The 55167-nt window shown below is 71.9% G+C and carries 55 protein-coding genes; 31 read left to right on the top strand and 24 right to left on the bottom strand.

Annotated elements, in window-relative coordinates:
- Positions 1–87 precede the first annotated feature (87 nt).
- From AB0H37_RS06770 to AB0H37_RS06760, 3 genes are all read left to right on the top strand, one after another.
- Positions 88–378, top strand: a complete 291-nt coding sequence (locus AB0H37_RS06770) for a UBP-type zinc finger domain-containing protein (RefSeq protein ID WP_360611796.1) — start codon at positions 88–90, stop codon at positions 376–378.
- A gap of 110 nt (positions 379–488) precedes the next feature.
- Positions 489–1727: a PP2C family protein-serine/threonine phosphatase gene (locus tag AB0H37_RS06765; protein WP_360611795.1), complete on the top strand. Its 1239-nt coding sequence runs from the start codon at positions 489–491 to the stop codon at positions 1725–1727.
- A gap of 257 nt (positions 1728–1984) precedes the next feature.
- Positions 1985–2296 (top strand): DUF6458 family protein, encoded by a 312-nt coding sequence (locus AB0H37_RS06760; protein ID WP_329096660.1) that lies wholly within the window; start codon positions 1985–1987, stop codon positions 2294–2296.
- A gap of 162 nt (positions 2297–2458) precedes the next feature.
- Here AB0H37_RS06760 and AB0H37_RS06755 read toward each other — a convergent pair whose 3' ends face one another.
- The 3 genes from AB0H37_RS06755 to AB0H37_RS06745 all read right to left on the bottom strand — a co-directional run bounded on the left by AB0H37_RS06755 (position 2459) and on the right by AB0H37_RS06745 (position 3796).
- Positions 2459–2857: an STAS domain-containing protein gene (locus tag AB0H37_RS06755; RefSeq protein ID WP_360611794.1), complete on the bottom strand. Its 399-nt coding sequence runs from the start codon at positions 2855–2857 to the stop codon at positions 2459–2461.
- A 65-nt stretch (positions 2858–2922) separates the two neighbouring features.
- Positions 2923–3501, bottom strand: a complete 579-nt coding sequence (locus AB0H37_RS06750) for a DUF5994 family protein (protein WP_360611793.1) — start codon at positions 3499–3501, stop codon at positions 2923–2925.
- Between the two features lie 46 nt (positions 3502–3547).
- Positions 3548–3796 (bottom strand): hypothetical protein, encoded by a 249-nt coding sequence (locus AB0H37_RS06745; protein WP_360611792.1) that lies wholly within the window; start codon positions 3794–3796, stop codon positions 3548–3550.
- A 516-nt stretch (positions 3797–4312) separates the two neighbouring features.
- Here AB0H37_RS06745 and AB0H37_RS06740 point away from each other — a divergent pair.
- Together AB0H37_RS06740 and AB0H37_RS06735 are read left to right on the top strand one after the other, a co-directional pair.
- On the top strand, positions 4313–4969 hold the full coding sequence (locus AB0H37_RS06740; RefSeq protein ID WP_360611791.1) for a hypothetical protein: 657 nt from the start codon (positions 4313–4315) through the stop codon (positions 4967–4969).
- An 8-nt stretch (positions 4970–4977) separates the two neighbouring features.
- On the top strand, positions 4978–5337 hold the full coding sequence (locus tag AB0H37_RS06735) for a PRC-barrel domain-containing protein (RefSeq protein WP_218934914.1): 360 nt from the start codon (positions 4978–4980) through the stop codon (positions 5335–5337).
- 165 nt (positions 5338–5502) lie between these two features.
- On the opposite strand, the gene AB0H37_RS06730 is transcribed toward AB0H37_RS06735, so the two are convergent.
- From AB0H37_RS06730 to AB0H37_RS06720, 3 genes are all read right to left on the bottom strand, one after another.
- On the bottom strand, positions 5503–6471 hold the full coding sequence (locus AB0H37_RS06730) for a hypothetical protein (protein WP_329096657.1): 969 nt from the start codon (positions 6469–6471) through the stop codon (positions 5503–5505).
- A gap of 149 nt (positions 6472–6620) precedes the next feature.
- A complete protein-coding gene (locus AB0H37_RS06725) occupies positions 6621–7784 on the bottom strand; it encodes a S8 family peptidase (RefSeq protein ID WP_360611790.1) in 1164 nt (387 codons plus the stop codon).
- Positions 7785–7920: 136 nt separating this feature from the next.
- On the bottom strand, positions 7921–9822 hold the full coding sequence (locus AB0H37_RS06720) for a serine/threonine-protein kinase (RefSeq protein ID WP_360611789.1): 1902 nt from the start codon (positions 9820–9822) through the stop codon (positions 7921–7923).
- 128 nt (positions 9823–9950) lie between these two features.
- Here AB0H37_RS06720 and AB0H37_RS06715 point away from each other — a divergent pair, with 128 nt between their 5' ends.
- Both AB0H37_RS06715 and AB0H37_RS06710 read left to right on the top strand, forming a co-directional pair.
- Positions 9951–10394 (top strand): sterol carrier family protein, encoded by a 444-nt coding sequence (locus AB0H37_RS06715; RefSeq protein WP_360611788.1) that lies wholly within the window; start codon positions 9951–9953, stop codon positions 10392–10394.
- A 102-nt stretch (positions 10395–10496) separates the two neighbouring features.
- Complete coding sequence (locus AB0H37_RS06710) at positions 10497–11135, top strand: LamG domain-containing protein (protein ID WP_329096650.1); 639 nt, start codon at positions 10497–10499, stop codon at positions 11133–11135.
- Positions 11136–11159: 24 nt separating this feature from the next.
- On the opposite strand, the gene AB0H37_RS06705 is transcribed toward AB0H37_RS06710, so the two are convergent.
- Positions 11160–11525 carry a hypothetical protein gene (locus AB0H37_RS06705; RefSeq protein ID WP_329096648.1) on the bottom strand — a complete coding sequence of 122 codons (366 nt, stop codon included), beginning with the start codon at positions 11523–11525 and terminating at the stop codon, positions 11160–11162.
- Between the two features lie 127 nt (positions 11526–11652).
- Between AB0H37_RS06705 and purF the strand changes: the two genes are divergently transcribed.
- Positions 11653–13107: an amidophosphoribosyltransferase gene (purF, locus tag AB0H37_RS06700; RefSeq protein ID WP_179831844.1), complete on the top strand. Its 1455-nt coding sequence runs from the start codon at positions 11653–11655 to the stop codon at positions 13105–13107.
- Positions 13104–14144: a phosphoribosylformylglycinamidine cyclo-ligase gene (purM, locus tag AB0H37_RS06695; protein WP_360611787.1), complete on the top strand. Its 1041-nt coding sequence runs from the start codon at positions 13104–13106 to the stop codon at positions 14142–14144. The genes purF and purM overlap by 4 nt, the downstream gene beginning before the upstream one ends.
- A gap of 200 nt (positions 14145–14344) precedes the next feature.
- On the opposite strand, the gene AB0H37_RS06690 is transcribed toward purM, so the two are convergent.
- Together AB0H37_RS06690 and AB0H37_RS06685 are read right to left on the bottom strand one after the other, a co-directional pair.
- Entirely contained in the window at positions 14345–14551 is a 207-nt protein-coding gene (locus tag AB0H37_RS06690) for a DUF3073 domain-containing protein (protein ID WP_179831846.1), read from the bottom strand.
- Positions 14552–14886: 335 nt separating this feature from the next.
- Positions 14887–15969 (bottom strand): Glu/Leu/Phe/Val dehydrogenase, encoded by a 1083-nt coding sequence (locus AB0H37_RS06685; RefSeq protein WP_179831847.1) that lies wholly within the window; start codon positions 15967–15969, stop codon positions 14887–14889.
- Positions 15970–16074: 105 nt separating this feature from the next.
- Here AB0H37_RS06685 and AB0H37_RS06680 point away from each other — a divergent pair, with 105 nt between their 5' ends.
- Both AB0H37_RS06680 and bldC read left to right on the top strand, forming a co-directional pair.
- Positions 16075–16992 (top strand): hypothetical protein, encoded by a 918-nt coding sequence (locus tag AB0H37_RS06680; RefSeq protein WP_179831848.1) that lies wholly within the window; start codon positions 16075–16077, stop codon positions 16990–16992.
- A gap of 273 nt (positions 16993–17265) precedes the next feature.
- Positions 17266–17469 carry a developmental transcriptional regulator BldC gene (gene bldC, locus AB0H37_RS06675; RefSeq protein ID WP_012850682.1) on the top strand — a complete coding sequence of 68 codons (204 nt, stop codon included), beginning with the start codon at positions 17266–17268 and terminating at the stop codon, positions 17467–17469.
- Positions 17470–17875: 406 nt separating this feature from the next.
- On the opposite strand, the gene AB0H37_RS06670 is transcribed toward bldC, so the two are convergent.
- The gene (locus AB0H37_RS06670; protein WP_229810196.1) at positions 17876–18490 is read right to left on the bottom strand and encodes a TetR/AcrR family transcriptional regulator; all 615 of its coding nucleotides are present in this window, start codon (positions 18488–18490) and stop codon (positions 17876–17878) included.
- Positions 18491–18843: 353 nt separating this feature from the next.
- Here AB0H37_RS06670 and AB0H37_RS06665 point away from each other — a divergent pair, with 353 nt between their 5' ends.
- From AB0H37_RS06665 to AB0H37_RS06650, 4 genes are all read left to right on the top strand, one after another.
- Entirely contained in the window at positions 18844–19950 is a 1107-nt protein-coding gene (locus AB0H37_RS06665) for a LacI family DNA-binding transcriptional regulator (protein ID WP_360611786.1), read from the top strand.
- Positions 19951–20437: 487 nt separating this feature from the next.
- Entirely contained in the window at positions 20438–20677 is a 240-nt protein-coding gene (locus AB0H37_RS06660; RefSeq protein WP_089315141.1) for a hypothetical protein, read from the top strand.
- An 84-nt stretch (positions 20678–20761) separates the two neighbouring features.
- On the top strand, positions 20762–21598 hold the full coding sequence (locus AB0H37_RS06655; RefSeq protein ID WP_360611785.1) for an N-acetylmuramoyl-L-alanine amidase: 837 nt from the start codon (positions 20762–20764) through the stop codon (positions 21596–21598).
- A 54-nt stretch (positions 21599–21652) separates the two neighbouring features.
- Positions 21653–23092, top strand: a complete 1440-nt coding sequence (locus AB0H37_RS06650) for a class I SAM-dependent methyltransferase (protein ID WP_360611784.1) — start codon at positions 21653–21655, stop codon at positions 23090–23092.
- Between the two features lie 23 nt (positions 23093–23115).
- Here AB0H37_RS06650 and AB0H37_RS06645 read toward each other — a convergent pair whose 3' ends face one another.
- Positions 23116–24186, bottom strand: a complete 1071-nt coding sequence (locus AB0H37_RS06645) for a quinone-dependent dihydroorotate dehydrogenase (RefSeq protein WP_360611783.1) — start codon at positions 24184–24186, stop codon at positions 23116–23118.
- A 248-nt stretch (positions 24187–24434) separates the two neighbouring features.
- Between AB0H37_RS06645 and AB0H37_RS06640 the strand changes: the two genes are divergently transcribed.
- Positions 24435–24629, top strand: coding sequence for a DUF6243 family protein (locus AB0H37_RS06640; RefSeq protein WP_360611782.1), 195 nt, complete (start codon positions 24435–24437; stop codon positions 24627–24629).
- Positions 24630–24668: 39 nt separating this feature from the next.
- Here the strand turns inward: AB0H37_RS06640 and AB0H37_RS06635 are convergent, their stop codons facing one another.
- Positions 24669–25853, bottom strand: a complete 1185-nt coding sequence (locus AB0H37_RS06635; protein WP_360611781.1) for a hypothetical protein — start codon at positions 25851–25853, stop codon at positions 24669–24671.
- A 201-nt stretch (positions 25854–26054) separates the two neighbouring features.
- On the opposite strand from AB0H37_RS06635, the gene AB0H37_RS06630 reads away from it, so the two are divergent.
- From AB0H37_RS06630 to AB0H37_RS06605, 6 genes are all read left to right on the top strand, one after another.
- Positions 26055–27026: a hypothetical protein gene (locus tag AB0H37_RS06630; RefSeq protein WP_360611780.1), complete on the top strand. Its 972-nt coding sequence runs from the start codon at positions 26055–26057 to the stop codon at positions 27024–27026.
- Between the two features lie 255 nt (positions 27027–27281).
- Positions 27282–28661, top strand: a complete 1380-nt coding sequence (locus AB0H37_RS06625; protein WP_329096605.1) for an extracellular solute-binding protein — start codon at positions 27282–27284, stop codon at positions 28659–28661.
- Between the two features lie 28 nt (positions 28662–28689).
- Positions 28690–29634 carry a sugar ABC transporter permease gene (locus tag AB0H37_RS06620; protein WP_329096603.1) on the top strand — a complete coding sequence of 315 codons (945 nt, stop codon included), beginning with the start codon at positions 28690–28692 and terminating at the stop codon, positions 29632–29634.
- A complete protein-coding gene (locus AB0H37_RS06615; protein WP_179831856.1) occupies positions 29634–30464 on the top strand; it encodes a carbohydrate ABC transporter permease in 831 nt (276 codons plus the stop codon). Before AB0H37_RS06620 ends, AB0H37_RS06615 begins: the two co-directional genes overlap by 1 nt.
- A gap of 10 nt (positions 30465–30474) precedes the next feature.
- Positions 30475–31722: a sn-glycerol-3-phosphate ABC transporter ATP-binding protein UgpC gene (ugpC, locus tag AB0H37_RS06610; RefSeq protein WP_329096601.1), complete on the top strand. Its 1248-nt coding sequence runs from the start codon at positions 30475–30477 to the stop codon at positions 31720–31722.
- A gap of 58 nt (positions 31723–31780) precedes the next feature.
- Entirely contained in the window at positions 31781–32467 is a 687-nt protein-coding gene (locus AB0H37_RS06605; protein ID WP_360611779.1) for a class I SAM-dependent methyltransferase, read from the top strand.
- Between the two features lie 61 nt (positions 32468–32528).
- On the opposite strand, the gene AB0H37_RS06600 is transcribed toward AB0H37_RS06605, so the two are convergent.
- A complete protein-coding gene (locus tag AB0H37_RS06600) occupies positions 32529–33581 on the bottom strand; it encodes a helix-turn-helix domain-containing protein (RefSeq protein WP_360611778.1) in 1053 nt (350 codons plus the stop codon).
- A gap of 328 nt (positions 33582–33909) precedes the next feature.
- On the opposite strand from AB0H37_RS06600, the gene AB0H37_RS06595 reads away from it, so the two are divergent.
- Positions 33910–34491, top strand: coding sequence for a hypothetical protein (locus tag AB0H37_RS06595; protein ID WP_329096594.1), 582 nt, complete (start codon positions 33910–33912; stop codon positions 34489–34491).
- A 116-nt stretch (positions 34492–34607) separates the two neighbouring features.
- Here AB0H37_RS06595 and AB0H37_RS06590 read toward each other — a convergent pair whose 3' ends face one another.
- Both AB0H37_RS06590 and AB0H37_RS06585 read right to left on the bottom strand, forming a co-directional pair.
- Positions 34608–35159, bottom strand: coding sequence for a GNAT family N-acetyltransferase (locus AB0H37_RS06590; protein WP_329096592.1), 552 nt, complete (start codon positions 35157–35159; stop codon positions 34608–34610).
- A gap of 11 nt (positions 35160–35170) precedes the next feature.
- A complete protein-coding gene (locus tag AB0H37_RS06585; RefSeq protein WP_360611777.1) occupies positions 35171–35707 on the bottom strand; it encodes a nuclear transport factor 2 family protein in 537 nt (178 codons plus the stop codon).
- Positions 35708–35829: 122 nt separating this feature from the next.
- Here AB0H37_RS06585 and AB0H37_RS06580 point away from each other — a divergent pair, with 122 nt between their 5' ends.
- The gene (locus AB0H37_RS06580) at positions 35830–36795 is read left to right on the top strand and encodes an alpha/beta hydrolase (protein WP_360611776.1); all 966 of its coding nucleotides are present in this window, start codon (positions 35830–35832) and stop codon (positions 36793–36795) included.
- A 7-nt stretch (positions 36796–36802) separates the two neighbouring features.
- Here the strand turns inward: AB0H37_RS06580 and fahA are convergent, their stop codons facing one another.
- The 4 genes from fahA to AB0H37_RS06560 all read right to left on the bottom strand — a co-directional run bounded on the left by fahA (position 36803) and on the right by AB0H37_RS06560 (position 40652).
- On the bottom strand, positions 36803–37969 hold the full coding sequence (fahA, locus tag AB0H37_RS06575) for a fumarylacetoacetase (protein ID WP_360611775.1): 1167 nt from the start codon (positions 37967–37969) through the stop codon (positions 36803–36805).
- On the bottom strand, positions 37966–38832 hold the full coding sequence (locus tag AB0H37_RS06570) for a hypothetical protein (protein ID WP_360611774.1): 867 nt from the start codon (positions 38830–38832) through the stop codon (positions 37966–37968). The genes fahA and AB0H37_RS06570 overlap by 4 nt, the downstream gene beginning before the upstream one ends.
- Positions 38829–40034: a cupin domain-containing protein gene (locus AB0H37_RS06565; RefSeq protein WP_179831864.1), complete on the bottom strand. Its 1206-nt coding sequence runs from the start codon at positions 40032–40034 to the stop codon at positions 38829–38831. Before AB0H37_RS06565 ends, AB0H37_RS06570 begins: the two co-directional genes overlap by 4 nt.
- 84 nt (positions 40035–40118) lie before the next feature.
- A complete protein-coding gene (locus AB0H37_RS06560) occupies positions 40119–40652 on the bottom strand; it encodes a MarR family transcriptional regulator (protein ID WP_179831865.1) in 534 nt (177 codons plus the stop codon).
- Between the two features lie 190 nt (positions 40653–40842).
- Here AB0H37_RS06560 and AB0H37_RS06555 point away from each other — a divergent pair, with 190 nt between their 5' ends.
- On the top strand, positions 40843–42576 hold the full coding sequence (locus tag AB0H37_RS06555; RefSeq protein WP_360611773.1) for a pyruvate dehydrogenase: 1734 nt from the start codon (positions 40843–40845) through the stop codon (positions 42574–42576).
- Between the two features lie 19 nt (positions 42577–42595).
- On the opposite strand, the gene AB0H37_RS06550 is transcribed toward AB0H37_RS06555, so the two are convergent.
- Positions 42596–43180 (bottom strand): helix-turn-helix domain-containing protein, encoded by a 585-nt coding sequence (locus AB0H37_RS06550; protein WP_329096580.1) that lies wholly within the window; start codon positions 43178–43180, stop codon positions 42596–42598.
- Between the two features lie 182 nt (positions 43181–43362).
- Between AB0H37_RS06550 and AB0H37_RS06545 the strand changes: the two genes are divergently transcribed.
- Positions 43363–44931 carry an MDR family MFS transporter gene (locus AB0H37_RS06545; protein WP_360611772.1) on the top strand — a complete coding sequence of 523 codons (1569 nt, stop codon included), beginning with the start codon at positions 43363–43365 and terminating at the stop codon, positions 44929–44931.
- Positions 44932–45027: 96 nt separating this feature from the next.
- Positions 45028–46632 carry an AMP-binding protein gene (locus tag AB0H37_RS06540; protein ID WP_360611771.1) on the top strand — a complete coding sequence of 535 codons (1605 nt, stop codon included), beginning with the start codon at positions 45028–45030 and terminating at the stop codon, positions 46630–46632.
- A gap of 5 nt (positions 46633–46637) precedes the next feature.
- Here AB0H37_RS06540 and AB0H37_RS06535 read toward each other — a convergent pair whose 3' ends face one another.
- Positions 46638–47045, bottom strand: coding sequence for an ATP-binding protein (locus AB0H37_RS06535; protein ID WP_329096576.1), 408 nt, complete (start codon positions 47043–47045; stop codon positions 46638–46640).
- A gap of 289 nt (positions 47046–47334) precedes the next feature.
- Here AB0H37_RS06535 and AB0H37_RS06530 point away from each other — a divergent pair, with 289 nt between their 5' ends.
- Both AB0H37_RS06530 and AB0H37_RS06525 read left to right on the top strand, forming a co-directional pair.
- Positions 47335–48495: a hypothetical protein gene (locus AB0H37_RS06530; RefSeq protein WP_329096574.1), complete on the top strand. Its 1161-nt coding sequence runs from the start codon at positions 47335–47337 to the stop codon at positions 48493–48495.
- A gap of 22 nt (positions 48496–48517) precedes the next feature.
- Positions 48518–49399: a hypothetical protein gene (locus AB0H37_RS06525; protein WP_360611770.1), complete on the top strand. Its 882-nt coding sequence runs from the start codon at positions 48518–48520 to the stop codon at positions 49397–49399.
- Between the two features lies 1 nt (position 49400).
- On the opposite strand, the gene AB0H37_RS06520 is transcribed toward AB0H37_RS06525, so the two are convergent.
- The 3 genes from AB0H37_RS06520 to AB0H37_RS06510 all read right to left on the bottom strand — a co-directional run bounded on the left by AB0H37_RS06520 (position 49401) and on the right by AB0H37_RS06510 (position 52638).
- Positions 49401–50027 carry a DUF4232 domain-containing protein gene (locus AB0H37_RS06520; RefSeq protein ID WP_360611769.1) on the bottom strand — a complete coding sequence of 209 codons (627 nt, stop codon included), beginning with the start codon at positions 50025–50027 and terminating at the stop codon, positions 49401–49403.
- Between the two features lie 7 nt (positions 50028–50034).
- The gene (locus AB0H37_RS06515) at positions 50035–51303 is read right to left on the bottom strand and encodes a helix-turn-helix domain-containing protein (protein WP_329096570.1); all 1269 of its coding nucleotides are present in this window, start codon (positions 51301–51303) and stop codon (positions 50035–50037) included.
- A 204-nt stretch (positions 51304–51507) separates the two neighbouring features.
- Entirely contained in the window at positions 51508–52638 is a 1131-nt protein-coding gene (locus AB0H37_RS06510) for a serine hydrolase domain-containing protein (protein WP_360611768.1), read from the bottom strand.
- Between the two features lie 164 nt (positions 52639–52802).
- On the opposite strand from AB0H37_RS06510, the gene AB0H37_RS06505 reads away from it, so the two are divergent.
- Both AB0H37_RS06505 and AB0H37_RS06500 read left to right on the top strand, forming a co-directional pair.
- The gene (locus tag AB0H37_RS06505) at positions 52803–54326 is read left to right on the top strand and encodes an NAD(P)/FAD-dependent oxidoreductase (protein ID WP_360611767.1); all 1524 of its coding nucleotides are present in this window, start codon (positions 52803–52805) and stop codon (positions 54324–54326) included.
- The gene (locus AB0H37_RS06500) at positions 54323–55162 is read left to right on the top strand and encodes a metal-dependent hydrolase (protein WP_329096564.1); all 840 of its coding nucleotides are present in this window, start codon (positions 54323–54325) and stop codon (positions 55160–55162) included. The genes AB0H37_RS06505 and AB0H37_RS06500 overlap by 4 nt, the downstream gene beginning before the upstream one ends.
- Positions 55163–55167: the final 5 nt, after the last annotated feature.

The raw sequence follows: 55167 nt of genomic DNA, 5'->3' as shown, positions 1-55167 counted from the left end.
CAGAACTCGAGTACTGATCCGATGGCAGCGCGCCGCGGTGCTCGGAAAAGGGGGCTCTCGATGAACCACGAGATGAGAGTCCACATCATGACCTCGATTGCGCCCGCCAGCCCGAACGGCTCGGCACCCCACTGCGAGCACGCGGACTGGCTGACGCCCGTCGCTCCACGATCGCGCGGCTGCCCGGCGTGCGAGGCGCACGGAGCCGTGTGGACGGCTCTTCGCATCTGCCTGACCTGCGGCTGGGTGGCTTGTTCCGACGACTCGCCGCACCGGCACGCACAAGCGCACTACCAGGAGACCGACCATCCGGTCGCGGCCGCCATGGGGCCGGGATCCACCTGGCGATGGTGCTACGTCCACGAACGCAGGGTCTGACTCCGACCAGGCTTCCGGTGACCGACGACCCGCCAAGCCGGATCGTTCGCGATCTGAATATTCTCGGACACATAGAGTTAGCAGTACGCCATGGGGGAACACAAACGGCTGTGGGGGAATGGACCGGGATCGAGGGCGTCGTCGATCGCAGCGAAGGCTTCGGCGAGCGGCTGCTCGGCCAGTTGCTGGACCGGGCGCACGAGATGCCGCCCCAGCTCATCGCACCGCTGGTGGCCGAGGAGATACGCGCGATCGGCGGCCGGGACGTCTCGATCCACTTGCAGGACTACGCCCAGCTCGCGCTGGTGCCGCTGCGGGGCAGGGGTCTCACCCACGGTGAGCCCCTGCCGTTGGAGGGTTCCGCCGCCGGTCGCGCGTTCCTGACGGAGCGCATCGTCGAAGACCCGCAGACCGACGGTGTGCGCATGTTCCTGCCCCTGCTGGACGGCAGCGACGAGATCGGGGTGATGTCCCTGACCCTCGACGAGGTCGACGACGACGAACGCCGACTGCTGCGACGGCTCGCGGGGCTCGTCGCCGACATGCTGGTGACCAAGAACCGCTACACCGACCAGTTCTTCCGGACCCGGCGACGCGAGCCGATGAGCGTGCCCGCGGAGATCCAGTGGTCACTGCTGCCCCCGCTCACCATGATGACGCCGCAGGTCGCCATCGCCGGGATCCTGGAGCCCGCCTACGACGTCGCCGGCGACAGCCTCGACTACGCCCTCAACGACGACGTTCTGCACCTGGCCATGATCGACGCGATGGGCCACGGCCTGAACGCCGCCGTACTGGCCACCGTCGCCGTGGGCGCCTACCGGCACGCCAGACGCGCCGACGCCGGCCTCGCCGAGCTGTACTCGTTCATGGACACCGCCATCGACCAGCAGTTCGGCCCCGACCACTTCGTCACCGCGCAGATGATGCGCCTCAACATCGGAACGGGCCACCTGGAATGGGTCAACGCCGGGCACCCGGCGCCGATGCTGATCCGTGATCACAAGGTCATCGGAGTGCTGGAGGGTCCCGGGACGCTGCCCGTGGGCTTCGGCGGCTCGACACCCCAGATCAACAGTGAGCAGCTCCGCCGCGGCGACCGGGTCCTGGCCTATACCGACGGCCTCATCGAAGAGCACACGACCGGCGGGGAGCAGTTCGGCGAGGAACGCCTGATCGCCACCATCGAACGCGTCGGGCCCGCCAGCGCGACCGTGCAGCAGATGGTGCGGAAACTCTCCCACACGCTCATGCGGGAAAGAGGCGGGGTCACCAGCGACGATGCCAGCCTCTTCCTCATCGAGTGGCGCGGCGGCTCCGCCGACCACCTCACCAGACCACTGCTGTGACCGAAGCCCCGTCATCTCCTGGCGAGAAGGAATGTTCGGAAATTCGCTGTTTCCCCCGCTGGTGGGGCGGGGTTGGATGAGAACGAACGGGCATGTCGGCCCGGTGGCCGTACTCTCCGCGGCGCATTGGGGCCGCTGCTTCGACCGGTCCGGAAGACCGCTCCTGGCAGTCATCGAATTCATGGCTCGTCTAGGAGTCAGGTCATGGACCTCACCGCCTGGATCATTCACTCGAATTCCCTGAAGGGCGGCGTGTGATGCCGGTAGCCGGCGGCATCGCGCTGCTGACCATCGGTGCGATCCTCACCTTCGCCGTCACCGGATCCATACGCGGTATCGATCTGCACACGGTGGGCGCCATCTTGATGGCCGCCGGCGCGTCTGTGCTGCTGCTTCCGCTGGTCATGGGCGGAATGTCACCCCCGAAAACATGGTCCGCCCGCAGCCGCCGAGACGCCATCGACGAAGCGGCCCGCGGGCCGCAGGACCCGCGCGGCGACGACCCGCCCGATGCCGACGGTCCCACCCGCGACGGCCGCGCCCGGCGGCTGCGACGGAGCCGACGCTAGACCAGGGTGCACGCCTGCCCTGCTGGGAGGCCCTGAGCGGCCGCGCCGCGAAGGTCCGGGGAACCGCCGTCTCTCGACAGCGGTTCCGCCGCCTTCGCGGCGCCGGCTCTCACCTCGGGCGCGGCCTGTTCGCGTCGCCTCCGTTGCCCGGTGTGATCGCGGTCAGGCGGCGAGTTCGGCGTGGAGGTCCCGGATCGGCTGGACGTTGAATGCGCGCCCGAGCCCGGTGACGTTCAGGAGCGCGGCGACCTGCGGGTTGGGGGCGGTCAGGCGCACGATGACGCCGAATCCGGCGGCGCGGCGTTGGGCACCGACCAGCACGGCCAGCCCGGCGGCGTCGGCGGACGCGACCTCACTCAGGTCGAGGATCAGCAGTCGGCCGCTGTGCCGCAACACTCCGATCAGGTGCTCGCGCAGTGCCGGAGCGGCGGCGCGGTCCAAGGCGCCCGTCAACGCGACGATGGTGTGCCCAGGACGTCGGCGGGTCGGCATGCTCACCTCGTCGGGGGCCCGGACCAGGCCCCCGGCGGCCGGCGCGGGGGCGGGGGTGACTGCGGTCATGACGATCTCCGATCGTGGAAGGGCCCTGGCGCTCGGACCGGTCCTGGTGACGGGCGGGGGCCGCATCAGCGCGCCGCGAGGTCTTCTCGCAAGCGCCCGCCCTCGGACTCCCAGGCGCTCTCCGACTCGTCGCGGATGCCGGCCCGGTCCGTCCGGCCGGATGGTGGGGTGAGGGTGGCCAGCAGGTCGGGGGTGTGAAGGTGGTTGGCGGGGTGCGACGCCAGTTCCATCGCGGCCTCGGCCTCGGCCCGAGGCGTGGAGGCCGGGACGGTGAGCAGATCGACGCGCCGGCCGTCCGCGTGGATCGCCGTGAGCAGCCCGGGGGGAAGGGAGTCGAACCAGCTGAGCCGCACCACCCGCGCGTCGTCCGGGCCGTCGATGCGCAGCCGGCGTGGACGGTCGTCCCAGTCGTCCACCCGGAGCAGGACATGGGTGATGGGCCTGTGGTCGTCGATGGGGCCGTGGTCCTGCAGGGCCAGGATCAGCCCTGGCAACTCCGCGACCGGGTCGGTCGACCGGGGCCACCAGGCACCGTCCAGCACCGTTCGCGCCGAGCCGGGAGGGGCCACGGGACGCAGCCGCAGCCGTGGAGTCGAAGGCGGCGACAGGCTGATCGTTGTGCGGCGTTCGGTGGTGGTCCACATGGTGGGCGCCTTCCGTTGGAGTTCGGGTGATGCGGCGGGCCGCTTCTCATCGGAGGCGCTTGCGGGTCAGCGGGCGCAGTTGGGTGAGACGGGCGGTGCCCAGGATCAGCGCGACCGCGGTCCCGGCGGCCATGGCCGCCATGAGCACCACCGCCAGTGGCAGGACGCCGCTCATACCGGCGAATGAGACCCGCACATCGCCGGTGTTGCTCACCACGAACACCATGAAGACGATGAAGATGACCGCGACGGCCCACAGACCGGACCACACCACTCCGGTGCGGGTCGCCGTCACCCGCGGCGCGAGCCGGGGCTCGCGCGGCTCGGGGAACCCAGGGCAAGGCGGGGTCGGCTCGGGCGCCGGACCGGTTCGGCTGGTGCGCCCAGTTCGTTCGCTGACCCGCGGACTGTGCGAGATCGGCATGACTCCCCTCTCGGGGTGAGCCGGTACGGCGGATCAACCTCAGAACGGGGATGTCGTCTTGCCGGATAATTTAAGTCTACCCGCATATTCGGTAATATCCGTATAATCCAGAAATGATTTCTGAAGGGATATACTGGAAAAAACGTGCTGTTCCTCCCGGGCGACGGTCATCAGCAAAAGTGATGGCATGTGCGCCGATCGCCTGTGTCCATAATCGGGGCGCAGGAGTTGACTGAGATTGGCCGGTCACTGCGGGGGCTGCGCCGGTCTGCTCCAGGGTCGTCCCGCTCCTCCCCGAGCAGGGCGGCCCTGGACTTCTTCCCACCTGTTGCGGATCTGGAGACGTCACGATCCCTGATCGACGCGAGTGAACCGGAGATGAGCCCCATGACCGCCGCAGACCGCGCCGCCATCCTCCGGAGCCCGACGATCCGCAACGCTCCCACCGACCCGGGCCTGGCCGTCCACGCCCCGCAGCGCATTCCCCCGCACAACGACGCCGTCCTCCATTCGCAGGCGGTCGCTTTCGTCGACCTGCCCGTTCCGGCGCCCCAGAGCGTCCAGCAGGCACGGGCCCATCTGACCGCCAGGCACGCGACCGGCGTGGACGAATTCCTCTGGGAGGCCAGGAAGCGGCCGTTGCCCGACCGCGAGGCGATCGATGCGGTCATCGCCGCCGGTGACCAGGCCCTGCGGGGCGCCGGCGACAGCCCCGAGCCGGTGGATGTGGCCGCGGCACTGGTGGTGCTGAGCACCGCCCGCCTGAACATCGACCAGACCGAAGCTCGCCTGCTGAACACCGCGCAAGCCTCGGGCATGGGCTTCGAACAGATCGCCGCCGTCCTCGACCTCAGCGTCGAGGAAGCCGAGGAACGCTACCGGCGACTCAAACCCCGCTTGGACGAACCCGCCGCCACACCGCCCGGTGCCGCGCGGCCACGAGGCACGGGCACCCGCCGGCAACGCGGACCGGCAAGGGACCTGCCGACCTGGGACGGGTTGGACGACGAAGACTGGGGCCCCCGAACCCAGGGGGCCCAGTGAAAGGAGCCATGATGATCCAATTGGCCGAGATCCGGGAATGGCGCACGCATCCCGTCATCGATCCCGGCGGACGCAAGATCGGCACGCTGGAGTCGGTCTACGTCGACACCAGCACCGACGAACCCGCCATGGCCACCGTGCGGATCGGCCTGCCCACCCGCCACCGGCTGACCTTCGTCCCGCTGGACGGCGCGACCGCCGGGCCCGGCTACGTGCGGGTCGCCCACGACAGGTCGTTGGTCAAGCACTGCCCGGCGATCGGCACCGATGACGTCCTGCCCGCCGAGGACGAGGAAGCCGTCTTCCGGCACTACGGCCTGGAGTACCGACCCGGCGCGGGCGGCGAACGCCAACTCGCTCGCCGCTGACCGTTGCGCACCCGACCGAACGGGCACACGCAATGGCACTCCCGTCGGTCATGGCGTTGACCTGCGCCCAAGGCGCACGCGTCTACCAGCGGAGCCTTGCAGAGCCGGTGTACGTCCAGCCGGTCGTCAACGGTTCAGTCGCGGCGTTGGCCGGGCTGGATGCGGCTAGAAGACCGAGATGTGGACGTGGTCGTAGTGGTTGGCGGTCACGCCGCCTCGGTTCTCCATGGAGCGCCAGCCGGGGCTGCGGAGGTCGTAGATGCGTTGGCGCCAGATGATGTACTTGATGCCGAGGGCGCTGGCGTGGGCTATGGCGTAGTCGGCGGTGCGGTCGCCCAGGGACTTGGCGCTGCCGGAGGCCATGACGCCGCCCGTGGTCACCATGAAGTCGCAGGCGTGGCCTGAGCCGTGGTCCTGGGGGTCGCCGGTGAGCCGGACGCAGCCGATCGTGGGGAAGGGGCCCATCTCCAGGTCGAGGGTGTTCTTCACCTTGAGCATGCGCGGGGTGACGCCGCCCATGCCGACGCTCGGGGACTCGGGCTTGTACTTCTTGACCAGGGACTGGATCTGCGACTTGCGCCGTCTCAGGTCCTTGATCTCCTTGGTCAGCTCCGTCATCTTCTGCTGGGCCTGCTTGCGGGCCGTCAGCTGGTCGTTGACGAGCTTCTGGATCTGGGCGACCTTGCCCGCCTTGTTCTGGGCGAGGTGGCTGACCAGGGTGGCGTTGCTGAGCAGGTCGGAGGGGTCCGCGTCGGCCAGGAAGGTGACGGTGGGGTCCTCGCCGTTCGTCATGTACTGGGACGCGGCGAGCTGGGCGACGACGCCGCGGGCCTCCCGGAGGTCGCGCTGCAGGTCGTTGGACTTGTCCAGCGCCTTCTTCGCGGCGAACTCGGCGTCCTTCAGCTTGGCGAGGTCGCCGCCGTACTCCTTGTCGAGCTGCTCGATCTGACGGTTCAGCTTCGCGAACTTGCCGCTGTCGCCCGGATCGAGGGGCAGGGACGCCGGCGCGGCCGCGGACGGCGTGGCGGCGGCGACCATGGGCACCGCGGCGGCGAGGGCCACGAGAGCCGCGGCGGCGTGTCGCCGGCGAGGGCGGCGGTCAGCGTGCCGACGGGTGGAGGCGGGGGTCTCCACATGATCTCCTCTCGTCATGGCCGAAGGTCAAGGAACGTTAAAGAGCCGTCTGCCTCGCCAAGGGTAAACCCCTGCGGTGAGGGGGCGGGGCGAAGGCGCGAGATGCCCGGCTCCCTTGCTGGGAGCCGGGCCATCCTACGTGACGGGACTCACAGCTTGCCCTTCCACAGGAGCCTGTTGGGCTGCGAACGCAGTCCCTTGAGGGTGTGGGTGGAGTTGTCGTTCAGCACCTTCTGCACCGTCGGGAAGGTGGCCTTCGGGTGGGTCGACAGGTAGAGGGCGGCGACACCGCTGACATAGGGGGCGGCCATGGACGTTCCGCTGAGCGCCTTGTGGCCGCCGCCGGGCCAGGTCGAGTAGATGCCGTAGCCGGGGGCGTTGATGTCGACGCACTTGCCCCAGTTGGAGAACGAGGCGCGCGTGTCGCTCTTGGTGGTCGCGCCGACCGCCATGACCCAGCCGGCACCGGCCGGCGAGACCTTGCAGGCGTCGGCGTTCGAGTTGCCGGCGGAGACGGAGGTGAACACCCCGGACTTGGACAGGTTCATCACGGCGGTGTTCACCGCCGTGGACTTGGGGCCGCCGAGGGACATGTTCGCCACGGCCGGCTTGGCGGCGTGGGTGCGCAGCCAGTTGGCGGCGTCGACGATGTCCGACATCGAGCCCTCGCCGTTGCAGTCGAGGACGCGCAGGGCCCGCAGCTTCACGGACTTGGCGGCGCCGTAGGTCTTGGAGCCGATGATGCCCGCGACGTGGGTGCCGTGGCCGTTGCAGTCACGTCCGTCGCCGTTGAACCTGCTCGCCGCCCAGGCGATCGAGGCGCGGCCGCCGAACTCCTTGTGCTTGACGTCCAGGCCGGTGTCGATGATGTAGGCGTTCACGCCCGCGCCGGACGACTTGTAGGTGTAGGTCTTGGACAGCTTCGCCGACCGCTGGTCGATGCGGTCGAGTCCCCAGGGCAGCGGTGCGCGCTGGGTCGTGGTGGCCCGGACGATCTGGTCCTGCTCGATCGCGGCGACGCGGTCGTCGCGGCGCAGCTTGTTCAGCTGGTCGTCGCTCAGCCGCGCGGCGAAGCCGTTCAGGACGCCGTCGAAGCGCCGGACGCCCGTCGCCTTGACGTTCTTGGCGGCGGCGTCGGTGGACGCGCCGGTCTTCAGCGTGACGATGTACCGGCCGGGCACCGGGGTGCCCTCCGCCGCCGTCACCTTCACCAGGGACGGCGCGTCGTCGGCGAGCACCGGGAACGCCGCGGCGGCGCCGAGGCACGCCGCGACCGAGCCGACGAGCAGCAGCCTTCGGTGGACAGCCCGCAAGGCTCCTCCTTCTGCCGGGGAGCGCGCGGAGGCGTCCCGCTCATGATCGATGGTTTCGATCGAGGGGAAACCTTAGCGGAACTGTCCTGATATGAGGCGACAAAGTGGACGCATTGCCGGAGTTGGCAGAAGCAGGTCAGGTCCGGCTGAGCCGTCCTCCGTAGCCGAGGCTCGTCCCCGGCCTCGTCCAGGTGTACTGGAGCGTCCCGTCCGGCTGCCGGGTGACCTGCACGACCCCGGACGTGCACGGCTTGCCGATCTCCAGGTTCATCTTCAGCGCGCTCTCGGTGCCCCGGGCGAGCCGGAGGGTGCCGTTGCAGTTCTCCCGCGGGTACAGGGCGCGCCCGGTCGTCCCGCCGGTCTGGAACGTGATCTCCACCGGGAAGGACGCGTTGCGGCCCGTGTTGACCACCGTCCCCTTCCACGTCCCCGCGAACGAGGCCGGGATCGTGGTCACCGGGCGGTTGTCGGAGGTGTTGGTGCTGTCGGGCGGCGACCCGTCGTCGTCCGCCTTCAACTGGGGCCACAGGACCAGGGCGATGATGGCGATGCCGACGCTGACGCCGATGGCCAGCGACAGCGCCAGGCCGAGGACGTGGTTGCCGGGGCGCCGCATCTTCGCGAGGGCCGCGAAGGGCGAGGGGCGGTTCGGGGAGCGGTGCCCGCCGCCCTCGCGCCCCTGTCCCAGCCCTGGGATGAGCGGGTTCGGCGCGGTGGGGTCCGGCGGGGCCGTCATGTCGACGGCGTCGAACGTGGCCGTCCGGTCGGTCCCGACGGCGTCGAACCTCGCCGTCTGCTCGGCCTGGTCGCGCCCGCCCGCGTGGGCGTGCTGCTCGGGCCGGTTCATGCCGACCGCGTTGAAGGTCGTGGTCGCCTCGAACGCGGCGGGGTCGAGGTCGGCGGCGGACGGTTCGGGCTGCGGGCCGGGCTCCGGACGCGCCCGGCGGGAGCGCGAGAGCTTCCCGAGCAGCGGCACCGAAGGCGACGCGGAGTCCGCGGCCGGCCCCGGAAGCGGCCCCAGAGGCGGTCCCGGAGGCGGTCCGGGGGGCGTGGCGGGGCCCGGCGTGAACCCGGCCGGGGGAGCGGCTCCCATGGGGCTTCCCGGGGCATCCATGGGGGGACGCGGAGGCTGCGTGACCCGGGACAGGGTGTGGCGGACCATCACGCCGGTCGCGAGGGCGCGGCCCTCCTCGACCATCGAGGCCGGCAGGCGCTCGGCGAGCGCGCTGCCCCTGCCGAGCAGCCGTTCGAGGATCGTCCTGGCCATCGGACGCTCGGCCGGGTCCTTGGCCAGGGCGGCCGTCACCACCTCGCGCAGGGAGTCGGGCAGCTCCGACAGGTCGGCCTCGTCGTAGACGATCCGCTGCATCACCCCGGACGGCGAGCCCTCGCCGAACGGCGGCTTGCCCGCGGCGGCGAACAGGACGGTCGACGCCCACGCGAACACGTCGGCGGCCGGGCCGATGCCCATGCCGCTCAACTGCTCGGGGGACTTGTAGCCGGGGTCCTCGGTCATGTGCCCGCGGAACGCCACGTTCACGGCCTCCATGGCGTGGGCGATGGCGAAGTCGCTCATCCGGGGGCCGTCCCGGCCGAGAAGAACGTTCCCGGGCTTCAGATCGTGGTGGACGGCGCCCGCGCGATGGACGGCGGCCAAGGCGATCGCCATGCCGATCGCCACGCGCTCCACGACGACGGCGCCGCGCACGCCCTCCTCGTCCACGAGCTGCTGGAGGGAGGGCCCGTCGACCCACTCGCTCACCACGTAGGGGCGGTCGCCCTCCACGTCGGCGTGCAGGATCGCCGCCGTGCAGAAGCCGGAGACCTTCCGGGCCGGGGCGAACGCGTCGGCGAACCGCGACCGGGCGACCGGCTCGCCGCTCAACCGCACGTGCAGGACCTTCACGGCGACGGGGCGCCCGGACGGGTCCCCGCCGAGGAAGACGGCGCCCTGCTCGCCCACGCCGAGCCGTCCCGTGATCTCGAACGAGCCGAGCCGTGTCGGGTCGCCCGGCTGCAGGGGCAGCGCCTCGGGCATCTGACGAACCTCCGTCTCCTCCGGGGACGGCGTCCCCGGCCTCCCCGTTCCCTGCACCCCCATGCCTGGCACCGGGTCCTTTCTACCGCCTGCGCGGTACCGGGGCCGACCCGGTAGCGTCGTCGGCGATGCCGCGAACACCGCTTTCCTCCACCGTCCTGAACGAGCAGCGCGCCGCGCTCGGGCTGGCGCCCTACACCGGCGCGGACGAGCCCGCCGCGCTGCGCCGCGCGGCCTTGGACACGGTCCTCGCCGGCATCGAGGCGGGAGGCGCCGAAGCGAGCCGTCCGGTGGTCAGGGGAGCGGTGCGGTACCTGCTCGACCGGCTGGCCGAGCTCGCCCCCGGCCGTTCGGTGGAGGTCCGGGTCCCTCCGCACGCCGCCGTTCAGTGCATCGACGGCCCGCACCATACCCGGGGTACGCCACCGAATGTGGTGGAGATGGACGCCGCCACGTGGATCGCGCTGGCCACCGGCCGCCTCACCTGGGAAGACGCCGCGGCGAACGGACGGGTACGGGCGAGCGGCCCGCGCGCCGACCTGACGGCCCACCTCCCGCTGCCCCTCGACTGAAGGTTCCCCTCGACGGGACGGGCTCGACGGGACGGGCTCGACGGGAGGGGAAGGCGCGCATAGCGTGCGCGGGTAACGCGCGCCTTACCGGAGGTGATCCCCGTGCTGATCGCGCACTGGACGTTCGACGCCGGCACCGTGGACGGCCGCCGGGCGGCCGACACCGCCGGAGCCGCCCCCTCCGCCGAACTCGCGGAGACCGCCCGGATCGTCCCCGGGCGGGACGGGGAGGCGCTGGCGCTCGGCGAGCACGACCGCGCCGTGATCCCCGCGGCGCCGCAACTCGTCCTGAGCCAGATCTTCGGGTTCGGCCTGGCGTTCTTCGTCCGGGTCGACGAGGGGCCCACCGGTGAGTGGCGAAGCCTCCTCTACAAGCCCGTCGCCGAGAACGACGCGCGCGGCCTCGGCCTGTGGCTCTACCCGGACGCGATGCGGCTGCGCGTCCAGTTGTTCACCGTCAAAGGTCCCGACTACATCGACAGCCAGGCCAGGCTGACCGTGGGCGAATGGGCCCACATCGCCTTCGTCGTGGACACCCGGGGCATGGCCCTCTACGTCGACGGGGAGCAGGACTCCGGCGCCTCGCTGGAACATCCCGTCGTCACCCCGGCCGGGCCCATCTACCTGGGCAGAGAGCCCGCCAAGCCCGGCTTCGGCGGCCTCATCGAAGATCTGCGCGTGTACGCCTCGGCGCTCGGGCAGGAGGCCGTCCGCGCCCTGGCCGACCAGCCGGGCGGTTAGATCCGGCCGGGCCGGACCGGGTTACTAGGGGGTCGCCTGGGCGAACGGGAACTCGCGTTCCACGCAGCTCCGCCGGGACAGGTCGTCCGGGTACCGGGCCGCGTCCCCGCACTGGGCCGCTTTGCTCAGCAGCCAGAAGAGCGTCCCGGAGCCGATCAGCAGGGCGACCGCGGAGCAGACCACCCCCACGAGGGCGGGGCGCCGGTCGGGGTCGCGGCGCACGAGGGAGACCGTCCCCAGGACGAGGCCCACGAGCGCCGGGATCATCCCCGCGAAGCACGCCGCGAGCCCGGCCAGGCCGACGATCCCGAGCACCTGGGAGGCCCGCGCCAGGGTGCTCCGCCACGGCGGCGCGGGGGGAGAGTGGGTGCGGTACCCGGGCATCGTCATGCGTTCCTCCACGTGTCGTCCCCAGATTTCCCCGCACCCCGTGATCCCCGTGGTTTCAGGGAGTAAAGGTCGGTTAAGGAGATGCCACCGATCGGAGCAGGTGAACCGGGCATCTAGACTGGCGAACGTGCCTCTCCGTGACGGACGTCTGAGCCACGACATCGATCCCTCCGACCGTGCTCCGCAGGACGCCTGCGGGGTCTTCGGCGTCTGGGTTCCCGCCGAGGAGGCGGCCCGGGCCGAAGTGAGCAAGCTCACGTACTACGGGCTGTACGCGCTCCAGCACCGCGGGCAGGAGTCGGCGGGCATCGCCGTCAGCGACGGCTCGCGCATCGTCGTGTTCAAGGACATGGGCCTCGTCGCCCAGGTCTTCGACGAGTCGGTGCTGAACACCCTGCGCGGCCACATCGCCGTCGGCCACTGCCGCTACTCCACGACGGGCTCGCCCACGTGGGAGAACGCGCAGCCGACGTTCCGGTCCACCGACGACGGCGGGCTGGCGCTCGTCCACAACGGCAACCTCATCAACACGCCGGAGCTGGCCGCGCGGCTGGACCCCGGCGAGCTGACCGCCACGACCGACACCGAGGTCCTGACCGCCCTGCTCGCCGCGCGCGGCCAGGGCGGCGCGCTGGAGGCGGCCCGGGAGATCCTCCCGGCGACGCGCGGCGCGTTCTCCCTGGTCTTCATGGACGAGGGGACGCTCTACGCGGCCCGCGACCCCGAGGGCATCCGGCCGCTCGTGCTCGGCGCCCTGGAGGACCGCGGCTGGGTGGTCGCCTCGGAGACGGCCGGTCTCGACATCGTCGGCGCCCGGTTCGTCCGGGAGATCGAGCCGGGCGAGCTGATCGCGCTCGACGGCGAGGGCGTGCGGTCCGAGCGGTTCGCCGAGGCGCGCCCGAAGGGCTGCCTGTTCGAGTACGTGTACCTGGCGCGGCCCGACACGACGATCGCCGGGCGCAGCGTCCAGGCCACCCGCGTCGAGGTCGGGCGGCGGCTGGCCCGCGAGCACCCCGTCGAGGCCGACATGGTCATCCCGACGCCCGAGTCGGGCACGCCGGCCGCGATCGGCTACGCCGAGGCGTCCGGCATTCCCTACGGCCAGGGCCTGGTCAAGAACTCCTACGTCGGCCGGACGTTCATCCAGCCGTCCCAGACGATCCGCCAGCTCGGCATCCGGCTGAAGCTGAACCCGCTGCGGGAGGCGATCGAGGGCAAACGCCTGGTCGTGGTGGACGACTCGATCGTGCGCGGCAACACCCAGCGCGCCATCGTGTCGATGCTGCGGGACGCGGGCGCCGCCGAGGTGCACGTGCGGATCTCCAGCCCGCCCGTCTCCTGGCCCTGCTTCTACGGCATCGACTTCGCGACCCGGGCCGAGCTGATCGCCGGGAACCTGTCGGTGGAGGAGATCCGCGACTCCATCGGCGCCGACTCGCTCGGCTACGTCTCCCTGGACGAGCTGATCTCCGCCACGCACATCGCCAAGGACAGCCTGTGCCGGGCGTGCTTCGACGGCCAGTACCCCATCCCGGTGGAGCAGGACGCGCGCGGCAAGCACCTGCTGGAGGCCACTCGATGACGGACCGCCCGACGACCTCCTACGAGGCCGCAGGCGTCGACATCGCGGCGGGCGAGCGCGCCGTCGAGCTGATGAAGTCCCGGGTGGCCCGTTCGCGGCGGCCCGAGGTCGTCGACGACGTCAGCGGGTTCGCGGGGCTCTTCGACGCCTCGGCACTGCTGCGCTACACCAGACCTCTGCTCGCGACGTCCACGGACGGCGTCGGTACCAAGGTCGACCTGGCGCGGCGTCTCGGCGTCTACGACACGATCGGGCACGACCTGGTCGGCATGGTCATCGACGACCTCGCGGTGTGCGGGGCCGAACCGCTGTTCATGACCGACTACATCGCCTGCGGCAAGGTCGTTCCGGAGCGCGTCGCCGACATCGTCGGCGGGATCGCCGACGCGTGCGCCCTGGCCGGGTGCGCCCTCGTGGGCGGCGAGACGGCCGAGCACCCCGGCCTGCTGGAGGCCGACGAGTTCGACGTGGCGGGCGCCGGGACGGGCGTCGTCGAGGCCGACCGGATCCTGGGGCCGGAGCGGGTGAGGGCGGGCGACGTCGTGCTCGCGATGGCGTCGTCCGGTATCCACTCGAACGGGTACTCGCTCGTCCGGCACATCCTGGCGACGACGGACCTGACGCTGGAGACCCGCCCGGCCGAACTCGACCGTCCGCTGGGCCAGGAACTCCTCACCCCGACGCGCATCTACGCCAAGGACTGCCTGGCCCTGGCCGAGGCCGGCGGAGTGCGGGCGTTCGCGCACATCACGGGCGGCGGACTGGCGGCGAACCTGGCCCGGTCGCTTCCGCCGGGGGTGGACGCCGTGCTGGACCGCTCGTCCTGGGAGGTCCCGGCCGTCTTCCGCCTGCTCCAGGCGCACGGCGACGTACCGCAGGCCGAGATGGACAAGACGTTCAACCTCGGTGTCGGCATGGCCGCGATCGTCGCCCCGGACCGCGCCGACGAGGCGCTCCGCCTGCTGGCCTCCCGCGGCGTCCCGTCCTGGCCCCTCGGCGAGATCGCCGAAGGCACCGGCGACGCGACCCTCCGCTGACCCGCCGGCCCTGCCCGCCTCGCGGGCGGGGCTGAACGGGACGCTGAGCGTCTCTCGGACCTCTCGGGTCAACAAGGGCATGCCGGACACCAGACGCGGCCCGTGGGGTCGCTCAGCGTGAGCGGCGGTCCCCGGGCGTGCTCCGGCTCATGACAAACGCCACCGCCCGGCGGTGCGGGCGGTGGCGTGCTGTCCAACGGTCAACCGGAGGTGCCGTCCTTGCGGGTCTCCGTGCCGTAGTCGTCGGCGTAGTCGGCGTACTTCTCGACGAGCTCGTCATAGGAGTCTTCGCCGGAGTCGCTGACTCCCAGTTCATCCTTAAGGCGGTCGAGGTCCGTGTTGCCGGTGTTGTACTTGAGCTGCCGGGCAACCTTCACCTGCTTGGCCTTGGCTCGGCCGCGACCCATTGGCTCGACCCCCTCGATGGTCAGGGCTTTCGTGGGCCCATCAACGCGCGCGTGTACCACACGAACCGGTGCCTGATGAGCCATGCGTCAGTCACGAGTACAACCGTACCCGTTTTGCGCCTGGCTCGGTACATCGACGGTACGTGGCGGCGCCCCTCTTGCTGATAACGGCAGTGTATCCGGTGGTCACGTCAACGTGGGAAGGCCACCGTGGGACGGTCGTACGCCGCCCCACAGCGGCCCTCACAACGGTTTTGCAACGGTCTAAACAGGTCTAGGGATCCCACCCCCCGGCCGCGCCTTCCGCAAGCGCGGAGGCCGCGCCTTCCGGGAGCTCAGAGAAGGATGCCGCGCAGCCTGCCGACCTCCGACATCCGGCGCTCGGCGAGGCGGTCGGCGGCCACCGCCGGCGGGACGCCCTCGTCGGAGGCCAGCGCGAAGATCTTCCGGGTGGTGTCGTAGATGCCCGCTGCGCGGGCCTTGGCGCGGTCGAAGTTGAAGCCCTCGATCTCGTCCGCGACCTGGATCACACCGCCGGAGTTCACCACGTAGTCGGGCGCGTACAGGACGCCGCGGTCGGCGAGGCGCTTCTCCACGCCCGTGTGGGCGAGCTGGTTGTTGGCGGCGCCGCAGACGACCTTGGCGGCCAGCACGGGCACGGTGTCGTCGTCGAGGGAGCCGCCCAGCGCGCACGGCGCGTACACGTCGAGTTCCGTGCGGACCATGGCGTCGGCGTCGGAGACGACCTCCACCTCGGGGTGCAGCGCCCGGACGCGGTCGACGGCGGCCTCGGACACGTCGCAGATCACGACGTCCGCGCCGTCCTCGCGCAGGTGCTCCACCAGGCGGTGGCCGACCTTCCCGACGCCCTCCACCCCGACCCGCCTGCCGCGCAGCGTCGGACGGCCCCACACCGTTTCGGCCGCGGCCCGCATCCCCTGGAACACGCCGAACGCCGTGAGGATGGACGAGTCGCCGGCGCCGCCGTGCGCGACCGTCCGTCCGGTGACGAAGCGGCACTCGCGCGCGACGATGTCCATGTCCTCGCTGTAGGTGCCCACGTCGCACGCCGTGTAGTACCGGCCGTTCAGCGACTGGACGAACCGCCCGTAGGCCCGCAGCATCGCCTCGGACTTGTCCGTGGCGGGGTCGCCGATGATGACGGCCTTGCCGCCGCCGAGGTCGAGCCCGGCCAGTGCGTTCTTGTACGCCATGCCCCGGGACAGGTTCAGCACGTCGGCGAGGGCCTCTTCCTCGGAGCCGTACGGGTAGAAGCGGGTGCCTCCCAAGGACGGGCCGAGCGCGGTGGAGTAGATGGCGATGATGGCGCGCAGGCCGCTGGCCTCGTCCTGGCAGAAGACGACCTGCTCGTGTCGGGGTTCGGTGCCCTTGTGGGGCGCCCCGAAGACATTAGGCACGGTAGTGCCCTCCTCTCTGTCTCTAAGATCAGCCTAGGGCGCGCGATGGCGCCACGCCCGACCGAATCTCCTGCCACGATGCGATTCTCATGTCACGATGCGATGGTGCTTCCGTACGCGGCGTACCTACGGGTTTATGAACCGGTGACCGCCTTCCCGGAGCCCGCGCGGACCCTGTGGACGGTCTACGCCGACTCCAGGCGCCGTCCCAGGCGGATCCACGCGCTCGGGGTGGAGAACCGGGAGGCCGTGCTCAGGCTGACGGGCTCGCCGCCCGAGGTCGTCCCGGAACGGGAGAGCAGGGACGCCTACGTGCGGCGCCTGGAGGACATGATCTACGTGTGCCCGTGGGGGACGCGGCTGCGGTCCTGGCTGGCCTTCGAGCGCTTCAGGGACGAGCACGCGGCGGGCGTGGCGGCGGCCTTCGTCCCGCCGCCCCTCTCCGAGCGGGTGCGCAGCGACTTCGAGCAGTGGAAGAACGCCGGCCGCTCCCTCCGCCCGCACATCCTGACGAGCACCTGGCACGTCCCGCTGGACTGGTTCGTGCCGTTCGCGCGCGGTGAGCGGTGCCTGATGCTCGGCACGCCGGGGGCCGGGCACCGGCCTGCGGACGACACGGCCGAGGAGTTCGCGGCCCACGGCCCGGCGACGGCGGCGCCCGCGCGGACCCTGATCTACGTCACCTCGATGGGGGAGGCCCGCCGCCGGGTGGCGGCCGCGCTCCCGGTGGTGCGCGAGAACCTCGGCGAGGGCACGGAGGACGTCTACCTCCTGTCGGCGGGACGGCTGGAGACCCTCGGCCGGTGGCTCGGCGAGTTCCATCCCCGCGCGCTGGTGGAACTCGACTACGGCGGGCTCGTCCATCTCCTGGACGACACCACGCTCCGTACTGACGAGTCGGTCGCGGAGATGACCGTGGCCCTCACCGGTATGGAGCGAGGTGAGGTCGAGCTGACCGTCGCGATGTACAAGCGTCTCCTGGCCCGCTGGCGCCCCGTGCGGGCGCTGGAGGCCGCGAACTAAAACAAATTTCCCGAATCCGCGCGCGATACGACTATACGTGTCGCTAGAATCACGCAGCGTGACCCAGCCGCCACCGGACACGCACACCACCCCGCTCTCGCGGGGATGTTTGCACGCAACTACCGCCAGGAACTTGCTTGTTGCGCTGAGTGGTGGCAAGGTTACACGTTGTGATGTCATAGTGGCTCTTTCGGGCCATAGGGGACATCAGTGACCACGCGAGGATCAATCGCAGGATCGCTGTCATCGGTCCACGGAGGAGAGGCCGCAAACATGTCAGCACGTACGCCAGAGGCCGAGCCCCTGCTGACGCCGGCGGAGGTGGCGACGATGTTCCGCGTCGACCCCAAGACCGTCACGCGCTGGGCGAAGGCGGGAAAGCTCACGTCGATCCGCACGCTCGGCGGGCATCGCCGGTACCGCGAGGCGGAGGTGCGGGCGCTGCTCGCGGGAATCCCGCAGCAGCGCTCGGAGTAGTCACGCCGACCGGCAGGGCTCCAGGGGAGCCCTCCGGGCGCACAGCGCAAGAGGGGGGCGGCCAGGAGGCCCTTGAACGGACCTCGCGCCCGAGTTACGTGCGGGGACCCGCTCGGTGGTCTCCTGGCCGACACGGGACCACGGTCATCCGAGAACCGTCGGTCCCGAACGCCGAAGCCGCACTGTCCCCGGGACGGGCACCAGACCGCCCGCTCCCGGGGGCAGACCGCGGTCCCGGAGCCGCGGCGCTCGCTCCCGAAGGAAGAGCACGCGGTCGTCGGAACAACGGAGTTCCGTTCCGGGGGTTGTGTCCGGTTGTGGACGCAGCCGAGTTGGATGTCCGAAATTCCGCGCACGTCGTGGCGATAACCGCAGGTCGAACGGTTACTGGTTCGTCTCCGCGCGGCTAATGGCTCATCTCTTCGTGGGCCAGGCGGTCGAACAGGGCACCCGTGCCCGGGTCGTGCCTGCCGGAGATCTGCATGATCACCACGAGCTGGTCGACCAGCAGCCGCTCCAGGTCGGGGCGTGACACGTCGCGGTTCTCCAGCCAGTCCAGGCCGGCGGTCTCCACGGTCGCCATCCAGCAGCGCAGCGTGATGCGCAGGATCGGCGGCGGAACGTCGACGTCCAGTGAGTGCAGGATCCGGTCCAGCAGCAGCCGGCGGATCCCGTCCACGATCTCGCCGGCCTCGCCCGAGCGGTCGGCCGGCCCGCCGCGCAGCAGTGCCGTGTAACCGGCCGCGTGGCTCTCCACGAAATCGAAGTAGCGCTTCAGCGAGATCCGGAGCCGTTCGAGCGGCTTGCCCTCCGTGGGAGGTTCCAGCAGCACCGACAGGTGCTTCGCGGCGCTGCCGAGCGCCGCGATGTACAGCTCGTTCTTGCCGCCGAAGTAGTGGTAGACCAGCGCGCGGGAGGCTCCCGCCTTCGCCGCGACGTCGTCGATCGAGACGTCCTCGGGCGAGCGCGTGCTGAACAGCTGCAGCGCCGCCTCGATCAGTTCGTCCCGTCGCTCGTCCACGCTGAGTCGACGACGGCCGCGCCCGCCGTTCGGCCGGCTGCGCGCCTTTGCACCGGCCCCCGCACGATCTCCCACCTGGGCAGGGTATCCGAGCCGGGCGCGGTCAGGGGTGCACACCGAGCGCGCCGGTGGCGGGCCCGCCACCGGGTCGTGTCCGTTCCCCGGCACGACTGTGATCCAGAACACCACAGGCCCGAACCACCTTTGTCGGATGCCCGTTACTCGCTGTCGCGGCGCTATGGGGGTGAGGCGCGGCATCATGGCATCTCCTCCCGAGCGGAGGGCGGCGCGCCGAATCCCCCCACCGGGGCGCTGCCGCGGCAGGTCCTGCTGGTTCCCCTGGACGGAGTGCCATGTCAGCTGAAGAAGGAAATCCCCCGCACGACATGCTGGGAGAGGGCGCGGTGCCCCGGCCGCGCAGCGAGCCCTCTCCCGCACCGCGCGACGAGGGCAAGGCGGTGCCCGCGCCGAAACCGACGATCCGCAATGTGGCCGAACGCGCCGGAGTGTCCAAATCGCTCGTCTCGCTGGTCATGCGAGGGTCACCGCACGTGAGCGAACGCCGGAGGCAGGCCGTCCTGCAGGCCGCCCGGGAGCTCGGCTACCGCCCGAACGCCGTGGCGCGCAGCCTGGTCGAGGGACGCACCCGGCTGATCGGCGCCATCGTCGCCGACCTGCACAACCCGTTCTTCGCCGAGTTCCTCGACGGGCTCCAGGAGAGCCTGCACGGCGCGGGGCTGCGAATGCTGGTCGGCAGCGGCCGCTGGGACCCGATGTTCGAGGCCGAGGCGGTCGAGGCGTTCCTGGAGATGCGGGTGGACGGGCTGGTGCTGCTCAGCGTCGTCCCGGAGTCGCTCAAGGAGGCCGCCGCCAGCGTCCCCGTGGTGGTCGTCGGCGAGCGCGACGTGGTCGGCGTCGACATCGTGGTGGACGACGACGAGCTCGGCGCGAGCCTCGCCGTCGACCATCTCGTCGAGCACGGTCACCGCCGGATCGCGCACATCGAGGGCGCGCGCTCCACCACCGCGCGCTACCGCCGCGCCGGCTACGAGAAGGCGATGCGGCGGCACGACCTGGCCGCCGAGATCGTCGTCGAGCCCGGCGACTTCACCGAGGACGGCGGCTACCGGGCCACGCTCTCCCTGCTGCGCCGCGACGCCCGGCCGACCGCGATCTTCGCTCCCAACGACCTGGTCGCCACCGGGACGCTGTCGGCCGCCGACGAGCTCGGCATGCGGGTCCCGGCGGACCTCTCGATCATCGGCTACGACAACACCCATCTCGCGGCGATCCGGCACATCTCGCTGACCAGCGTCGACCAGCCGCGCCGCGACATGGGCCGGGTGGCCGCCGAGATGCTCACCGCGCGCATCGGCGACCCCTCCCGCGCCGCGCGGCAGAAGCTGGTCGTCCCGCATCTGGTGGTCCGCTCGACGACGGGGCCCGCTCCCGCCATGTGACCCCGCCTGTGCGCCGCTTCAGGACGTCCCCCGCCCTCCCCTCGCTCCCGTCGGCCCGCTGCGTGCCGTGATCCGCGCGTCGTGACGCCCGCCGCCCTGGCTCGCGACGCCCCCCGTGCAGCTCCGCCCCGCTCCGCGCGGCCGTGCTCCCGAGGCCCGTCGTCCTGGTGGCCGTCGCTCACGTGACCCACGATCGCGGCGCCGTCGCAGTGCTCTCGTGGTTTGTGACGTCCTGCGTCGGAGGCTGCGTCGCCGCCGCGGCGCCGGTTATGGCCGCGGTACGGGGATGGTCGATCGTTTCCCGGGACGGTGCGTGCCGGGTATGGGGGAGGCCAAGCCTGCCGCATTCGCCGGGACGGGACCCGCGGCCAGGTGGTTAATGGGACTTCATCGTCGGCGGGCAGTCCCGGGCGGCCTCGCAGATGGCCGCCGGGCCGGGCCTGCCGGCGGTCGGGAGAGGGTCCGTTCACCCAGAGGGGAACAGGTCGTGCGTGATCCGGAACTGGTGTCGTGCGCGCAGCGCGCGGCGAGCGAATTGGAACGCGCGTGGTCGGAGTGGCGGCACGCCCGCGGCCTCGCCGAGCAGGTGTCGGAGTCCGTCGCCAGCTACGTGGCCCATTCGATCGACCACCCGTGGGGGCGGCCCCGCGTGGTCCTCGGCCTGGACGCCGACGAGGCGCGCGCGCTCGCGGCCCTGCTGGGCAAGGAGGACCCCCTGCGCGGCTGATTTCCCCGACTCCGTTTGACGAACCTGCGCCGGTGTGCAGACTGTCAGGGTCGGTAACGAAGTCATCACGGAGGAAAACGGCCTGTGCGAATTCATCGAGGCGGCCCCGCGGTCGCCGGTATCGCGCTGTGCCTGGGCGCGCTCGTCGCGTGCAACGCTTCCTCCGGGGCGTCCGGCGGTGAGGCGGCCGGGCCGCCGACGGCCGGGACGGCGTCCCCGGGCGTCAAGGGCGGCAAGGCGCCCGCGTCCGCCGGGGGGGACGCCGAGTCGCTCGACGGCAAGGTGATCGTCATCGACCCCGGGCACAACGGCGGCAACGCCGACCACCCGTCGGAGATCAACCGGCAGGTGAAGATCGGCAACGGCAGCAAGGCGTGCGACACGACCGGCACCGAGACCAGGGCCGGCTACGCCGAGCACGCCTTCACCTGGGACGTGTCGAAGAGGCTCGCCGGCATCCTGAAGTCCCGGGGCGCGAAGGTCTCGCTGACCCGCAAGGACGACAGGAGCGTCGGTCCCTGCGTCACCGAGCGCGCCGCGCTCGGCAACCGGCTCAAGGCCGACGCCGCGCTGTCCATCCACGCCGACGGGGCGGCGGCGTCCGGTCACGGCTTCCACATCATCGAGCCGCTCTCCATCGGCCGGAACTCCGAGATGGTGAACGGCTCCGCCGAGTTGGGCGAGGCGCTGCGGAACGCCTATCACGAGGGCACCGGCATCCCGTACTCCAACTACCTCGGCAAGAAGGCCATCGACCGGCGCGACGACCTCGGCGGTCTCAACATGTCGACCGTGCCCAAGGTCTTCATCGAGTGCGGCAACATGCAGAACAAGGGCGACGCCGACAAGCTGTCCAGCGCGTCCTTCCGGCAGCGCATCGCCGAGTCCCTGGCCGCGGGCTTCCAGGCCTACCTGGGCTGATCGCGAACGGCGATCCGGGACGCGCGCCGGGCCCGCAGCGGGCAGGATGAGCGGATGCCTGATCTTCGTCGTGTGCGCGAACTGCTGCTCGGGGCCGGTTACACCGTCGCGGGGGTGCGCGCGTCGCTCGGCCCGGTCGCCGGCGGGGCGCTGGCACGGGACGAGATCGTGCCCGCGCTGCGGGCGACGGCCGGCGGGTCGCCGGTCGAGGTGCTGACCCGGCTGTTCTGGCTCCAGGTGCCCGTCCCCGAGGACGCGATCGCCGCCGACGCGCTGGTGGCGGCGGGGCTCGCCGAGGTGTCGGGCGGGCAGCTGCGGGCGCTGCTGCGCGTCGAGCCGCTGGAGGCGGTGGACGGCGACGGGCACGCCGGTTACGCCGTGTCCGATCTGAAGGTGCGGCCCGGGGACGGACGCGTTCCAGCGGCCGATCATGTGGTGGGGACCGGAGGCGCGTCCGGGAATCTCGCCCGGCTGGTTGTCCACAGGCCTGTGGACAACGTGCTGGATCTGGGCACCGGCTGCGGCGTCCAGGCCGTGCACGCGGCGGGGCGGTCGCCGGGCGCGCGCATCACCGCGACGGACGTGAACCCGCGGGCGCTGGAACTGGCCGAAATGAGCTTCGCGCTGTCCGGCGTGGACGGCGCGGAACTGCTGCGCGGGTCGCTGCTGGAGCCGGTCGAGGGCCGCCGGTTCGACCTGATCGTGTCGAATCCCCCGTTCGTCGTCGCGCCGCCCGGCGACCGGCGGTTCACCTACCGCGAGTCGGGGATGGCGGGCGACGACTTCTGCCGGCGGCTCGTCGAGAGCGCCTCCCGGTACCTGAACGACGGTGGATATTGCCAGCTCCTGGCCAACTGGCTGCATGTCGACGGGGTTCCCTGGGAGGAGCGCGTCGGCGCGTGGGTGGACGGCTGCGACGCGTGGATCGTCCAGCGGGACGTCCAGGATCCGGCGGAGTACGCCGAGTTGTGGCTGCGGGATTCCTGCGAGGCGGGCACGCCCGAATACCGCGCCCGGTACGAGGCGTGGCTCGACGAGTTCGAGCAGCGGGACGTCACCGGGATCGGTTTCGGCTGGATCACGTTGCGGCGCAGCGAGCGCCCGGCCGTCCGGATCGAGGAGGTGCGGCACGCCGTCGAGCAGCCCGTCGGGGCGTACGTCCACGAGGTGCTGGACGGCCTCGTGAAGGCGGAGGAGTTTTCCACAGCCTGTGGACGACGGCTCGCCGCGGCGCCCGGTCTCGTCCAGGAACAGATCGGCCCGCCCGGCGCCGAGGACCCGGAGCGGATCGTCCTGCGGCAGACGGATCGGCTCCGCCGCGCCGCCGGTGTCGGGACGGTCGAGGCCGCCCTCGCGGGTGTCTGCGACGGCACCCTGCCCCTCGATCCGCTCCTGGACGCCATCGCCGAGCTCACGGACACGGACCCCGGTGAGGTCCGCGCGCACGCCGCGGCCGTCCTGCCGGAGCTGATCGCCGACGGCTTCTTCGCCTGAACCGGACGGACGTCTCCCGAGGGTCAGCCGCGCGCTTCGTCCAGGGTGCGGAAGGCGCTGCCGCGCAAGCGGCGCGACAGGTCGCGGTTGACCCGGTGCGCCCAGAGCGGGCCGCCGTAGATCATGCCGGTGTAGCCCTGGACGAGGGTCGCGCCCGCCCGGACGCGTTCCCACACGTCGTCGGCCGTCTCGACCCCGCCGACGGAGACCAGCGCGAGCCGCCCGCCCGTGCGGGACCGCAGCCGGCGCAGGACCTCGAGCGACCGCTCGCGCAGCGGCGCGCCCGACAGCCCGCCGGTCTCCTTGACCAGCGCGGGCGGGCTGAGCAGGGCGTCCCGGCCGATCGTGGTGTTGGTCGCGATGATGCCGTCGAGACCGAGTTCGAGGGCGAGGTCGGCGACGGCGTCGACGTCGTCGTCCGCGAGGTCCGGCGCGATCTTCACCAGCAGCGGGACGCGGCGGGCGGACGAGCGGTCGGCGGCCTCGCGCACGGCCGTCAGCAGCGGCCGCAGATGCTCGACGGCCTGTAGGTTCCGCAGGCCCGGCGTGTTGGGGGAGCTGACGTTGACCACGAGGTAGTCGGCGTGCGGGGCGAGCCGCTCGGTGCTCGCCACGTAGTCGGCGGCGGCCGAGGCCTCCGGGACGACCTTGGTCTTGCCGATGTTGGCGCCGACGATCGTCCCCGGCGCCCGGTCGGCGAGCCGCCGCGCGGCGGCCTCGGAGCCCGCGTTGTTGAAGCCCATCCGGTTGACGACCGCCCGGTCCGGGACGAGCCGGAACAGCCGCGGGCGCGGGTTGCCGGGCTGCGGGCGGCCGGTCACCGTCCCGATCTCGACGTGGCCGAACCCGAACGCCGCGAGCGCCGCGTAGGCGACGGCGTCCTTGTCGAACCCGGCGGCGAGGCCGAGCGGGCTCGGGAAGTCCAGCCCGAGGGCGCGGACGGCCAGCGCCGGGTCGCGGGGCGCGAACAGCCGCCGCAGCAGCGGCACCGCACCGGGAACCGACTGGACGGCGTGCAGCGCGCGCAGGGTCAGATGGTGGGCGCTCTCCGCCGGGACGCGGGCGATGACCAGTGAGAAAAGGAGTCGATACATCACCCGCCAGTATCTCAGCCGGGCCGCGGGAAAATCGTTCGCGGGGTCGCCGAACCGCCGCCTACCCTGACCGCATGCTTCTCCATGCCGAGGCCACCGCCTGGTGGCCCACTCCGCAGCGCGTCTACCGCGACCGTCCCGCCGGCAGGTCCGGCCGGGACGCGATCGGCGTCTGAGCTGCACGCTCCCGCGCGGCCGGACCTGGGTGCGAACGAACCACGACACACCCAGCCGAACGGGAGAACCTCATGTCCAAGAGCCGAGGCCGCAACGGCATGCTCGGCGTGGGCGGCCAGCGCAAGAACCTGTCGCGCAGCGAGCTGCGCGGCGGGAAGGCGCAGGCAGCCGACGGCGGCGCCGGTACGGCGGCCGAGAGGAAGAGGGAACTGCTCCGCAAGATGCGCGAACGCACCGAGCGGCGCACCTCCGGCAACGACGAGTAGCGAACGGAACGCGCCGGTCCACTCACGGACCGGCGCGTTCTACCTTCCGCGGAAGGTGCCGCGGAGTGTGAGGCGGACGTCGTGGGCGGCTTCCCGCATCGTCCGGCGTACAGCGCGGAGAGGGTCGCGTACGGTTGCCCGCCACGTTGAGCGGATGCCGTGTCCGATCGGGCGCAGGACGCTCTGCCGCACCCAGCGGGCCGGGGCGACGACCAGTACCCGCACCGGGACGACGACGAGCGTTCGCCAGAGCCAACGGAGGATCCGGGCGGCGAGGCGCCATGCTCCTACGGCACCGGCGACGACCGGGGCCAGGAGGTACCGCCACATCGCCCGTGCGGGCGCGACGATCAGGACGCGTCCCAGCCAGGCCAGGCAGCGCCCGATCAGCCGCCACGACCAGGCCACCGCCGCCGCGAAGGCGCGCCAGCCGGTGGCGAGTGCGCCGCCGAGCGCGCCCAGCAGGGTGAGGGTGCGGCGGCCGAGCCACGTGAGCCCGGCCCAGAGGGCGCGGGCCAGCCAGGCGATGCCGAGCAGCGGCGGGCGCAGGACGTAGCGCCACAGCAGCACGGCCGGCAGGACGACGAGCACTCCGATCAGCAGGCCGATGCCCTTGAGGAGCAGGCCGAGGCCGCTCCCGAGGACGCCGAACAGCCAGGCGATTCCGCGGCCGAGCGCCCGGAGCGGACGCAGCAGGAGGAACGCGAGCAGTCCTCCGAGGCCGCGTCCGAGCAGGGCCAGGAAACGGCCGATCGGCGCGATGAGGACGCGGTGGACCCACCGGGCCAGCCGTCCGGTCCCGCGCCCGAACCACCGGAGGAGGCCGAGGACCACGACGACGGCGAGCCAGCGCAGCGGCCGGACGAGGACGAGGTCGAGCAGCGCGGCGACGCCCCGTCCGACGGCGGCCAGCAGCCGTCCGGCCGGAGCGAGCAGCCGGCGGTACAGGGCGCGCCAGACGCCGCGCAGCATCCGGCCGAGGAGCCGGGCGAACCGGCCCGGAACCCGCACGAGAACGTTCCAGGCCGCCCGGACCCCCCGGGCCGCCAGCACGGCCAGGTCCCAGCCGAACCGCAGCGGGATCACGACGAGCAGCGCCACCACGCGGGCCGGCACGACGATCCACGCCGGACCCGGACCCGGACCGCGATCCGGTACCGGCGCCGGGGGACGTTTCTTCGTCAGGTCGACCGGGCCGCCCGCTGAGTCGTTTCCCGTGGTCACCGCAGCCTTCCTCGTCTACCGCCGCAGGCATGCGGCACCAGGATGTGACTCGGCGCGGGGGTGACCGGTTCCAGGCGGTTGAACCCGCTCCGAGGCGTTCACCGTATTCCTCCTCGATCCGGGAGAGCGGCGGCTCCACCTCGATCGACGTGCGGGACCTGGAACCGGAGCCGGGGCCCAGGACGACCTGGAGGACACGACATGAAATTCCCACGTTGGGCGATCCCGGCTGCTGCCGCCCTCACGGCGTCGGGACTGGTGCTGAGCGGGTGCGGGCAGGAGAAGGCCGGTGGGGGGCAGAACGCCGCGGGCTCTCAGACGCAGGCGCAGCCGTCGGCCGAGCCGTCCGAGTCGCCCGCCCCCGAGCCGACCGTGCTGGAGGTGGCCAGCGTCACCAAGCTCGGCAGGGTCGTCACCGACGGCAAGGGCATGACGCTCTACCGCTTCGACAACGACACCGCCCGGCCTCCCGCGTCGACCTGCGCGGACGCGTGCGCCAAGGCGTGGCCGCCGGTGTGGGCGGGCCAGGGGAACACCGAGGTCAAGGGCGTCCAGCAGTCGCTGGTCGGCAAGGTGAAGCGGCCGGACGGCAAGTGGCAGGTCACGCTCGGCGGGTGGCCGCTCTACCGGTTCGCCAAGGACGGCAGTCCCGGTGACACGAAGGGGCAGGGCGTAGGCGGAACCTGGTACGCCGCGGCGCCGACCGGCAAGAAGGCGGCCCCGCTCAAGCAGGCGAACGGCAACCGCTGGAAGGGCTGGACGGTCGTCAAGGCCAAGCGGGACCCGAAGCTCGGCCTGATCCTGACCGACGGCAAGGGCATGACGCTCTACCGCTTCGACAAGGACAAGAACAAGCCGCCGACGACCAACTGCTTCGGCTCGTGCAAGAAGGCGTGGCCGCCGGCCGTCTTCAACGGCTGGAAGCACCTCAAGCTCGAAGGCGTCTCGAAGAAGGTCGTCAACTTCATCGAGCGCAAGGACGACGGCAAGTGCCAGCTCACGATCGACGGCTGGCCCATGTACTACTACGAGCAGGACGAGCAGCCCGGCGACACCAAGGGCCAGGGCGTCGGCGGGGTCTGGTGGGCCACCACCCCGACCGGCAAGAAGGCCGTCGGCACGGGGTCCGGTGGCGGGGGCGGAGGCGGCTACGGGTCTGGCGGCGGCTACTAGAGCCGTCCACCACGCCGTATCCCCCATCAGGCGAAGGCGCGGAGGGCAGCGCGGGTCGGTCGGGGCCCGCGCTCCCTCCGCGCCTTCTTCATGCGCCGACCAGGGGCTTCTCATAGACGTGCCACGACCCTCGCCTTCCGGTGACGCTCCGGATCTCGACACTCACGCGATCCGATGGTCGAATGGGGGACCAATCCCGCCGAGGGTGCGGCCCGGCGAAGTGCCCGCAGTCCGGTGGGAGCTGCGGGAGGCCCCATGGGCGAGCGAGTCGATCGAACGGAGAGCGACCAGGCGGGACGGGCCCGGCCCCGGGAGAGGGCGGCCGGGCGGCACGGTCCCGCGGAACGGGCGCGATCGGCTTGGCTCAGGGGCGCGGTGGCGCTGGCGCTGCTGGCCGGCGGGCTCACGGCCTGCGGGGACGGCGGCGGGACGCCGAAGCTCACCTGGTACGTCAACCCCGACAACGGCGGCCAGGCGGCCCTCGCGAAGTCCTGCACGCAGGCCGCGGGCGGCCGGTACCGGATCGAGACGTCCCTGCTGCCGAGCGACGCCACGCAGCAGCGCGAGCAGCTGATCAGACGGCTGGCCGCCAAGGACTCCGGGCTCGACCTCATGAGCCTGGACCCGGTCTTCGTCGCCGAGGCCGCCAACGCCGGGTTCCTGCGCCCGTTCACCAAGGGCGAGGCCGCGCCGCTGACCGACGGCGTGTTCGCCCCCGCCGTGCAGAGCTCGATGTGGGAGGGCAAGCTCTACGCGGCGCCCTTCTGGGCCAACACGCAGCTGCTGTGGTACCGCAAGTCGGTGGCGAAGAAGGCGGGCATCGACCCGAACGCGCCCGACTTCACCTGGGACAAGCTCATCGACGCGGCCGTCCGGACGAACACCACCATCGGCGTCCAGGGCAACCGGTACGAGGGCTACATGGTGTGGATCAACTCCCTGATCGCCTCGGCCGGGGGCCGCATCATCAGCAACGCCGAGAAGGGCGACGACGCGAGCATCGACATCGACTCGCCGGCCGCCGGGCGGGCGGCGTCGATCATCCGCAGGCTCGCCCGGTCCTCCGCCGCGAGCCCGACGCTGTCCACCGACATCGAGGAGCAGTCCCGGGCGACGATCAACGGCGCGCGCGGCGGCTTCCTGCTCAACTGGGGCTACGTCTGGCGGGCCGAGAAGGGCGACGCCGACGCGGGCGCCATCGGCAAGAACATCGTCGGCGACCTCGGCTGGGCCCGCTACCCGCGGGTCGACCCGCGGCAGCCGAGCAAGCCCCCGTTCGGGGGCATCGAGATCGGCGTCGGCGCGTACGGCAGGCACAAGGGCCTGGCCGTGGAGGCGACCCGGTGCATCACCTCGCCGGCCAACATGAAGCGGTACATGCTCGACGAGGGCAACGTCGCCGCCCGCCCGGCGATCTTCGACGATCCCGACATCCTCAAGGAGTTCCCGATGGCCCCGCTGATGCGGGACTCCATCGCCGCGGCCGCGCCCCGTCCGGCCACCCCCTACTACGCCGACCTGTCCGGCGCCGTCCAGAACCGCTGGCATCCGCCCGCGTCGGTGAACCCCGCGACGACGCCGCGCCGGTCCGCGGAGTTCGCCCGGGCGGTCCTGGGCGACCAGGCGCTGCTGTGAGGCGAGGCTCGGAAAGGAAGGTGTCCGGATGACGTCCGCAGGAACGGCACCGAAGGTCGACCGCTCGGACGGCGCCCCCGCCCGCCCGGAGATCTCCGACCGCGGCCGCGCCGAGCGCAGGCTCGGGCTGCTGCTCTCGCTGCCCGCCGTGGTGGTGATGCTGCTGGTCACCGCGTATCCGCTGGTCAACGCCGTCTACGAGTCGCTGTTCAGCTACCGGATCACCGCGCCCGAGGACCGGCACTTCGTCGGCCTCGGCAACTACGCGACCGCGCTGTCGGACGCCCTGTTCTGGCAGACGGTGCTCACCACCCTGATCATCACCGTGGCCACGGTGGGGGTGGAGCTGGTCATCGGGTTCGCGCTCGCGATGGTGATGCACCGGGCCGTCTTCGGGCGGCGGACGGTGCGGACCGCGATCCTGCTGCCCTACGGGATCGTCACGGTCATCTCCGCGTTCGCCTGGAAGTACGCCTTCGACGTCCAGTCGGGGTTCGTCAACTCCTGGTTCGGGCTCGGCGACTTCGCCTGGTTCTCCGACCGCTGGGCGGCGCTGTTCGTGATCATCCTGTCGGAGATCTGGAAGACGACCCCGTTCGTGTCCCTGCTGCTCCTCGCCGGGCTGGCACAGGTGCCGGCCGACCTCGGCGAGGCCGCGACGGTGGACGGCGCGACGGCGTGGCAGCGCCTCAAACGGGTCACGATCCCCAACATGAAGGCCGCGATCCTCGTCGCGGTGCTGTTCCGGACGCTGGACGCGTGGCGGATCTTCGACAACGTGTTCATCATGACGTCCGGCCAGGAGAAGACGCAGGTGCTGTCGTTCCTGACCTACCAGCAGATCATCACCCGGACCGAGCTCGGCCTCGGCAACGCCGTCGGGGTGCTGCTGTTCCTGTCGGTGGTGCTGATCGCCGCCGTGTTCATCAAGGGGTTCCGGGTGGACCTCTCCCAGGTGCGAGGTGACCGCTGATGGAGTCGGCGCGCTCGAAGTCGCTGTGGATCGTGGCCTCGCTGCTGATCCTGGTGTGGACGGCGTTCCCGATCGTGTGGATCGTGATGCTGTCGTTCAAGCAGCCCAGCGAGATCGGCAACGTCCAGGGCTTCTTCCCGAAGACCTGGACGTGGGACAACTACGAGACGGTCTTCAAGACCGACCTGTTCACCTCGGCGCTGATCAACTCGATCGGCATCTCGCTGATCGCCACGTTCGTCGGGGTGGTGTTCGCGACGCTGGTGGCCTACGCCATCGCGCGGCTGGAGTTCCCCGGCAAGCGGCTGATCCTGTCGTTCGCGCTCGCCATCGCGATGTTCCCGGTGGTGTCGCTGGTCGGACCGCTGTTCGACCTGTGGCGCAACATCGGCCTGTACGACACCTGGCCGGGCCTGATCATCCCCTACATCTCGTTCGCGCTGCCGCTCGCGATCTGGACGCTGTCGGCGTTCTTCCGCGAGATCCCGTGGGAGATGGAGCAGGCCGCGCAGGTGGACGGGGCCACCACCTGGCAGGCGTTCCGCAAGGTGATCGTCCCGCTGGCGGCGCCCGGCGTGTTCACCGCCGCGATCCTGACCTTCTTCTTCTGCTGGAACGACTTCGTCTTCGGGATCTCGCTGACCTCCACCGACCGGGCCCGGCCCGTCCCGGCGGCGCTGGCGTTCTTCACCGGGGAGTCCTACTTCGAGCAGCCCACCACCGCCATCTGCGCCGCCGCCGTCGTCGTCACGGTCCCGGTCGTGATCATCGTTCTGGCGTTCCAGCGCCGCATCGTGGCCGGGCTGACGTCCGGCGCCGTCAAAGGCTGAGAGGGAGACCATGGCCGCCATCACCATGAAGAACATCGTCAAGCGGTACGGCGACGGTTTCCCGGCCGTGAACGACGTCTCCCTCGACGTCCGGGACGGCGAGTTCATGATCCTGGTCGGGCCGTCCGGCTGCGGCAAGTCCACGCTGCTGCGGATGATCGTCGGGCTGGAGGACATCACGTCCGGCGAGATGCTCATCGGCGACCGGGTCGTCAACAAGATCGCGCCGCGGCAGCGGAACCTGTCGATGGTGTTCCAGAACTACGCGCTCTACCCGCACCTCAGCGTGTTCGAGAACATCGCCTTCCCGCTCCGCCTCGCCAAGGTCGCCGGCGACGAGGTGCGGCGGCGCGTCGACGAGACCGCCGAGCTGCTGGAGCTGACCGAGCATCTGGACCGCAAGCCCGCGAACCTGTCCGGCGGGCAGCGGCAGCGGGTCGCGATGGGCCGCGCGATCGTCCGGCAGGCGGACGCGTTCCTGTTCGACGAGCCGCTGTCGAACCTGGACGCCAAGCTGCGCGGGCAGATGCGCACCGAGATCTCCCGGCTCCAGCGGCGCCTCGGCGTCACCACCGTGTACGTCACGCACGACCAGACGGAGGCGATGACGCTCGGCGACCGGGTCGCGGTGCTGCGCAGGGGCGACCTGCAGCAGGTGGGGAGCCCGCGCGAGCTGTACGAGGAGCCGGTCAACCTGTTCGTGGCCGGGTTCATCGGGTCGCCGTCCATGAACTTCCTGCCGGCGTCCGTGGATCGCTCCGGCGACGGCGTGTTCCTGGAGACGCCGCTCGGGCGGTTCGAGCTGCGCGACGCGCGCAAGGCCGCCGCGATCGGCGACCGGTCGGTCGTCCTCGTCGGGATCCGCCCGGAGCACTTCGAGGACGCCTCGCTCGTCGGTGAGGAGAAGCGGGCGCGCGGCAGCCTCGTGCGGATCCGGGTGGACGTGACCGAATGGCTGGGCAACGAGCAGTACGCCTACATCCCGTACGAGGCGCCCGAGGACCTCACCGCCCAGCTGCGCGACCTGTCGCGCGAGCTCGACGGCGACCAGCTGCGGACCCAGGCGGTCGTGGCGCTGGACGCGGCCAGCATGATCGCGCCGGGGCGCGAGGCGGAGCTGTGGATCGACACGACGCGGGTGCACCTGTTCGACCCGGCCACCGGCGAGAACCTGACCCGCGACGAGGAGCGCGTCGCGCAGCTGGACCGCCTCGCCGAGGAGTCGCGCGCCGCCCACAGGGAGGCGCAGAGGACCTGACAGAGACCGGTCGTCCCCCCTGACGCGAACGGTTGATCTCTCTGGCACGATCGGAGGCATGTACGAGCGCTTCGCCCACGAGTACGCCGCCCACGCCGAGGACAGCTCCTACAACGCCCTCTACGACCGTCCCGCCGTCCTCGGCCTCGCGGGGGACGTGGCCGGCCTCACCGTCTTCGACGCCGCGTGCGGCCCCGGCCTCTACGCCCGGGAACTGCTGGAGCGCGGCGCCGGCGTCGCCGGCTGCGACGTCAGCCCGACCTTCGTCGACATGGCGCGGAAGCGCACCGGAGGCCGCGCCGACCTGCGCGTCCACGACCTGTCCACGCCCGTGGCCTGGATGCCGGACGCCTCTGTCGACCTGGTGGTGCTCGCGCTGGCCCTGCATTACTTCGACGACCGGGTCGCGCTGCTGAGGGAGTTCCGCCGCCTCCTTGCCCCGGGCGGTGCGCTCGTCCTCTCGACCGAGCACCCGATGGCGGGGTGGCTGCGCCTGGGCGGCTCCTACTTCCTCGAAGAGCCGGTGGAGGAGTCGCTGAGTCCCGAACGGGACTGGCCGATCCGGGCGTGGCGGCGCCCCCTGACGGCGATCTGCGCCGAGTTCCGCGCGGCCGGGTTCCTCATCGAGGAGCTCCTGGAGCCGCGTCCCGCCCCGGAGATGGCCGACCGCCACCCCGAAGACCACGCCAAGCTGGAGCGGTCCCCCGCCTTCGTCGCCTTCCGCCTGGTCCCGGCCCGGTCCTGATACTCGCGCCCCGCGGCCCGGACGTGCGGCCGGGGGCGGCCGACAAGATCAGCCGCCAGCGTCAGCCGACGGGGTCGTCCTGGACGTTGTAGGGGCGGCAGCCGTGATGGTCGGCGCCGGGCGTGAGGCCGTCGCCGCGGACCAGATGGTCGGTGCCGTAGCCGCGGCGCTGCTGGTAGGCCCAGTAGGCGCGGCGGGCGGGGCTCGTCCACCGCTCGAAGACCAGGACCTCGCGCACGTCGGCGCCGCCGCTGGCCTTGATCACGAGATCGCCGGGGAGCAGCGAGGCCATCGGGATCCGGCGGCAGTAGGACGCCTCGAGCAGCGCCGAGTTGGGGCCGGGCTTCGGCAGCCCGAGCGCCATGGACGCATACCCCGAGCCGTCGGTCCGGTAGCCCTGGAAGCCGGCGTTCTGGTCGTAGGGCACCCGCCGGGCGCTGTGCGGATGCCAGGACCGGGCCCGGACCAGGACGTCGTGGCGGCTGAGCACCTTGACGGGCCGCCGGGCCGTCTCGGACGGCCGGGCGCCCGCGTCCCCGGCCACCGGCGGCGTCTGCAACGCCGCGCCCAGGGCGACCCCGGCGCTCCCGGCGACGAGCGTGCAACCGGCGACGGCACCGAGGAAGAGCAACCGGCGGGGGCGCGTCCGCCCGGCCCATGACCCCGCGTGCACGGGCTCGCCGGGCCCGAGGTCGGTGGTGCGGCTCAGGTCGGAGACGAGCACCGTGTCGGCGCCGGACACCGCATCGGTGACGGGCTCTGCGGGGTCGGGTGCGGTGGGGGGCGGGGCGGCGGTGAGGGGCTCGGCCGTGGTCGCCACCTCCACCGCGGACGGGGCCGAGCGCCGGGCCTCGTCCGCCACCTCCCACAGGACGGCGAGGCGGCGCGCGTCCGCGCCGCACAGGTCCGCGAGCGAGACGACGGCGTCGGCCGGGATCCACGTCTCCCCGCTGAGCCAGCGGCTCCAGGACGAGCGGCTCGCATGCGTCCTGCGCTCCAGGGCGCGCAGATCGAGCCCGGATTCCTCCTTCAGGGCGCGCAGCTCGGTGAGCAGGATCCGCACCGCCTCGGGCAGGCCGTCGGGCAGCGGAGTCGGCGGTCGTCTTCGGCTCATTGCTTGTCTCCCTCGGGCAGGGCTGGCCATTATGCCCAGTTCCCTCTGCGCCGGTAAGTGAACCGAAGCTTGATCACCCAGTGTTCTTGAATAGGTACCGAATGTGATCGCCATGCGCATTCAGCGCTGTCTCGCTGTCCCGCGCCATCCCTTGCTGGGACGGCGTTCTCGCAGTTCGGAAGCGTCTCGTGCGTCCCGGTGTCCCAACCTTTCCGGGGGGCTTGCCGAATGGCGCATGATGATCCCTATCGTGTGCCGGGTCGATCGACACCCCCGAACTCCGCGCCCGACGGGGCGCAATTCCCGCACAATTCACGGAGGATTGCCAATGGCTTCCCCTCGGACCGTTCTCCTCGGCGTCAGCTCCCTGGCGCTGGCCGGTGGAACCGCCTTCGGCCTGTACGGCGTGTCCACCCCCGACGCGCCCTCGGCGCCGGCGCGGGGCGTCCAGCTCCAGGCGGCGGACGGCCAGGTCGCGGTCGCGGCCGTCCCGAAGGTCACCCGGAACCAGGTGATCGCCCGGGCCAAGACCTGGCACCCGCACACCGGCAGCCGCGTCCCCTACAGCCAGTCGAAGACCCACGGCGGCTACCGCACCGACTGCTCCGGCTACGCGTCCATGACGCTGCGCCTGCCCAAGCCCGGCCCCAACACCGTCGGCCTGGCCTCGTCCACCTACAGCAAGCGGATCTCGATGTCGCAGCTGAAGAAGGGCGACCTCATCATCGACGCGATCGGGAGCAACACGACCCGGCACGTCGTCATCTTCGAGAAGTGGACCAGCAGCAAGCACACCGCCTACTGGGCGTACGAGCAGCGCGGCGGCTACGGCACCGACCACCGCACCCGCACGTACGGGCTGTCCAGCGGCAGCCAGTACAAGGCCTACCGGCCGAAGAACATCACCTGATCTGATCCTGCTCCCCGCGAAGTGCCCGGCCGGACCCCTCCCGGCCGGGCGCTTCGCCGTGCGTCGGCTACGCGGGCGTCTCGGCGATCTCCGAGCGCCCCACCTCGCGTCAGGCGTCAGCGGAGCTTCTTCACCAGCAGCTCGAACTCCAGGTCGTCGCGCTTGGGCAGGCCGAAGCGCTCGTCGCCGTACGGGAACGGGCTCGTCTTGCCGGTCCGGGCGTAGCCGCGCCGGACGTACCAGGCGATCAGGTCCTCGCGCAGGCTGATCACCGTCATGTGCATCTCGGCCGCGCCCCACTGCTCGCGCGCCCGCCGCTCGGCCTCGGCGAGGACCCGGCGGCCGAGCCCGCCGCCCTGCTGGGACGGGCTGACGGCGAACATGCCGAAGTAGGCGTGCCCGCCGCGGTCCTCCAGCTGGCAGCAGGCCGTGAGCGCGCCGTCCGACTCGGCCACCAGCATCACCGCGCGCGGGTCGTGCACCACGGCCGCGACGGCGTCCGGGTCCGTGCGCCGGCCGTCGAGGAGGTCGGCCTCGGTGGTCCATCCGGCGCGGCTGGAGTCCCCGCGGTAGGCGCTCTCCACGAGCGCGACGAGGGCCGGGACGTCGTCCGCCGCGGCCGTCCGGAAGATCGGTTCCATCCTGCTCACCAGGTTCGCGCTGCTCATCGGATGCGACTCTAGCCGGGCCGCGCGGCCCCCTGGCCGGTCGCCTGGTCGGTCGCCTGGTCGACGCGGCAGCCGGGGCCGAGCGGACGGGTGATCGTCCAGTGGCGGCGGAAGTGGCACCTGGCCATCTTCCAGCGGCCGTCCTCGACCACGTACTCGTCGTCGTACTCGCCGGTGCTCACCGACTCGGTGCCGTCCTCCAGGTTCACCTGGCGGAACTTGAGCGTCCAGCGTCCCGACGCGCGCGTCCCGTCGTGCACGGTGATGTCCGGATGCGTCGCGTGGTGCATGTCGAGGACGACGTTCCTGCCGTCGACCTTCCGGAGCGCGATCGACTCGAAGACCCTGACCATGCCCTCGGCGTCGTCGAACGCGCCCAGCCGGCCGTAGTCGATCGAGGCGCCCGAGGCGATGAAGCAGGCCCGGAACTCCTCCGGGTCCTTGGCGTCGCAGGCCCGCAGGTAGCGGTGCTTGAGCGCCTTGATCTCCTCGATGGCCTCCAGCCGGGCGACGCGCGCGGCGAGGTCGGGACTCGGGGACTGCGACATGGTGGCCCGACCTTGGCCGACGGGACGGCCGCCCGTCCAGCCGCCGTCTCGGTGAACGGGAGGTCGGTGCACCGTGCCGCGCGCGAGGCCTCAGGATCGTCCTACCGGAGGGAGGACCCGGCATGAGCTTCCGCGAACGTCACCGCATGCTGGACGCGGGCGACGTCACCCTTCACGTGGCCGAGCAGGGCGACGGCGTCCCGGTGGTGATGTGCCATGGCTTCCCGGGCCTCTGGTACAGCTGGCGGCGGCAGCTCCCGGCGCTGGCCGAGGCCGGGTACCGGGCGATCGCCCTCGACATGCGGGGATACGGGCGCAGCAGCCGCCCGCCTTCGCCGCGGGCCTACGACCGGCGGCACACGGTCGCCGACCTCGTCGGCGTCCTGGACGCCCTGGGCATCGACGAGGCCGTCTTCGCGGGCCACGACTTCGGGGCCGCTCTCGTCTGGGACCTGCCCCAGTGGGCCCCTGGGCGGGTCAAGGCGCTGATGCAGCTGAGCGTGCCGCGCATGCCCGTCTCGAAGCGTCCGCCCACCGAGCTATACGCGCGGATGGCCGAACAGCACTTCGTCCATGTGCACTACTTCCAGGAGGAGGGCCCTGCGGACGAGGAGTTGGGGGCCGACCCGGAGCGCTTCCTGGCGAACCTCTTCTGGGCGCTCAGCGGCGGCTACCGGTACCTCGATGTCTGGCGGCATCCAAGCGAAGGCAACGGATACCTCGATGTACTCCCCGAAGCCCCGCCCCTGCCATGGCCGTGGTTGTCGCGGGATGAGTTCGCCTTCTACACCGACGAGTTCCGCCGGACGGGCTTCACCGGTGGCCTCAACTGGTACCGGGCCTACGACCACGTCTGGAACGAGAAGCAGAACCGTCCGGACGAGCCTGTCACCGTTCCCACGTTGTTCCTCGTGGGCGAGCGTGACCCCGTCCTCCAGATGATGGGTTCCGACGCCCTGAAGCAGATGGAGGCCCGCGTCCCGGGCCTGCGCGACGTCCACGTCATCGAGGGCGCCGGTCACTTCGTCCAGATGGAGGCGGCCGGCGAGGTCAACGAGGCGATGCTCGCCTTCCTCGCCGGCCTCTGAAACCCCGTCAGCGGGCGGGGAGGATGCGGCCGGTCACCTCTCCGAAGCCGATGCGGGCACCGGAGGGGCCGGGGGCCGAGGCGGTGATCGAGACCTCGTCGCCGTCCTCCAGGAAGGTGCGCGGCTCGCCGTTGACCGTCACGGGCTCCTTGCCGCCCCACGTGAGCTCGATGAAGGCGCCGCGCTGGTCCTTGGCCGGGCCCGAGACCGTCCCGGAGGCGAACAGGTCGCCGGTGCGGGACGAGGCGCCGTTCACCGTCATGTGCGCGAGCAACTGGGCGGGCGACCAGTACATCTCCCGGTAGGGCGGACGGGAGACGACCTGCCCGTTCCAGGAGACGGCGAGGTCGAGGTCCAGGCCCCACGGGTTCTTCTCGCGCAGGTAGGGCAGCGGCTCGGGATCCTGCGGCGGCGTGGCGACGCGGGCGGCCTCCAGGGCGAGGAGCGGGACGACCCAGTGGGACACCGACGTCGCGAAGCTCTTCCCCAGGAACGGGCCGAGCGGTACGTACTCCCACGCCTGGATGTCGCGGGCCGACCAGTCGTTGACCAGGACGACCCCGAACACGCGCTCGTCGAAGTCGTCCGCGCTCACCGGGTCGCCCAGCGCCGAGCCGGTGCCGACCACGAAACCGACCTCGGCCTCGACGTCCAAGCGGCGGCTCTCCCCGAAGGTGGGCGCGGTCTGGCCCTTGCGCTGCCCGCTCGGGCGCACGATCGGCGTCCCGGACGGGACGACCGTCCCGGCGCGGCCGTGGTACCCGACCGGCAGGTGCTTCCAGTTCGGCATGAGCGGCTCGGAGTCCGGGCGGAACAGCCGGCCGAGGTTGGACGCGTGGTGCTCGGAGGCGTAGAAGTCCACGTAGTCGGCGACCTCGAACGGCAGGTGCGGCGTCACCTGGTCGAGGGGGTGGACGGCCTCGTCCGGGACGTCCTCGGAGACCAGGTCGAGGATCTGCTCGCGAACCTCGACCCAGCGCGCGTGGCCCTCGGCCATGAACGGGTTCAGCGACGGAGCGGCGAAGACGCCGTCGCCGAGGCCGGCCGCGAGGTCCACCACGGAGTCGGCCACGCGGACGCCCACGCGGGGCGCCGTGCCCGGGGTCGAGAACACGCCGTAGGGGAGGTTGGCGAGCCCGAAGAGGGAGTCCTCGGGGATCGCGATGCGGGTCATCGGGAGGTCTCCAGCAGTGCGGACCCGAGCAGCCCGAGGTCCGCGAGTTCGGTCAGGGGGTCGGTGATGCTGCACGTCCCGAACGACAGGAAGCGGGCGCGGGCCGCGGCCGTGCGCGCCTCGCCGAGCTCCGCCACACGGGCGGCGACCGACGGCGCGTCGCGGTCGGCCAGGACGGCGGCGAGCTCCGCGTCCGGGCGGCCGTCCAGGGCGGCGTCGGTCGCGAGCAGCAGGTTCAGGAAGCCGTGCTGGTGGAACCCGGTCTCCGGGTCGGTGTTCCGGACGGGATGGTGCAGCCCCGCCGTCGCCTTGAACGGCACGCCGGCGGCCACGACCGCCGTGACGGCGGCGGCCAGCTCGTCCGGGCCCGGGTACAGGTGGGCCTTCACCCCGCCGGTGCGGAACTTCGCGCGGTCGCCGCGCGCGGCGACCGCCTCGATGAACGCGGGCCGCCGCTCGTCGCGGGGTATCTCGACGTACACGGGCACGCCGGGGCGGCCGAGCACGCGGAAGAACTCCTCGGGGTCCATGCCGGGCGGGACGGCGACCTCCAGCCCGCGCACCTCGACGGGCAGGTCGGCGGCGACGCCCACCGCCTTCGCGGCCTCGCACGGGCCGTTCGGCGCGGTGATCGACACGTCGAGCGGCTCGTCGCCGAGCAGCGGGTACAGCGCGTCGAGCGCGGTGGCGGGCAGCACGAGCGGGCCGACGAGCCCGGCGTAGGCGGCGGCGCGGTGGTCGCGGTGCGCCGGGACGGCGTCGGCCAGCGGCGCGAGCCCCGGCGGGAAGACGGCGGCGTCGTCGCACAGGCCCAGCGCGAACCGGGGGAGGGTGAACGGGGGGATCGCGAACCGGGAGGTCATCGCCGCCCCGCCCACGTCCAGGCGTACGCCTCGTCCTCGCAGGCCAGGCCGCCCTCGCCCAGTTCGAGCGGGCGGAAGGTGTCGACCATGACCGCCAGCTCGTCGAAGAACTCGACGCCGATGCTGCGCTCGTAGGCGCCGGGCTGCGGGCCGTGCGCGAGGCCGCCCGGGTGCACCGAGACCGAGCCCTGCCCGATGCCGGAGCCCTTGCGCGCCTCGTAGTCGCCGCCGCAGTAGAACATGATCTCGTCGGAGTCCACGTTCGAGTGGTAGTAGGGCACCGGGATCGACAGCGGGTGGTAGTCCACCTTGCGCGGCACGAAGTTGCAGACCACGAAGTTGTGGCCCTCGAACACCTGGTGGACGGGCGGCGGCTGGTGGACGCGGCCGGTGATCGGCTCGAAGTCGTGGACGCTGAACGTGAACGGGTACAGGCAGCCGTCCCAGCCGACGACGTCGAACGGGTGGCGCGCGTAGGTCAGCCGGGTGCCGGTGATGCCGCGCGACGTGCGGTGCTTGACGAGGACCTCGACGTCCGTGCCGTCGGCCTGGAGGGGTTCGCCCGGGCCGTGCAGGTCGCGCTCGCAGTACGGGGCGTTCTCCAGGAACTGGCCGTAGCGCGACAGGTAGCGCTTCGGCGGCGCGACGTGGCCGGTGGCCTCGATCGCGTACGCGCGCAGCGGCTGGTCCCCGGTCGGCAGCCACCGGTGCGTGGTCGAGGCCGGGATGACGACGTAGTCGCCCTGCTCCGCGTCCACCGCCCCGAAGATCGTCTCGACCGTGGCGGTGCCGGACTCGATGTAGACGATCTCGTCGCCGGTCGCGTTGCGGTACAGCGGCGAGTCCGCGGCGGACACGACGTAGGAGAGCCGGACGTCGCCGTTGCCGAGGACGACCCGGCGGCCGGTGACGACGTCGGTCTCGGACCACGTCTCCTTGGGGAACAGCTCGTGCAGCTTGAGATGGCGCGGCCGCAGCGGATGGTTGGGCGTCGTGGTCTGGTCGGGGACGTCCCAGACCCGTGAGTCGACGATCGCGGACGGGATCTCCCGGTGGTACAGCAGTGACGAGTCGGAGGAGAAGCCCTCCTCGCCCATCAGTTCCTCGAAGTGAAGCCGCTCCTCGCCGTCCCCGTGACCGATGTGACGGTGCTGGGTGTGGCGTTTCGGCGGCACGTGGCCGACCCGGCGGTAGTGGGCCATGCTCCCTCGCCTCCGATGATTAATGCATTTACTACTTTCTGTCGACCCTACGGCTGTTCTCCCTCTGGAGGGAAGTCCCTAATCTCAGCTCCGCTCGCGGACGTCGAACGACCCGCGCCCCGCCATGAGCTTGTCCAGCAGCATGATGAGCATCCGCTGCTCGGTCTCGGTGAGCACGTCCGCCCACTGCCGCTCGCGCTCGTTCTGCCCGGCGAAGATCTCCAGCATGGCGTCCTGTCCCCGCTCGGTCAGCGACAGGATCACCGACCGGCCGTCCCGCTCGCCCGGGGTGCGCACGAGCATCCCGTCCGCGACGAGCGTCTTGCTCAGGTTGGAGACGGCGGCCCTGCTCATCCCGGCCAGCGTGGCGGCGCGGCCCGGCTCCAGCGGCCCGGCGAGCCAGGTCACGAACAGCAGCCGGAAGGCCGACCAGGAGTGGCCGCGCGGCCGGTGCACCGTGGACTCCAGGTCGTAGGTGACGATCGCCGACGCCCGGTTCAGCGTCAGCAGCAGCCGCGTCGCCAGCCGGTGCCGGAACCCGAACTCCTCCGAGAGCCGCCGTCCCGCGAGATCGACGAACGACCAGAAGTCCAGCTCCGCCCCGCCGTCCGCGCTCATCTGTGCGTGCTCATCTCTGCGTGCTCATTTGCCCGTGCTCATTCCCTCGCCGGCCCGCCGATCTAGTTCATGGATTGACTATTTAACTCCTGTGGGGCGCGAGTGTCAGCCGGCCCGGTGTCAGACGTGAGCCATCGGGCATTGCCGGAGCGGAGAGAAGTGCCGGGGGGACTCAGCGGGGGAGAGGCGAATGGCGACCGTCGCCGACCAGTTCATCGAGGTGCTGCGGCAGGCCGGCGTCCGGCGGATCTACGGGGTGGTGGGCGACAGCCTCAACCCGGTCGTGGACGCCGTGCGGCGGACGCGCGGGATCGACTGGGTGCACGTCCGCAACGAGGAGGCGGGCGCGTTCGCGGCGGCGGCCGAGGCGCAGACCACGGGAAGGCTCGCCGTGTGCGCGGGCAGCTGCGGCCCCGGCAACACCCACCTCGTCCAGGGCCTGTACGACGCGCACCGGTCGGGCGCGCCGGTGCTGGCGCTGGCGTCGCAGATCCCGAGCGTGCAGATCGGCAGCGGCTACTTCCAGGAGACCCACCCCGAGCGGCTGTTCGTCGACTGCAGCCACTTCTGCGAGCCGATCGTCACCCCGGAGCAGATGCCGCGCCTCCTGCGGACCGCGATCCAGCATGCGATCGGGCTCGGTGGCGTCGCCGTGCTGACCCTTCCCGGCGACGTCGCGGGCAGTGACACGGCCGCCCCCACCGGCGAGCACGACTTCCTCGTCCGCAAGGGGATCGTCCGCCCGCCGTCCGACCAGGTCGAGCAGCTCGCCGGCGCGCTGAACCGGGCGCGGAAGGTGATGCTGTTCTGCGGCTCCGGCGTCCGGGACGCCCACGCCGAGGTGATCGAACTGGCGCACCGGCTGCTCTCGCCGGTCGGCCACGCGCTGCGCGGCAAGGAGTGGATCCAGTACGACAACCCGTTCGACGTGGGCATGAGCGGCCTGCTCGGCTACGGCGCCTGCTACGAGGCGATGCAGGACGCCGATCTCGTCCTGCTGCTCGGCACCGACTTCCCCTACGACCCGTTCCTGCCGGGCAAGAACACCATTCAGGTGGACGACGACCCGTCGAAGCCGGGGCGCCGGACCCCGCTCGACCTCGCGGTCCACGGGGACGTCGGGGAGACGATCCGGCTCGTCCTGGACAAGGTCGAGCAGAAGCACGACCGCTCCTACCTCGACGAGATGCTGCACCGCCACACGCGGGCGCTGGAGGGCGTGGTCTCCGCCTACACCCGCGACATCGACCGGCACATCCCGATCCATCCCGAGTACGTCGCCGGCGTCCTGGACGACCTCGCCGACGACGACGCGATCTTCACCGTGGACACCGGGATGTGCAACGTCTGGGCCGCGCGCTACATCACCCCCAACGGGCGCCGCCGCGTGATGGGCTCGTTCGTCCACGGCTCCATGGCCAACGCGCTCCCGCACGCCATCGGCGCGCAGTTCGGCGCGCCCGGACGCCAGGTCGTCTCGATCTCCGGCGACGGCGGTCTCGGCATGCTGCTCGGCGAGCTGCTCACGGTGAAGCTGCACCGCGTCCCCGTGAAGATCATCCTGTTCGACAACGCGTCGCTCGGCATGGTGCGCCTGGAGATGATGGTGGACGGCCTGCCGTCCTACGAGACCGACCACGAGCCCGTCGACTACGCCGCGATCGCCGAGGCCGCCGGCATCGAGTCGGCGCGGGTGGAGCGCCCGTCCGACGTCCGCACCGTGATGGAGCGCGCGCTCGCCGCGCCCGGCCCCTACCTGGTGGACGTCGTGACCGACCCGAACGCCCTGTCCATCCCGCCCCGCATCACGCCGCAGCAGGTGAAGGGCTTCGCGCTGTCGGCCGGCAAGACCGTCCTCACCGGCGGCGTCGGCAAGATGCTCGACCTGGCCCGCAGCAACCTGCGCAACATCCCCCGCCCCTGACGGACCGGCGACCGGCCGGTCAGCGGAAGTCGCGGGCCATCTCGGTGAGGGTCTCGGCCGCGACCTCGGCGAGGGGGCGGACGGGCTGCTCCTCGATCCAGGTCAGGGACGCGATGCGCAGCGCGGTCATGAAGGCGCCGGCCATGACGCGGGAGCGCAGCCGGGGGAGGCCGTCCCGGGCGGCGATCTGGTCGGCGAGGGCGCGCTCGAACTCGGCGTAGTTGGCGAGTTGCCGCCCGAGGACGGACGGGTGGTTGCGCGCGAGGCGCGTCTGCGCGGCCCACCTGGGGTCCAGCTCGCCGGTCTCCGCGTGCAGGACGTCCAGCGAGGCGCGCAGTGCCGTCCAGGACGACTCGCCGGGCGGACGGGACGCGAAGGTCTCCAGCACGGCGCGCATCCGCTGCTCGTCGCCGTACAGGAGGGCGTCCTCCTTGCCGGCGAAGTAGTTGGAGAAGGTGCGGCGGGACACGCCCGCCGCGTCGGCGATGGCCTCGACGGTGACCTCGTCGAGGCCGTGCTCGACGGCGAGGCGCATCGCGGCCTCGTGCAGGGCGCTCCGCGTCGCCTCCTTCTTGCGCTCGCGCAGCCCGCCGGTGGTCTCCATGGTCGCACCAGCCTAGCGGGCAAAAACCTGCCCAGCGCGAAATTTTGCGCAGTGGGAATAAAGTCTCGGAGGTGGAAGTTGATCCCCTCGTTCCCACTTCACCCGGAGAGGCCCACCTCGCCGTGGCCCACTTCACCCGGAGGCGTTCCTTGACCGAGCAGGTCCCCGCGAGATCGGCCCCGATGTCGCATCGCCAGATCCTCGAAGCGCTCAGCGGCCTGCTGCTGGTGCTGTTCGTTGCGATGCTGAGCAGCACCGTCGTGTCCACCGCGCTGCCGCAGATCATCGGTGCGCTCAAGGGCAGCCAGTCGCAGTACACCTGGGTCGTCACCGCGACGCTGCTCGTGTCGACCGCCAGTACCCCGATCTGGGGCAAGCTGGCCGACCTCTATGACAAGAAGACGCTGCTCCAGGCGGGCGTCGGCATCTTCGTCCTGGCGTCGGTGGCGTCCGGGTTCGCGCAGAGCACCGCGCAGCTCATCGCGTTCCGCGCGGTGCAGGGCCTCGGCGTCGGAGCGCTGCAGATCCTCGTCCAGATCATCATGGCGGCGATGATCAGTCCGCGGGACCGGGGCCGCTACTACGGCTACCTCGGCGGCGTGATGGCCGTCGCCACGGTCGGCGGGCCGCTGCTCGGCGGGCTCATCGTCGACTCCGCACTCGGCTGGCGCTGGTGCTTCTTCATCGGCGTGCCGTTCGCGGTCGTGGCCTTCGGGCTGCTGCAGAAGACCCTGCGGCTCCCGCACGTCCGGCGGCCGAACGTCAAGATCGACTACGTGGGCGCGACGCTCATCGCCGCCGGCGTCAGCGTGCTGCTGATCTGGGTCACGTTCGTCGGCGAGAACTTCGCCTGGGCGTCGTGGCAGACGGCCGCGATGGCCGGCTCCGGCGTCGCGCTGCTCGCCGCGGCCGTGTGGGTCGAGTCCCGCGCGGCGGAGCCGATCGTCCCGCTGGACATCGTGGCGCGCCGCAACACCGCGCTCGCCATCACGGCCAGCCTCGCCGTCGGCATGGCGATGTTCGGCGGCGCCGTCTTCCTCGGCCAGTACTTCCAGATCGGGCGCGGCTACAGCCCGACCAAGGCGGGCCTGCTCACCTTCCCGATGATGCTCGGCGTGTTCGGCGCGTCCACCGTGGCCGGGCGGCTCGCCTCCAGGACCGGCAAGGTCAAGCCCTACATCCTCATCGGGACGGTCGTGCTGACCGCCGGGTTCGGCCTGCTGGCCACCATCGACCACCAGACCTCGCTCGTCTTCATCGGCGCCGCGATGTTCCTGGTCGGCGCCGGAGTCGGCATGACGATGCAGAACCTCGTCCTCGTCGTGCAGAACTCGGTGCGCCTGGACGAGATCGGCGCCGCGAGCGGGACGGTCACGTTCTTCCGCTCCCTCGGCGGGACGGTCGGCGTCTCGGTGCTCGGCGCCGTCCTGGCGAACCAGGTCGCGGACCGGATCGCCGACGGGCTGCGCAGGCTCGGGGTGAGCCCCGGCGCGGGCGGCGGCGACGCGGGCACCCTCGACATCCGCGCGCTGCCCGCGCCCGTCCAGGAGATCGTCCGGGCCGCCTACGGCGACGCCACCGGCCACATCTTCCTGATCTCCGCGGCGATCGCGGTCGTCGGCATCGTCGCGGCGGCGCTCCTCAAGCCGGTGACGCTGCGCGACAGCCTCGACCTCGGGGGCTCGTCGGAACCCGCGAAGCAGGACGTCCCCGCGCCCGCCGCGGAGGGCCGCGCGTTGTCAGGCTCCTGACAAAAGCCCGGTCGAAGAGCTGGGCCAAGTCAGAAGAGGACGAGAGCCTCCGTCCGTACGGTCGGTACCCCCAACCCCGTACCCCGGAGGCGGCAGATGAGCGGACGATCGGAGTTCGGGCGCCGCGCGGTGTCGGTCGGCCGGGCGGGCGGGATGTTCGCCCGCAGCGGCCTGTGGCGTCCCGGACCGCCGCTGAGGGTCGCCCGCCAGCTCGGCGCCCTGCGCCGCTGGGGCACCCTGCTCGGCGGGACGCTCGCCTCCGCCGCCGCCCGCGACCCCGGCGCCGTCGCGATCGTCGACGACGCCGGGGAGCTGACCTACGGCGAGGTCGACGCCCGCACCGACCGTCTCGCGGCCGCCCTCTGCGGCCCCGGCTCCCGCGCCGCGCCGCGCGTCGCCGTCCTGTGCCGCAACCACCGCGGCATGGTCGAGGCGCTCGTCGCGTGCAGCAAGCGCGGCTCCGACCTCGTCCTGCTCAACACCGGGATGAGCACCGAGCAGCTCGTGACCGTCGTGCGGCAGCAGGAGGTCGAGGTGGTGATCGCCGACGCGGAGTTCGCCGGCTTCATCGCGGCCGTGCCGACGACCGTGCGGGTGGTCACCGCGGGCGGGACGGGCTCGGAGCTGGAGAACCTCATCGTCACGGCGCCCGCCGCGCCGATCGGCCCCCCGGAGAGAGCGGGCCGGACGATCGTGCTCAGCTCCGGCACGACCGGCCGCCCCAAGGGCGCCGACCGGCACTCGCGCCCCGGGCTGTCGCCGCTGGCGTCGATCCTGTCCCGCATCCCCTACCGGGTGCACGAGCGGATGCTCATCGAGGCTCCGCTGTTCCACACCTGGGGCTACGCGATGCTCCAGATCGCGGTCTCGCTGCGCGCCACGATCGTCCTGCGGGCCCGGTTCGATCCCGAGCAGACGCTGCGCACGATCGACCAGACCCGCGCGACCGCGCTGGTCGCGGTCCCGGTCATGCTGCAACGCGTCCTGGACGTCCCGGAGGCCGCGCGCCGCGAGCACGACACGTCCGCGCTGCGGATCGCGGCCGTCAGCGGCTCGGCGCTGCCCGCGACGCTCGCCACCGCCTTCATGGACGGGTTCGGCGACGTCCTCTACAACCTTTACGGGTCGACGGAGGCGTCCTGGGTGACGATCGCGACGCCCGCCGACCTGCGCGCCCGCCCCGACACCGCGGGCACGCCGCCGCCCGGGACGCGGGTCGCGGTCCTGGACGACGCGGGCGACCCCGTCCCGCCCGGCACCACGGGCCGGATCTTCGCCGCGAACGAGCTGCTGTTCGCCGGCTACACCAGCGGCGGCACCAAGGAGATGCGCGACGGCCTGATGAGCCTCGGAGACATCGGCCACCTCGACGGGCAGGGCCGGCTCTTCGTGCACGGCCGCGACGACGACATGATCGTCTCGGGCGGGGAGAACGTCTTCCCCAGCGCGATCGAGGAGGTGCTGGAGAAGCTGCCGCAGGTACGGGAGGTCGCCGTGATCGGCGTCCCGGACGAGGAGTTCGGCCAGCGCGCCGCCGCGTTCGTCGTCCTGCGCGAGGGCGAGACCCTCGACGGAGACGCCGTCCGCGCCCACGTCCGCGACCACCTGGCCCGCTACGCGGTCCCGCGCGACGTCCACTTCCTGGACGCCCTGCCCCGCAATCCCACCGGCAAGGTCCTCCGCCGCGCCCTCCACCCTTGACGGGGTCAGACGGCGGCGGAGGGGCGGCGGCCGTCGACGATGAACCAGAGGCGGGTGCGGTGGGGGGTCTGGTCCAGGCCCCATTCGTCGGCGAGGGCGTCGATGACGGTGAGGCCGCGGCCGTGGTCGAGGCGGGGCGGGCCGTTGGGGTCGGACTGGGCGGGGCCGTCGTCGGACACCTCGACGTGCAGGCGCCTTCCGTCGGTGGCGATCGTGACGCTGATGAGGCCGGAACCGTGCAGGATGGCGTTGGCGACGCCCTCGGCGGTCATCAGCTCGACGTCGTCGAGGAGCGTCTCGTCCGCGAAGACCTTCGCGGCGCGCTCGCGGACGGCGCGGCGGGCGCGGCGGCCGCCGTCGCCCTCCCCGGTGAAGCCGATCGGTTCGCCGAGCCGTTCCATCCCCTCGGTCACTGCATCACCACACTCGGTTCGAGTAGCGCTCCGCAATCATTCACTTGCACTGAGTGACCGGGTAACGCGACGTACGCTTTGATCTTCGGCCTTTCCGTGACAGGTCGGCCTAGGTGGCGGAGCTTACGACAGGAGTCGCCGCTTCAACCGCACATCATGAAAAACATCTCCGTCGCGTGGGGCACTACTCACCCGGGCGCACAAAACCGGGAACTTCTCCGTCTTCCGGCCAGAATCACCGCACACCTTCCCCATGTCACGCTGGGGCTCCCACCCCTGGGAGGAACGCATGCACGCGGTCGTCCTCGCCTGCGCTGCGCAGGTCGTCTACATCGTCGCGTATGTCTTGTTCAAGACGGCCGCCGGGCGGATGAGCCCGCTCTCGGGCCGCCATCCGCTGCACGCCGCCGGACTGCTCGTGCGGAGCCCGCGCTGGCTCGCCGGGCTCGCGGTGCTGATGGCGGGCTTCGGACTCTCCGCCACCGCGCTGGTCGCCCTGCCCGTCGCGGCGACGCTGCCCGCCTACGGGCTCGGCCTCGTCCTGCTGCTGGCCGTCGGGATGAGCGGCTTCGGCGAGCGGCCCACCTCGCGCGAGTGGCTCGCCGTCCTCATCACGGTCGCCGCCATGGTCACCGCGGCGCTGTCGGTGCTGCCGGGGCTGCCCGGCCACGGCGGGGCGGCGTCGCACCGCATCGGCGCCGCGGCGGCCGCGCTGCCGCTGTGGAAGGCCGCGCTGGTGTGCGGTCCCTCGCTGGCCGTCCCGCTGTGGATGTTCTGCGTGCGCGACCGCGCGGTCGGCGGCCGGCACGCGCGCCCGCTGACGGGCATCGCCTACGGCATCGGCGCGGGCGTCCTGCTCGGCGCGACCGAGGTCTTCGGGCAGGGCATGGCGATGATGTTCGCGGCGGGCCGGGCGGCGGACGTGCCGTCCTCGCCGCACCCGTACCTGTTCCTGCTCGCGGGCGTGCTCGGCGTCGGGCTGCTGTCGATCGGCCTCCAGCGCTGCCGCCTCACCGTCATCGTCACCGTCGTCACGGTCACGGCGAAGACGCACCTGCTGCTGTCGGCCACGCTGCTGTACGCGGAGCCGTGGCCGCGCGAGGCCGGTCCGTTCTGGCTCCGGGCCGCGGGCGTCGGGCTGGCCGTCCTGGCACTGCTGGCGTTCCCCCGCCACGAACGCCGGGCCCTGCTCGCTCCCCGCGGCCGGACGTCCCCCGGATCGGGCGGGCCGCGCGAGCGGCCGGCCGTCCTGCCGTCCCGGCCGCACCCGCGTCCCGCGGTGCCGCCGTCCCGTCCGGGCGGGGCGCCGCCCGTGCCGCCGTCCGAGATCAGCGCGCCCCCCGGCGGATGGCCGGTCGCACCGGACCGCGGGCGGAACCGGGAGACCCGCCAAAGCGGCACCGAGCTGGGCAGTGTCAATCTAGGCAATGTCAAGATAGAGTGGAGGTGATCCCGAGAGAGAGGACCGCGTGATGGCGGAAGATCCCGGCTTCGCACGGCAGATGTGGCACCAGCTCGAACCCGTGCACGCCCTGTTCTGGTACTCCCCCGAGGTCTTCGCCGAGGCGCGGGGGCTCGGCTATGACGTCGAGACGCGCTGGCCGAGCTACTTCGCCTGGCGCGCCGCACCGCTCGGCGCCGCGGGCGGCCAGGCCGTGTCGTCCGCCTTCTACAGCTTCAGCCCGCGCATGGTGGCCGAGCACGTCCCCGCCGCCTGGACGGTCGCGCCGCCCGACCGCGTTCTGGAAGCCCGTATGCGCGCCGTCGACCGCATGTACCGGACGCTCCTCGGCGACGGCATCGCAGGCCCGGACCTGGCCGAGGCCGCCGAGCTGGCCCGCGCCGCCGCCGAGGCCGCGAGCACCGCCGGACGCCCGCTCGCCGCCGCCAACGCCGACCTGCCCTGGCCGGACGAGCCGCACCTCGTCCTGTGGCACGCCATCGGCATCCTGCGCGAGCAGCGCGGGGACGGGCACGTGGCCGCGCTCCTCACCCGCGGGCTCGACCCGGTCGAGGCGCTGGTGTCGTTCGCCGCCGTCGGGGCCGCGTCCGTGGAGACGTTCGCGAGCCGCGGCTGGACGGGCGAGGAGTGGGCCGCCGCCCGCGACCGCCTCGCGTCCCGCGGGCTGGTCGACGCGGACGGCGCCGCGACCGACCGCGGACGTGAGCTGCGCGACGACGTCGAGCGGACGACCGACGACCTCGCCCACGAGCCGTGGCGGACGCTCGGCGCCGCCAAGGCCGAGCGGCTGGCGCAGCTCACGATGCCGATCCTGGTGAAGGTGCTGGAGACCGGCCTGATGCCCGCGCAGAACACGCTCGGCATCGGCAAGATCCAGGCGCCGCCTCGCTGAGTCACGGGGTCGGGAGCCGCCAGGCGGTCCCTTCCAGGCGTCCCGTGGTACCGAGGTCGATCGGCCCGTTGGCCGGAACGATCACGACGGGCCGCCCGGGTGCCGGGCGGACCTCCAGGTACTTCCCGGCCACCGCCACCGTGTTCGCATCGGTGACCCTGTTCCGCCAGACGATCACGAACACGGCCTTGCGGCCCGGACGGATCGTCAGCGGCTTCGGCCCGGCGTCCTTGACCTCCTTCGTGCCGCGCACAGTCGTCACGTCGAACGGCTGCCGCCTCTCGTCCAGGACGCGCAGTGCCGGGTAGCCGTTCAGCAGGTACGGGCGGCGCCCGCAGTTGCTCAGCTCGATCTGCGCCGCGCGCAGGCCCATCGCGCTGTCCGGCTCGTTCATCGAGACGGCGATGCCCTCCGGCGTGCAAGGAGGCGGGGTGGGCGACGAGGGCAGCTCTTGCACCGACGGCATGGTGGGAGGCGCCGGTGTCGCGGCGCCCGGCCCCGTGGCGGACCCCGAGCCGTGCCCCGCGGCGGGCACGGCGGCGGAGCCGCACGCGCCGAGGCCGAGCGTGCCGAGGGCGGCGCCCGCCGCGCCGATCAGGCGGATACGGGTCCGCTTCGTGATGTTCACCCGCAGATCATCGCAAATGTCGGAGACTGCGCGGGCGGGCGGGCGTGCGGCGCCCCACCGCCGGATGGTGCGGGGCGGGGGCGGGACGGCGCGACCGCAGATGGGCGGCGCGGAGCGCGACCTCGATGCCGAACCGGGCCTCCGGGTCGGCCAGCGCGTCCCCGAGGGTCTGCTCGATCTTGCGCATCCGGTACCGGACGGTCTGTGGGTGGATGTTCAGTTGCTCGGCGATCTCGGCGGCCGTGCCGCGGGTGACGAGCCAGGTCCGCAGGGTCTCGGTCAGGCGGTCCTGCTGGCCCGGGGTCATGCCGTCCAGGATGCCGAGGCGCCGCCGGGTCAGCTGCTCGACCAGTGCGGGGTCCGACAGCAGCCACAGCGTGACGAGGTTCTCCTCGCACAGCGTCACCGGCCCGTCGAGGACGCCGTCGAGCGCGAGGCCGAGCGCCTGCCGCGCCCAGCGCAGGGAGTCCGCGGCCTGGCCTGTCGGCATGGCGGGGCCGACCGCGATCCGGCGGCCCGGGAGCGCCTCGTCCAGCATCGCCCGGCGCCCGGGGGTGAACGGACCGGGCAGGAGCAGGTGCGGTTCCGGGCACTCCAGTTCGGCGAGGACGTCCTCGTCCAGCGCCGTCCAGGCGCAGGGGGCCTCCGGCTCGACGGCGACCAGCGTGACCTCGTCCGGCAGCGGCCACCCGGCCCCGTCCGCCGCCTCCTGGAGATCGGCGCCGTCCGGGCCGGGAACGGCGAGGAGGAGGCGCAGCAGCCGCCGGCGCCGCTCGTCGAGGGCGAGGATGGGACGCGCCTTGGCGTGCAGGTAGCCGTCGAGCGACTGCGCGGCCAGCTCGTCCATGTAGGCCAGCAGCGCGTCGGCCAGCCGCGACAGCACGGCCGAGGAGATGTCGTGGCGCGGCGCGACCTTCATGACGCGGCGCCACGCGACCTGCCCGCCGATCCGGTACGCGGCCTGGAGGCTGTCCATGCTGCGCCCCTCGTGGGCCTCGTACTGGCCGAGCATCCGCGCCGTCCCGGCGGGGTCGTCGCCGGCCGGCGACCCGGACGGCGCGGCGATCCGCTCGGCGAACGCGGCCAGGTTGCGCTCGACGCCGAGTCGCAGGACGTGGCCGTAGGGGCCGTCGAGCGGCCGCGCGTACTCGGGGATGGCGCGGCGGATCTCGGCGACGATCTCCTCGGCGAGGCTCGGCAGCTCCGGCCGGATCAGCTCGGCGAGCCGCGGCGGGAGATGCGCGGCGGGAACGCCGGAGGCGAGGGCTCGGTTCATCGGCACACCTCGGTACTGTTCATCGGCACACCTCCGTCTGCCCGGCTGTGCGCGGGACGTCCCGACCGTACGCACCGCGCGCACCCTTCTTCTGTAGGGCGGAGGAACAAAACCCTGCGATCGCTGCTCATCTGCTTATAACCGAGCACACCCGCCGTGACGGTTCCTCGGGCAGACGCCGGGACGCCGCCCAAGGAACCGGAATCAGGCGCAGAAGGCGGTGTCGGCGGCCTTGGCGAGGTCGGCCCGGAAGGTCTTGTCGTACTCCAGCTTGGACTCGTTGTAGGTGATGACGGCCTGGCTGCGTCCGTCGGCGCTGGTGTAGGTCCAGGTCCGGTAGCCGGGGAAGCCGCCGTCGTGGCCCCACGCGTACCCGCAGGAGAACCTGATGCGGGCGACGCCGAGGCCGTAGTCCTCCACGACCCCGTCGTCGTCGACCGGCCGGACGTTCCGCATCTCGCGCATCTGCTTCGGCGGCAGCAGCCTGCCGGTGAACAGGGCGCGGTGGAACCGGGCCACGTCGTCCACCGTGCTGACGATGCCGCCGGACGTCCGCGCGCTGGACGGGCTGATCTGCGTGCTCACGTCCCCGTAGTCGTAGTAGTACCCGTGCACGTACCGGCCGGGGAACGAGGGATCGGTCGTCGGGTAGGACGTGTGCCGCAGCCGCAGCGGCGTGAAGATGCGCCGCTGGAACTCGGTGCCCACCGGTCGTCCGGTCGCCCTCTCGATGATCATCCCGGCCAGGACGTAGTTGGTGTTGGAGTAGTTCCAGCTCGTCCCGGGCGCGTACTGCGGCGGCTTCTCCATCGCGATCGCGACGAGCTCCTCCGGCGTCCAGGCCCGCGTGGGGTCGGACATCACTCGCGGATCGGGCGTGTAGTCGTTCAGGCCGCTGGTCTGCGCGAGCAGCTGCCGGATGGTGATCTTCGAGCCGTCGTTGCCGTGGCCCGCGACGGCGCCGGGCAGCCACCTGTCCACGGTGTCGTCCAGCGACAGCCGGTGCTCGGCGGCGAGCTGCAGCACGACCGTCGAGGTGAACGACTTGGTCACGCTGGCGATCCGGAACAGCAGCCGGTGGTCCATCGGCGCGCCCGTGGCCTTGTCGGACACGCCCGAGGTCACATGCGAGACGTGCCCGCCGCGGCGGGTCATCACGATCACGCCGGGCGCGCCGTCGGCGACGAGCCGGTCGGCGGCGGCCTTCACCTTCCGGTCGAGCCCGTGCGGGCCGCGGGACGGGGCGGCGCTCGCCGCCGGGGCGGCGACGAGGGCCGCCCCGGCGATCAGGGCGGTGGCCGAGGCGAGCGAGGCGGTGAGGGACATCCGCGACATGGGTTCCTCCTGGAAGGTCGTCCGCTGAACGTGATCAAGCTTTCCGGCGGGCGCCCCCGGCGGCACTGGGCCCAGAACCCGAGCGGGGGTGTACCTGACGACACCTGGCGGGGTGGACCTCCAGGGGTATATTCGACAAGTGCTCCAATAGTAGGAGGTGCGCCGTGCCGGACGCCGAGGTCGCGATCATCGGGGCCGGGCTGAGCGGGATCGGGATGGGGATCGCGCTCCAGCGCGCCGGCATCGACGACTTCGTCATCCTGGAGCGCGCCGGGGACATCGGCGGGACGTGGCGCGACAACGTCTACCCCGGCATCGGCGTGGACGTGCCCGCGCAGGCGTACCAGTTCAGCTACGCCCTCAACCCGCGCTGGAGCCGGGTGTTCGCGCCGGGCTCCGAGGTCAAGGAGTACCTCGACCGGCTCGCCGACCGGTACGGCATGCGCCGCCACGTCCGCCTGCGCACCGAGGTCACCGAGCGCGTCTGGGACGAGGGCGCCGGGCTCTGGCGCCTGCGGACGCCCGCCGGGGAGGTGACGGCCCGTTTCGTGGTCAGCGCGATCGGCGCGTTCGTCGATCCCAAACCGACCGGCATCGCGGGCCTCGACGACTTCACCGGCACGGTGCTGCGCTCGTCCGGCTGGGACCACGGCTACGACCTGACCGGGAAGCAGGTCGCGGTCGTCGGGACGGGCGCCAGCGCCGTCCAGATCGTCCCGGAGATCGCGTCCCGGACCGCTCGCCTCGACGTCTACCAGCGCACCCCGATCTGGGTGGGCCCGAAGCTGGACGCGCCCGTCCCGAGCCCGGTGCGGTGGCTGTTCCGGCGCGCCCCGCGCCTCCAGGACGCTATACGCCGCACCGCCACACGCGGCGTCGAGAAGATCCTGGTCGACCTGGTCGTCGGGCACGGCAAGGCGCCCTACCTCGCGCAAGGGGGCGCGCGGCTGGCCCGATCACTCTGGTACCGGACGCAGGTCAAGGACCCCGACACGCGCCGGAGGCTGACGCCCGGCTACGGCCTCGGCTGCAAGCGCCCGTCCGTCTCCAACACCTACCTCAGGACTTTCAACCGCCCGAACGTCGCCCTGGTCACCGACGCCATCGACCGGGTCACCCCCACGGGCGTCCGCACCGTGGACGGCCGCGAACGCGACGTGGACGCCATCGTCCTCGCGACGGGGTTCCGCCTGGCCAGCGACCCGGAGGTCTACCGCCGGACCCCGGTGCGCGGCCGCGACGGCTTCGATCTCGCGACGTTCTACACGGAGAACCGGCTCGCGTCCTACGAGGGCATCAGCATCCCCGGGCTGCCCAACCACTTCATGATGTTCGGGCCGTACGGCTGGGTCGGCGGCACCTGGCACCAGCTCGTCGAGACGACCTCGGCCCACGTCGTCCGCGTGATCCAGGAGGCCCGCCGCCGGGGCGCGACCTCGGTGGAGGTGCGTCCCGAGCCGACCGAGCGCTGGACGAACCGCATGCGCGAGCGGCTCGCCGGCTCGCTGTGGGCGACCAACGGCTGCGCGACCGCCAACAGCTACTACTTCGACCATCACGGCGACACCCCCTACCTGCGGCCGACGAGCGCGGCGCAGGCCGCGCACGCCGCCCGCACGTTCCCGCTGGACGACTACGTCTACTCGGCCCCCCACACGTCCCCCGCGTCCGAGGAGAAGTCCGCATGACCCAGCACGCCATCCAGACCCGCCGGGTCGCCTTCGACCACCCGAAGGGATCCCTGCGCCGCCACTACGTGGACGGCGACCTCGTCATGAGCCACCTCGTGGCCCTGCTGTCGGCGACGTTCCCGCCGGGCGAGGACTTCTTCGTCCGGTCGGTGCGGCACTACCGCGACCGCATCACCGACCCGGAGCTCGCCGCGCAGGTGCGCGGGTTCATCGGGCAGGAGGTCGTCCACGGCCGCGAGCACGACCACCTCAACAAGACCCTGCGCGCGATGGGCTACCCGACCCATCGGATCTCCGCCGTCGTCCGGCGCGACCTGCGCCTCGCCGACCGCTTCCTGCCGCCGATCGTCCGCCTCGGCTTCACCGCCGGGCTGGAGCACTACACCGCGACCGCGGCCGAGTGCCTCCTCACCGACCCCCGCGCGCAGGAGCTGCTCGGCGACACCAGCGTCCGGTCGATCCTGCTGTGGCACGCGCTGGAGGAGTCCGAGCACAAGGCCGTCGCGTTCGACGTCTTCCGGCAGGTCGGCGGCACCGAGCGCACACGCGTCCGGACCATGCGGGTCATCAGCGCCGGGTTCCTGTTCCTCATGGTCACCGGCACGTTCATCTCGCTGCTGGGCGACCCCGCCACCTACCGTCCGGGACGGCTGCGCCGCAGCCTCGCCGCGCTCCGGCACTCCCCGTTCCTCAAGCGCGAGGTGATCCGGCGCCTGCGCGCCTACAACAGGCCCGGCTTCCACCCGGACGACTTCGACAGCACCGACGTGCTGGAACGCTGGCGCGAGGAGCTCTTCGGCGCCGAGGGGACCCTCACCGCCAACCTCAAGTGACCGCC

The sequence above is a fragment of the Actinomadura sp. NPDC023710 genome, from assembly GCF_040639875.1.
GTDB classification, from domain to species: domain Bacteria; phylum Actinomycetota; class Actinomycetes; order Streptosporangiales; family Streptosporangiaceae; genus Spirillospora; species Spirillospora citrea.
The sequence above is the reverse complement of the archived record's forward strand: the minus strand, read 5'-3'. Positions and strand labels throughout refer to the sequence as shown.

Coding starts and splice junctions, on each gene's coding strand:
- AB0H37_RS06770 (WP_360611796.1), top strand. CDS start 88: ATGACCTCGATTGCGCCCGCCAGCCCGAACGGCTCGGCACCCCACTGC.
- AB0H37_RS06760 (WP_329096660.1), top strand. CDS start 1,985: ATGCCGGTAGCCGGCGGCATCGCGCTGCTGACCATCGGTGCGATCCTC.
- AB0H37_RS06755 (WP_360611794.1), bottom strand. CDS start 2,857: ATGACCGCAGTCACCCCCGCCCCCGCGCCGGCCGCCGGGGGCCTGGTC.
- AB0H37_RS06750 (WP_360611793.1), bottom strand. CDS start 3,501: ATGTGGACCACCACCGAACGCCGCACAACGATCAGCCTGTCGCCGCCT.
- AB0H37_RS06740 (WP_360611791.1), top strand. CDS start 4,313: ATGACCGCCGCAGACCGCGCCGCCATCCTCCGGAGCCCGACGATCCGC.
- AB0H37_RS06735 (WP_218934914.1), top strand. CDS start 4,978: ATGATGATCCAATTGGCCGAGATCCGGGAATGGCGCACGCATCCCGTC.
- AB0H37_RS06720 (WP_360611789.1), bottom strand. CDS start 9,822: ATGCCCGAGGCGCTGCCCCTGCAGCCGGGCGACCCGACACGGCTCGGC.
- AB0H37_RS06715 (WP_360611788.1), top strand. CDS start 9,951: ATGCCGCGAACACCGCTTTCCTCCACCGTCCTGAACGAGCAGCGCGCC.
- AB0H37_RS06705 (WP_329096648.1), bottom strand. CDS start 11,525: ATGACGATGCCCGGGTACCGCACCCACTCTCCCCCCGCGCCGCCGTGG.
- purM (WP_360611787.1), top strand. CDS start 13,104: ATGACGGACCGCCCGACGACCTCCTACGAGGCCGCAGGCGTCGACATC.
- AB0H37_RS06690 (WP_179831846.1), bottom strand. CDS start 14,551: ATGGGTCGCGGCCGAGCCAAGGCCAAGCAGGTGAAGGTTGCCCGGCAG.
- bldC (WP_012850682.1), top strand. CDS start 17,266: ATGTCAGCACGTACGCCAGAGGCCGAGCCCCTGCTGACGCCGGCGGAG.
- AB0H37_RS06665 (WP_360611786.1), top strand. CDS start 18,844: ATGTCAGCTGAAGAAGGAAATCCCCCGCACGACATGCTGGGAGAGGGC.
- AB0H37_RS06650 (WP_360611784.1), top strand. CDS start 21,653: ATGCCTGATCTTCGTCGTGTGCGCGAACTGCTGCTCGGGGCCGGTTAC.
- AB0H37_RS06645 (WP_360611783.1), bottom strand. CDS start 24,186: ATGTATCGACTCCTTTTCTCACTGGTCATCGCCCGCGTCCCGGCGGAG.
- AB0H37_RS06640 (WP_360611782.1), top strand. CDS start 24,435: ATGTCCAAGAGCCGAGGCCGCAACGGCATGCTCGGCGTGGGCGGCCAG.
- AB0H37_RS06630 (WP_360611780.1), top strand. CDS start 26,055: ATGAAATTCCCACGTTGGGCGATCCCGGCTGCTGCCGCCCTCACGGCG.
- AB0H37_RS06625 (WP_329096605.1), top strand. CDS start 27,282: ATGGGCGAGCGAGTCGATCGAACGGAGAGCGACCAGGCGGGACGGGCC.
- AB0H37_RS06620 (WP_329096603.1), top strand. CDS start 28,690: ATGACGTCCGCAGGAACGGCACCGAAGGTCGACCGCTCGGACGGCGCC.
- AB0H37_RS06615 (WP_179831856.1), top strand. CDS start 29,634: ATGGAGTCGGCGCGCTCGAAGTCGCTGTGGATCGTGGCCTCGCTGCTG.
- ugpC (WP_329096601.1), top strand. CDS start 30,475: ATGGCCGCCATCACCATGAAGAACATCGTCAAGCGGTACGGCGACGGT.
- AB0H37_RS06605 (WP_360611779.1), top strand. CDS start 31,781: ATGTACGAGCGCTTCGCCCACGAGTACGCCGCCCACGCCGAGGACAGC.
- AB0H37_RS06600 (WP_360611778.1), bottom strand. CDS start 33,581: ATGAGCCGAAGACGACCGCCGACTCCGCTGCCCGACGGCCTGCCCGAG.
- AB0H37_RS06595 (WP_329096594.1), top strand. CDS start 33,910: ATGGCTTCCCCTCGGACCGTTCTCCTCGGCGTCAGCTCCCTGGCGCTG.
- AB0H37_RS06590 (WP_329096592.1), bottom strand. CDS start 35,159: ATGAGCAGCGCGAACCTGGTGAGCAGGATGGAACCGATCTTCCGGACG.
- AB0H37_RS06585 (WP_360611777.1), bottom strand. CDS start 35,707: ATGTCGCAGTCCCCGAGTCCCGACCTCGCCGCGCGCGTCGCCCGGCTG.
- AB0H37_RS06580 (WP_360611776.1), top strand. CDS start 35,830: ATGAGCTTCCGCGAACGTCACCGCATGCTGGACGCGGGCGACGTCACC.
- fahA (WP_360611775.1), bottom strand. CDS start 37,969: ATGACCCGCATCGCGATCCCCGAGGACTCCCTCTTCGGGCTCGCCAAC.
- AB0H37_RS06570 (WP_360611774.1), bottom strand. CDS start 38,832: ATGACCTCCCGGTTCGCGATCCCCCCGTTCACCCTCCCCCGGTTCGCG.
- AB0H37_RS06565 (WP_179831864.1), bottom strand. CDS start 40,034: ATGGCCCACTACCGCCGGGTCGGCCACGTGCCGCCGAAACGCCACACC.
- AB0H37_RS06560 (WP_179831865.1), bottom strand. CDS start 40,652: ATGAGCGCGGACGGCGGGGCGGAGCTGGACTTCTGGTCGTTCGTCGAT.
- AB0H37_RS06555 (WP_360611773.1), top strand. CDS start 40,843: ATGGCGACCGTCGCCGACCAGTTCATCGAGGTGCTGCGGCAGGCCGGC.
- AB0H37_RS06550 (WP_329096580.1), bottom strand. CDS start 43,180: ATGGAGACCACCGGCGGGCTGCGCGAGCGCAAGAAGGAGGCGACGCGG.
- AB0H37_RS06545 (WP_360611772.1), top strand. CDS start 43,363: ATGTCGCATCGCCAGATCCTCGAAGCGCTCAGCGGCCTGCTGCTGGTG.
- AB0H37_RS06540 (WP_360611771.1), top strand. CDS start 45,028: ATGAGCGGACGATCGGAGTTCGGGCGCCGCGCGGTGTCGGTCGGCCGG.
- AB0H37_RS06530 (WP_329096574.1), top strand. CDS start 47,335: ATGCACGCGGTCGTCCTCGCCTGCGCTGCGCAGGTCGTCTACATCGTC.
- AB0H37_RS06525 (WP_360611770.1), top strand. CDS start 48,518: ATGGCGGAAGATCCCGGCTTCGCACGGCAGATGTGGCACCAGCTCGAA.
- AB0H37_RS06515 (WP_329096570.1), bottom strand. CDS start 51,303: ATGAACCGAGCCCTCGCCTCCGGCGTTCCCGCCGCGCATCTCCCGCCG.
- AB0H37_RS06510 (WP_360611768.1), bottom strand. CDS start 52,638: ATGTCGCGGATGTCCCTCACCGCCTCGCTCGCCTCGGCCACCGCCCTG.
- AB0H37_RS06500 (WP_329096564.1), top strand. CDS start 54,323: ATGACCCAGCACGCCATCCAGACCCGCCGGGTCGCCTTCGACCACCCG.